This is a genomic window from Mesorhizobium sp. M0028, assembly GCF_040323855.1.
GTDB lineage: Bacteria > Pseudomonadota > Alphaproteobacteria > Rhizobiales > Rhizobiaceae > Mesorhizobium.
On record NZ_JAMYVG010000023.1, the window covers coordinates 1 to 55,587 of the forward strand.

55 protein-coding genes and 1 pseudogene (1 of these 56 only partly in view) are annotated in these 55,587 nt (G+C 62.2%); 26 read left to right on the forward strand and 30 right to left on the reverse strand.

Annotation, left to right across the window (positions count from 1 at the left end; all coding sequences use genetic code 11):
- Positions 1-209, forward strand: a 209-nt coding sequence (locus NKJ93_RS28115; RefSeq protein ID WP_352495195.1) for a transposase, incomplete at its 5' end; no start/stop codon positions are given.
- Positions 210-428: 219 nt separating this feature from the next.
- Here NKJ93_RS28115 and NKJ93_RS28120 read toward each other — a convergent pair.
- The 6 genes from NKJ93_RS28120 to NKJ93_RS28145 all read right to left on the reverse strand — a co-directional run bounded on the left by NKJ93_RS28120 (position 429) and on the right by NKJ93_RS28145 (position 7,050).
- Complete coding sequence (locus NKJ93_RS28120; RefSeq protein WP_352491498.1) at positions 429-809, reverse strand: thiol-disulfide oxidoreductase DCC family protein; 381 nt, start codon at positions 807-809, stop codon at positions 429-431.
- Between the two features lie 210 nt (positions 810-1,019).
- Positions 1,020-1,313, reverse strand: a complete 294-nt coding sequence (locus NKJ93_RS28125) for a GYD domain-containing protein (RefSeq protein ID WP_292658752.1) — start codon at positions 1,311-1,313, stop codon at positions 1,020-1,022.
- Positions 1,314-1,547: 234 nt separating this feature from the next.
- Positions 1,548-2,123: a hypothetical protein gene (locus NKJ93_RS28130; protein WP_352491499.1), complete on the reverse strand. Its 576-nt coding sequence runs from the start codon at positions 2,121-2,123 to the stop codon at positions 1,548-1,550.
- Positions 2,124-2,133: 10 nt separating this feature from the next.
- On the reverse strand, positions 2,134-4,155 hold the full coding sequence (gene rpoD, locus NKJ93_RS28135; protein ID WP_352592377.1) for an RNA polymerase sigma factor RpoD: 2,022 nt from the start codon (positions 4,153-4,155) through the stop codon (positions 2,134-2,136).
- A gap of 373 nt (positions 4,156-4,528) precedes the next feature.
- The gene (gene dnaG, locus NKJ93_RS28140) at positions 4,529-6,505 is read right to left on the reverse strand and encodes a DNA primase (RefSeq protein WP_352592380.1); all 1,977 of its coding nucleotides are present in this window, start codon (positions 6,503-6,505) and stop codon (positions 4,529-4,531) included.
- A 158-nt stretch (positions 6,506-6,663) separates the two neighbouring features.
- Positions 6,664-7,050: an RcnB family protein gene (locus NKJ93_RS28145; RefSeq protein ID WP_352592383.1), complete on the reverse strand. Its 387-nt coding sequence runs from the start codon at positions 7,048-7,050 to the stop codon at positions 6,664-6,666.
- A 378-nt stretch (positions 7,051-7,428) separates the two neighbouring features.
- Between NKJ93_RS28145 and NKJ93_RS28150 the strand changes: the two genes are divergently transcribed.
- The 3 genes from NKJ93_RS28150 to NKJ93_RS28160 all read left to right on the forward strand — a co-directional run bounded on the left by NKJ93_RS28150 (position 7,429) and on the right by NKJ93_RS28160 (position 10,736).
- A complete protein-coding gene (locus tag NKJ93_RS28150; protein WP_023719342.1) occupies positions 7,429-9,093 on the forward strand; it encodes a Na/Pi cotransporter family protein in 1,665 nt (554 codons plus the stop codon).
- Between the two features lie 123 nt (positions 9,094-9,216).
- Positions 9,217-9,426, forward strand: coding sequence for a DUF2061 domain-containing protein (locus NKJ93_RS28155; RefSeq protein WP_023678301.1), 210 nt, complete (start codon positions 9,217-9,219; stop codon positions 9,424-9,426).
- Between the two features lie 128 nt (positions 9,427-9,554).
- Positions 9,555-10,736, forward strand: a complete 1,182-nt coding sequence (locus NKJ93_RS28160) for an MFS transporter (protein ID WP_023719343.1) — start codon at positions 9,555-9,557, stop codon at positions 10,734-10,736.
- A 2-nt stretch (positions 10,737-10,738) separates the two neighbouring features.
- On the opposite strand, the gene NKJ93_RS28165 is transcribed toward NKJ93_RS28160, so the two are convergent.
- The 3 genes from NKJ93_RS28165 to NKJ93_RS28175 form a co-directional block, all read right to left on the reverse strand.
- Positions 10,739-11,296, reverse strand: a complete 558-nt coding sequence (locus NKJ93_RS28165; protein ID WP_023719344.1) for a GNAT family N-acetyltransferase — start codon at positions 11,294-11,296, stop codon at positions 10,739-10,741.
- A 209-nt stretch (positions 11,297-11,505) separates the two neighbouring features.
- Positions 11,506-12,588: an arginase family protein gene (locus tag NKJ93_RS28170; RefSeq protein ID WP_352592386.1), complete on the reverse strand. Its 1,083-nt coding sequence runs from the start codon at positions 12,586-12,588 to the stop codon at positions 11,506-11,508.
- Between the two features lie 97 nt (positions 12,589-12,685).
- On the reverse strand, positions 12,686-13,135 hold the full coding sequence (locus NKJ93_RS28175) for a GatB/YqeY domain-containing protein (protein WP_023719346.1): 450 nt from the start codon (positions 13,133-13,135) through the stop codon (positions 12,686-12,688).
- Between the two features lie 307 nt (positions 13,136-13,442).
- On the opposite strand from NKJ93_RS28175, the gene carA reads away from it, so the two are divergent.
- From carA to NKJ93_RS28190, 3 genes are all read left to right on the forward strand, one after another.
- A complete protein-coding gene (gene carA, locus NKJ93_RS28180) occupies positions 13,443-14,657 on the forward strand; it encodes a glutamine-hydrolyzing carbamoyl-phosphate synthase small subunit (RefSeq protein WP_352592389.1) in 1,215 nt (404 codons plus the stop codon).
- Positions 14,658-15,003: 346 nt separating this feature from the next.
- Entirely contained in the window at positions 15,004-15,165 is a 162-nt protein-coding gene (locus NKJ93_RS28185; protein WP_023719348.1) for a hypothetical protein, read from the forward strand.
- A gap of 20 nt (positions 15,166-15,185) precedes the next feature.
- Positions 15,186-15,434, forward strand: a complete 249-nt coding sequence (locus NKJ93_RS28190; protein WP_352592392.1) for a helix-turn-helix domain-containing protein — start codon at positions 15,186-15,188, stop codon at positions 15,432-15,434.
- On the opposite strand, the gene NKJ93_RS28195 is transcribed toward NKJ93_RS28190, so the two are convergent.
- From NKJ93_RS28195 to ypfJ, 3 genes are all read right to left on the reverse strand, one after another.
- Positions 15,362-16,309, reverse strand: a complete 948-nt coding sequence (locus tag NKJ93_RS28195; RefSeq protein WP_352592395.1) for an alpha/beta fold hydrolase — start codon at positions 16,307-16,309, stop codon at positions 15,362-15,364. The genes NKJ93_RS28190 and NKJ93_RS28195 overlap by 73 nt on opposite strands.
- 273 nt (positions 16,310-16,582) lie before the next feature.
- Entirely contained in the window at positions 16,583-17,848 is a 1,266-nt protein-coding gene (locus tag NKJ93_RS28200) for a TCR/Tet family MFS transporter (protein ID WP_023719350.1), read from the reverse strand.
- A gap of 152 nt (positions 17,849-18,000) precedes the next feature.
- Positions 18,001-18,921: a KPN_02809 family neutral zinc metallopeptidase gene (gene ypfJ, locus NKJ93_RS28205; protein ID WP_023719351.1), complete on the reverse strand. Its 921-nt coding sequence runs from the start codon at positions 18,919-18,921 to the stop codon at positions 18,001-18,003.
- Between the two features lie 206 nt (positions 18,922-19,127).
- On the opposite strand from ypfJ, the gene NKJ93_RS28210 reads away from it, so the two are divergent.
- Positions 19,128-21,176: a hypothetical protein gene (locus NKJ93_RS28210; protein WP_352592398.1), complete on the forward strand. Its 2,049-nt coding sequence runs from the start codon at positions 19,128-19,130 to the stop codon at positions 21,174-21,176.
- A gap of 34 nt (positions 21,177-21,210) precedes the next feature.
- On the opposite strand, the gene mntR is transcribed toward NKJ93_RS28210, so the two are convergent.
- A complete protein-coding gene (gene mntR / locus NKJ93_RS28215; RefSeq protein WP_023678308.1) occupies positions 21,211-21,666 on the reverse strand; it encodes a manganese-binding transcriptional regulator MntR in 456 nt (151 codons plus the stop codon).
- A gap of 236 nt (positions 21,667-21,902) precedes the next feature.
- On the opposite strand from mntR, the gene NKJ93_RS28220 reads away from it, so the two are divergent.
- Together NKJ93_RS28220 and NKJ93_RS28225 are read left to right on the forward strand one after the other, a co-directional pair.
- Positions 21,903-23,270 carry an Nramp family divalent metal transporter gene (locus NKJ93_RS28220; protein WP_352483177.1) on the forward strand — a complete coding sequence of 456 codons (1,368 nt, stop codon included), beginning with the start codon at positions 21,903-21,905 and terminating at the stop codon, positions 23,268-23,270.
- A 151-nt stretch (positions 23,271-23,421) separates the two neighbouring features.
- Positions 23,422-24,075 (forward strand): dihydrofolate reductase family protein, encoded by a 654-nt coding sequence (locus NKJ93_RS28225; RefSeq protein ID WP_352592401.1) that lies wholly within the window; start codon positions 23,422-23,424, stop codon positions 24,073-24,075.
- Positions 24,076-24,130: 55 nt separating this feature from the next.
- Here NKJ93_RS28225 and NKJ93_RS28230 read toward each other — a convergent pair whose 3' ends face one another.
- Complete coding sequence (locus NKJ93_RS28230) at positions 24,131-25,000, reverse strand: LysR family transcriptional regulator (protein ID WP_352592404.1); 870 nt, start codon at positions 24,998-25,000, stop codon at positions 24,131-24,133.
- A 92-nt stretch (positions 25,001-25,092) separates the two neighbouring features.
- Between NKJ93_RS28230 and NKJ93_RS28235 the strand changes: the two genes are divergently transcribed.
- The gene (locus NKJ93_RS28235) at positions 25,093-25,692 is read left to right on the forward strand and encodes a LysE family translocator (protein ID WP_352494934.1); all 600 of its coding nucleotides are present in this window, start codon (positions 25,093-25,095) and stop codon (positions 25,690-25,692) included.
- Between the two features lie 11 nt (positions 25,693-25,703).
- Here NKJ93_RS28235 and NKJ93_RS28240 read toward each other — a convergent pair whose 3' ends face one another.
- Positions 25,704-26,495 (reverse strand): SDR family NAD(P)-dependent oxidoreductase, encoded by a 792-nt coding sequence (locus NKJ93_RS28240; protein ID WP_352494933.1) that lies wholly within the window; start codon positions 26,493-26,495, stop codon positions 25,704-25,706.
- A gap of 196 nt (positions 26,496-26,691) precedes the next feature.
- Here NKJ93_RS28240 and NKJ93_RS28245 point away from each other — a divergent pair, with 196 nt between their 5' ends.
- Positions 26,692-27,150 (forward strand): MarR family winged helix-turn-helix transcriptional regulator, encoded by a 459-nt coding sequence (locus NKJ93_RS28245; protein ID WP_352592407.1) that lies wholly within the window; start codon positions 26,692-26,694, stop codon positions 27,148-27,150.
- 38 nt (positions 27,151-27,188) lie between these two features.
- Here NKJ93_RS28245 and NKJ93_RS28250 read toward each other — a convergent pair whose 3' ends face one another.
- Positions 27,189-28,367 (reverse strand): MFS transporter, encoded by a 1,179-nt coding sequence (locus tag NKJ93_RS28250; RefSeq protein ID WP_023719359.1) that lies wholly within the window; start codon positions 28,365-28,367, stop codon positions 27,189-27,191.
- Between the two features lie 182 nt (positions 28,368-28,549).
- Here NKJ93_RS28250 and NKJ93_RS28255 point away from each other — a divergent pair, with 182 nt between their 5' ends.
- Together NKJ93_RS28255 and NKJ93_RS28260 are read left to right on the forward strand one after the other, a co-directional pair.
- Positions 28,550-28,906 (forward strand): ArsR/SmtB family transcription factor, encoded by a 357-nt coding sequence (locus NKJ93_RS28255; protein WP_023719360.1) that lies wholly within the window; start codon positions 28,550-28,552, stop codon positions 28,904-28,906.
- Positions 28,907-28,996: 90 nt separating this feature from the next.
- Complete coding sequence (locus NKJ93_RS28260; RefSeq protein ID WP_352592410.1) at positions 28,997-29,743, forward strand: metallophosphoesterase family protein; 747 nt, start codon at positions 28,997-28,999, stop codon at positions 29,741-29,743.
- A 116-nt stretch (positions 29,744-29,859) separates the two neighbouring features.
- On the opposite strand, the gene NKJ93_RS28265 is transcribed toward NKJ93_RS28260, so the two are convergent.
- A complete protein-coding gene (locus tag NKJ93_RS28265; RefSeq protein WP_352592413.1) occupies positions 29,860-32,253 on the reverse strand; it encodes a DNA/RNA non-specific endonuclease in 2,394 nt (797 codons plus the stop codon).
- A gap of 47 nt (positions 32,254-32,300) precedes the next feature.
- On the opposite strand from NKJ93_RS28265, the gene NKJ93_RS28270 reads away from it, so the two are divergent.
- The 4 genes from NKJ93_RS28270 (at position 32,301) to NKJ93_RS28285 (ending at position 39,241) form a co-directional block, all read left to right on the forward strand.
- Entirely contained in the window at positions 32,301-33,404 is a 1,104-nt protein-coding gene (locus tag NKJ93_RS28270) for an SH3 domain-containing protein (protein ID WP_352494929.1), read from the forward strand.
- 272 nt (positions 33,405-33,676) lie between these two features.
- Complete coding sequence (gene carB, locus NKJ93_RS28275) at positions 33,677-37,180, forward strand: carbamoyl-phosphate synthase large subunit (RefSeq protein WP_352592416.1); 3,504 nt, start codon at positions 33,677-33,679, stop codon at positions 37,178-37,180.
- A gap of 202 nt (positions 37,181-37,382) precedes the next feature.
- A complete protein-coding gene (locus NKJ93_RS28280; protein WP_352592419.1) occupies positions 37,383-38,735 on the forward strand; it encodes an AAA family ATPase in 1,353 nt (450 codons plus the stop codon).
- 2 nt (positions 38,736-38,737) lie between these two features.
- Positions 38,738-39,241: a hypothetical protein gene (locus tag NKJ93_RS28285; RefSeq protein ID WP_352592421.1), complete on the forward strand. Its 504-nt coding sequence runs from the start codon at positions 38,738-38,740 to the stop codon at positions 39,239-39,241.
- A 62-nt stretch (positions 39,242-39,303) separates the two neighbouring features.
- On the opposite strand, the pseudogene NKJ93_RS28290 reads toward NKJ93_RS28285, so the two are convergent.
- The 5 genes and pseudogenes from NKJ93_RS28290 to NKJ93_RS28310 all read right to left on the reverse strand — a co-directional run.
- A pseudogene (locus NKJ93_RS28290) lies at positions 39,304-39,464 on the reverse strand (RidA family protein); the annotation flags it as partial.
- A 32-nt stretch (positions 39,465-39,496) separates the two neighbouring features.
- The gene (locus NKJ93_RS28295) at positions 39,497-39,967 is read right to left on the reverse strand and encodes a hypothetical protein (protein WP_352592424.1); all 471 of its coding nucleotides are present in this window, start codon (positions 39,965-39,967) and stop codon (positions 39,497-39,499) included.
- A complete protein-coding gene (locus NKJ93_RS28300; protein ID WP_352592426.1) occupies positions 39,968-40,351 on the reverse strand; it encodes a DUF6152 family protein in 384 nt (127 codons plus the stop codon). It lies immediately after the preceding gene.
- A 352-nt stretch (positions 40,352-40,703) separates the two neighbouring features.
- The gene (locus NKJ93_RS28305) at positions 40,704-41,192 is read right to left on the reverse strand and encodes a GNAT family N-acetyltransferase (RefSeq protein ID WP_352592429.1); all 489 of its coding nucleotides are present in this window, start codon (positions 41,190-41,192) and stop codon (positions 40,704-40,706) included.
- The gene (locus NKJ93_RS28310) at positions 41,185-42,006 is read right to left on the reverse strand and encodes a transglycosylase SLT domain-containing protein (protein WP_352592432.1); all 822 of its coding nucleotides are present in this window, start codon (positions 42,004-42,006) and stop codon (positions 41,185-41,187) included. Before NKJ93_RS28310 ends, NKJ93_RS28305 begins: the two co-directional genes overlap by 8 nt.
- Positions 42,007-42,168: 162 nt before the next feature.
- Between NKJ93_RS28310 and NKJ93_RS28315 the strand changes: the two genes are divergently transcribed.
- Positions 42,169-42,738 (forward strand): methylated-DNA--[protein]-cysteine S-methyltransferase, encoded by a 570-nt coding sequence (locus tag NKJ93_RS28315; protein ID WP_352592434.1) that lies wholly within the window; start codon positions 42,169-42,171, stop codon positions 42,736-42,738.
- A 53-nt stretch (positions 42,739-42,791) separates the two neighbouring features.
- Here the strand turns inward: NKJ93_RS28315 and NKJ93_RS28320 are convergent, their stop codons facing one another.
- Positions 42,792-43,118: a hypothetical protein gene (locus tag NKJ93_RS28320; RefSeq protein WP_023678330.1), complete on the reverse strand. Its 327-nt coding sequence runs from the start codon at positions 43,116-43,118 to the stop codon at positions 42,792-42,794.
- Positions 43,119-43,417: 299 nt separating this feature from the next.
- Here NKJ93_RS28320 and NKJ93_RS28325 point away from each other — a divergent pair, with 299 nt between their 5' ends.
- The 3 genes from NKJ93_RS28325 to NKJ93_RS28335 all read left to right on the forward strand — a co-directional run bounded on the left by NKJ93_RS28325 (position 43,418) and on the right by NKJ93_RS28335 (position 44,359).
- Complete coding sequence (locus tag NKJ93_RS28325; RefSeq protein WP_023678332.1) at positions 43,418-43,630, forward strand: cold-shock protein; 213 nt, start codon at positions 43,418-43,420, stop codon at positions 43,628-43,630.
- 277 nt (positions 43,631-43,907) lie between these two features.
- Positions 43,908-44,108, forward strand: a complete 201-nt coding sequence (locus NKJ93_RS28330; protein WP_352495012.1) for a hypothetical protein — start codon at positions 43,908-43,910, stop codon at positions 44,106-44,108.
- Entirely contained in the window at positions 44,105-44,359 is a 255-nt protein-coding gene (locus tag NKJ93_RS28335; RefSeq protein WP_352592436.1) for a ParE family toxin-like protein, read from the forward strand. The genes NKJ93_RS28330 and NKJ93_RS28335 overlap by 4 nt, the downstream gene beginning before the upstream one ends.
- Positions 44,360-44,446: 87 nt before the next feature.
- Here the strand turns inward: NKJ93_RS28335 and NKJ93_RS28340 are convergent, their stop codons facing one another.
- The 3 genes from NKJ93_RS28340 to NKJ93_RS28350 form a co-directional block, all read right to left on the reverse strand.
- Entirely contained in the window at positions 44,447-45,055 is a 609-nt protein-coding gene (locus NKJ93_RS28340) for a glutathione S-transferase family protein (protein ID WP_352592439.1), read from the reverse strand.
- 288 nt (positions 45,056-45,343) lie between these two features.
- On the reverse strand, positions 45,344-46,198 hold the full coding sequence (locus NKJ93_RS28345; protein ID WP_023719374.1) for an EAL domain-containing protein: 855 nt from the start codon (positions 46,196-46,198) through the stop codon (positions 45,344-45,346).
- Positions 46,195-47,088, reverse strand: coding sequence for an EAL domain-containing protein (locus NKJ93_RS28350; protein WP_023719375.1), 894 nt, complete (start codon positions 47,086-47,088; stop codon positions 46,195-46,197). The genes NKJ93_RS28345 and NKJ93_RS28350 overlap by 4 nt, the downstream gene beginning before the upstream one ends.
- A gap of 215 nt (positions 47,089-47,303) precedes the next feature.
- On the opposite strand from NKJ93_RS28350, the gene NKJ93_RS28355 reads away from it, so the two are divergent.
- A complete protein-coding gene (locus NKJ93_RS28355; RefSeq protein ID WP_023719377.1) occupies positions 47,304-48,506 on the forward strand; it encodes a pyridoxal phosphate-dependent aminotransferase in 1,203 nt (400 codons plus the stop codon).
- A 6-nt stretch (positions 48,507-48,512) separates the two neighbouring features.
- On the opposite strand, the gene NKJ93_RS28360 is transcribed toward NKJ93_RS28355, so the two are convergent.
- On the reverse strand, positions 48,513-48,908 hold the full coding sequence (locus NKJ93_RS28360) for a (R)-mandelonitrile lyase (protein ID WP_023719378.1): 396 nt from the start codon (positions 48,906-48,908) through the stop codon (positions 48,513-48,515).
- 42 nt (positions 48,909-48,950) lie between these two features.
- Complete coding sequence (locus NKJ93_RS28365; RefSeq protein ID WP_245278596.1) at positions 48,951-49,544, reverse strand: methyltransferase family protein; 594 nt, start codon at positions 49,542-49,544, stop codon at positions 48,951-48,953.
- Between the two features lie 144 nt (positions 49,545-49,688).
- On the opposite strand from NKJ93_RS28365, the gene NKJ93_RS28370 reads away from it, so the two are divergent.
- From NKJ93_RS28370 to NKJ93_RS28380, 3 genes are all read left to right on the forward strand, one after another.
- Positions 49,689-50,555: an alpha/beta fold hydrolase gene (locus NKJ93_RS28370; RefSeq protein ID WP_023719380.1), complete on the forward strand. Its 867-nt coding sequence runs from the start codon at positions 49,689-49,691 to the stop codon at positions 50,553-50,555.
- Positions 50,556-50,720: 165 nt separating this feature from the next.
- Positions 50,721-52,772, forward strand: a complete 2,052-nt coding sequence (locus tag NKJ93_RS28375) for an elongation factor G (RefSeq protein WP_352592442.1) — start codon at positions 50,721-50,723, stop codon at positions 52,770-52,772.
- A gap of 909 nt (positions 52,773-53,681) precedes the next feature.
- The gene (locus NKJ93_RS28380; RefSeq protein WP_352592445.1) at positions 53,682-54,179 is read left to right on the forward strand and encodes a methyltransferase family protein; all 498 of its coding nucleotides are present in this window, start codon (positions 53,682-53,684) and stop codon (positions 54,177-54,179) included.
- 138 nt (positions 54,180-54,317) lie between these two features.
- Here NKJ93_RS28380 and NKJ93_RS28385 read toward each other — a convergent pair whose 3' ends face one another.
- Both NKJ93_RS28385 and trxB read right to left on the reverse strand, forming a co-directional pair.
- Entirely contained in the window at positions 54,318-55,214 is an 897-nt protein-coding gene (locus NKJ93_RS28385) for a LysR family transcriptional regulator (protein ID WP_023719100.1), read from the reverse strand.
- Between the two features lie 97 nt (positions 55,215-55,311).
- Positions 55,312-55,587, reverse strand: the 3' end of a protein-coding gene (gene trxB, locus NKJ93_RS28390) for a thioredoxin-disulfide reductase (RefSeq protein WP_023719101.1). 699 nt of this gene lie beyond the right edge of the window; 276 of the gene's 975 nt are visible here — the last part of the coding sequence; its start codon lies off the right edge, out of view — the gene reads right to left on this strand; its stop codon occupies positions 55,312-55,314.

Consider the following 55,587-nt stretch of genomic DNA (forward strand, 5'->3'; position numbering starts at 1 on the left):
AGTCGACGAACATGCTGGAGCGGCTGAACCAGGAGATCAAGCGGCGCACCCTGGTCGTTCGCATCTTCCCCAACCCGCGGAGCTGTCTGCGGCTGGTTCGGGCATTGGCGGTGGAGATCCACGAGAACTGGCTCGAGGCGACCCGCTACCTCAACATGGATCATCTGCGCGAGCACAAGAAGGAGAGCCTGAGGGCCTTGGCCGCCTGAGCACCGTCATGTGTCCGCCGCTCCGCTAAACACGGGGGCTGCGCGGCGGACACGCCGACGTCACCGCAATGCCACGCCATTTTGCAGAACTTGACGCACACAACTCCGGCGGTGCGCCGCATCGTTGGCTGGCTTTGCGAGCCCGTGGCTCGATAGCAGGGCACGCGAAAGGCCCGGAAACAATCTCCGGACGTTTCGGTGCGGAGCGAATAATACCCGTTACCAGCGGCCTTTGCGCCGGTTCCAGGCATAGAGCAGATCGGCAAAGCGATCATAGCCATAGCGCGTCAACGGCAGTGCGCCGGGATTGCCGAACAGCGTTGCGAGCCAGCCTTCGCCGGGCGTCGTGCGCCATACAGCAATGGCAACATCGGCGCCGACCAGCAATTTGCCGTCGGCGTCGATCGCATGCAGCCGGCGCCGGATGTCCTCCAGGCCGATGCCGTACCCGGCCAGCGCCGCCGGTTCGGCATTGATGTCGCGAAATTCGATCCGCCCGGCCTTAACCGCCTCGATCAGCCGCCGCTTCTGCCGGCTGATGCCGGCATCGCAGACCGGACAGCGCGTATTGTACCAGACTGTCAGCAGAGGCTTGGCCATGTTTCGAAACGGCACCAGAGGACACGCACGGATTATCCGAGAAATGCCGTTGCGCCGCAACGTGACACGATACCGGCGGAACGGCCGGCTTCGCTGATCCAGGTCGCCCAAAGGGTACGCAGCGGTTTTACGATAACGACATGCATAAAAAGAAGAGCTTAAAGCGCGTCGCAAGGGCCGTTCAGCGCGACGCGCTTCAGGCGCCGCGGCTCAGCCGAGCGAGGTGATGATCTCGCGATAGGCATCCTCGGGGAAAGCCTTGAGTGTCCGCGTCCTGACGTTTCCGCCCGTCGCCAGCATCAGCGAGAAACGAGCCAGGACAGCATCGTCGGGCGCTTCGAGCACGGCCACCATGTCGCAATCCCCCATAGTGAGATAAAATGCCTTGAAGGACCCGCCCATGTCTCCCAGCAGCTTCTTGGCGGCATCGAGCCGCTTCGGCGATTCGCGCACATTTTTGGCGCCTTGCTCGGTCCAGTTGATCAGCACGATGTAAGTTGTCATGGCACACCTCCCTCCGGTGCCACGGAGCACGGCGTCCAACCGCCGGGGCGGGCATCCGGGTTTGTCGCCCAGAGAATGCGTCCGTCGCGGAATTATCCTCCCACACCCGGTGCACCGCAAGAACAAACGGCCGGACGATAAAATTAAAAAGGCGCCGGATGGCGCCCTCTGACTCGTTCAGTCATTCTTGAGTGTCAGCTCCTAAGACGGTTCCGAGCATGCTCGAGCACGACGTCAGCTATCGACCGTCCTGATCAAGCCCTGCTCTGACAGATCGATTTTGTCCTTCAGAATGTATCTGTGGCCAAGGCCAACAGAATTTTCCGGAAGTCCCAGATAGGCGGCGAGTTCCTCATGGAGGTCGAGCGGAGCCATGTACTCTTTCGCTCCATCCATTCCCAATATCTGAAGCAAATCGTCAGGCGCGGCCTGCTTGCCGATCATAGCCAGCAAGGCGGGAGCGTCTTCCAGCCGAGGACGCATGTCCTCATCGTCAGGGTCACTCATCTCCATGCCCGGACAGGAATTGTAGCGCGATTGGAGAACACCGTGCTTTGCCGCCCAGAGGTTTAGCTGTTCCTCATCATAGACGGTAATCGCGATGCCGACGCAGGTCAGATCGAGGGTCAGGCTCTGAAGCAAGGATTCAATCCAGCGCGGGTCGAGCTGGTCTGTGTAACGGTCGGAGAAAGTGGTCCAACCATTCTGTTCGGTTGTGACGAAGGCGTCGATGGTCTTCGTCCTCAGCCAGTTGACCAACGCTTCTTGCGTTGGCCCCTTTATGCTGACGGTTCCGTAGGTCGCGCCCACCTAAAAATCCTCAGCTGTCGAGGAAGCTTCTGAGCTTGCGCGACCGGCTCGGGTGCTTGAGCTTGCGCAGCGCCTTGGCTTCGATCTGGCGGATGCGCTCGCGGGTGACCGAGAACTGCTGGCCGACCTCTTCAAGCGTGTGGTCGGTGTTCATGCCGATGCCGAAGCGCATTCTGAGCACGCGCTCTTCGCGCGGCGTCAGCGAGGCCAGCACGCGCGTCGTCGTCTCGCGCAGATTGGCCTGGATCGCCGCGTCGATCGGCAGGATCGCCATCTTGTCCTCGATGAAGTCGCCAAGATGCGAATCCTCCTCGTCGCCGACCGGCGTTTCGAGCGAGATCGGCTCCTTGGCGATCTTCAGCACCTTGCGCACTTTTTCCAGCGGCATGGCGAGCTTTTCCGCCAGTTCTTCCGGCGTCGGCTCACGGCCGATCTCATGCAGCATCTGGCGCGAGGTGCGCACGATCTTGTTGATCGTTTCGATCATGTGCACCGGAATGCGGATGGTGCGCGCCTGGTCGGCGATCGAACGGGTGATCGCCTGCCGGATCCACCACGTCGCGTAGGTCGAGAACTTGTAGCCGCGGCGGTATTCGAATTTGTCGACCGCCTTCATCAGGCCGATATTGCCTTCCTGGATCAGGTCGAGGAACTGCAGGCCGCGATTGGTATATTTCTTGGCGATGGAGATGACGAGGCGCAGATTGGCCTCGACCATTTCCTTCTTGGCGATCGCGGCTTCGCGCTCGCCCTTCTGCACCTGGTTGACGATCTTGCGGAATTCCAGGATCGAAATCGCCGTCTCGGTGGCGAGGTTCTGGATCTCGGCGCGCAGGTCGCGGATGGCGTCCTTCTCGTTCTTGGTGAATTCCTTCCAGCCGCGCGAGGTCAGATTGCCGATCGAGCGCGTCCAGTTGGGATCGAGCTCCGAGCCCTGATATTCCTTGAGGAATTCCTCGCGGCGCACGCCATAGCTTTCGGCCAGCCTGAGCAGCTTGCCTTCGTTCTGCACCAGGCGCTTGTTGATGTCGTAGAGCTGCTCGACCAGCGCCTCGATGCGCGCCGTGTTCAAGGACAGCGACTTCACCGCCTTGATCAGCTGGTCCTTCAATTCCTTCAGCCGGCGGTCCTGGCTGGGCGACAGCGTGCCCGCGGCAGCCAGCCGGTTCTCGACCTGCTGGTCCTGCAGCTTGCGCAGTTTCTTGTAGGTGTCGGCAATGACGTCGAGCGTCTCCATCACCTGCGGGCGCAGTTCCGCTTCCATCGCCGCCAGCGACAGGCTCGCCTCGTCATCGTCTTCCTCGTCGTCGTCCACCAGGCCACGCGTGTCGCCGCCGACATTGGTAATGTCGTCCTCGTCCTCGCGCGAACGGCGCGACTTTTCCTCGGTCTTGGCTTCCTCGATACGCTCGACAACCGGCGCCTGCTTGGCCTCCGGCCCGGCATAGGTCGCTTCAAGATCGATGATCTCGCGCAGCAGGATCTTCGATTCGTTGAGCTCGTCACGCCAGATGATGATGGCCTGGAAAGTCAGCGGGCTTTCGCACAGGCCCGCGATCATCGTCTCGCGGCCGGCCTCGATGCGTTTGGCGATCGCGATTTCGCCCTCGCGCGACAGAAGCTCGACTGAGCCCATCTCGCGCAGATACATGCGGACCGGATCGTCGGTGCGGTCGGTCGGCTCTTTCTTGGTCGTGGTGGCGGCGACGGCGGTGCCGGTCTGCTCGGCCAGCTCGTTGGCGTCTTCCTCGGCGTCAGCGGCGGTGTCGGCGGCTTCGGGCTCCTCGCCCTGCTCGTCGTCCTCGACCACGTTGATGCCCATGTCGGAAAGCATGGCCATCGTGTCCTCGATCTGCTCGGAGGTCACTTCCTCCGAGGGCAGCACCGAATTCAGCTCGTCCATGGTGACATAACCGCGCTTCTTGGCGGCCTTGATCATCTTCTTGACAGCATCGTCGGAAAGGTCGAGCAGAGGGCCATCGGTCGCGGCCTCGCGTTCGGTCTCGACTTCTTCCTTTTCTTTTGTCGCCATAGTCTTTATTTTCTCCAAGCGGCTGAGTATCAAAGCCGCGTAAGCTGCCGGTCCGGTCAAATTGGATGCGCTCTTTCCAGAACGCGCTTTACCGGGCCAGTAACTGCATCTCTCGTTAAGTCCAGATTAACCCTGATATCTGTGGCAAGCTGACTGCCTGTCCAGTGATCAGTACCTTACATCGCTGCATTCCCGTCGATGCCGGGGCGGGTTAACGTTTCGAATCGACCTGATTCCGCCATTCTGCCGGAAGGTCAAGCGCCTCTCGCATGATTCGCATGAAAAAAGCGAATCAATTACCCGACTTAGAGCACCGCACGCTTGATTCAACGCGCAAGCACGTCCTTACATTCAGTCTTCTGGGGGCTTCGATCTAAACGCGCCCAGCCCTGCCCGACGATACGCCAAACCCTTCGATCAGCGCTTCCGTTGCCTGCACATCACGAAATTGCGCCTGGATTTCGACCAGGTGCCGGTAGTTTTCGTCCGTGGGGTCGCTGGCGAGCGCTGCTTCCGCCTGCTTCAGCTCCTTATGTAAGGTGCGCGCGCTGCGCTGCAAGTGGAGGGCCTGGCTGAACGCATCGCGGGCATCGTCGAGTGCCGCCGTTTCCAGCGCCGGCCATTGCCGCGCACGTTTGATCAGCGCCACCGCACGCTGCCAGATCTCGCCGCAGCCGGCCCGCTCGATCGTCGCGATCACCGCGTCGCGGTCATTGGCCATATCATGCGCCATGGCGTCGAGGATCGCCGCATGCAGCCGCTTCAGATCGGAGTTGGCGAGATCGAGGAACTCGACATGGGCGAAATTCTCGTCGATCAGCACGGGATGGTTGACGAGGGCGGCAATGATCGTCGCCTCGCGTACCGACATGCCCTCGCCGCCGCGCTTGACCAACGCCGAGCGACCGAGGCTTTCGGTGATCGCGGTGCGCCCACCGGCATTGCCGCCGCGCGCAAACTGTCCGCCGGGTGCTGAACCCTTGCCCTGGAAACGTTCGCCGGGCCGTCCGTCCTGACGCCCCTGGCGTCCGCGCTGGGCACCGAAGAAGCTCTGCACCCGCTCGCGCATTTCCTGTTGGTAGTGATAGCGAAGGCTCTCGTCGCGGATACGGCTGGTCAGTTCGCGCAGCGTCTTTTCGAGCTCGGCTCGCCGTTCCGGCGTGTCGAAGATGCCGCCGGCCGTCTCGCGCATCCACAAGAGGTCGGCCAGCGGCCGCGCCTCGGAAAGCACGGCGCGGAACGCATCCGGTCCGTCACCCTTGACCAGATCGTCGGGATCCTTGCCCTCCGGCAGCAGGGCGAAGCGAACCGAGCGGCCCGCCTGGACCGCCGGCAGCGCCATGTCGGCGGCGCGCCATGCTGCCTTCAACCCGGCGTGGTCGCCGTCGAAGCACAGCACCGGCTCGCCGGCCATGCGCCATAGAAGTTCGAGCTGGTTTTCAGTCAATGCGGTGCCGAGCGGCGCCACCACGTTTTCGAAGCCGGCCTGCGCCAGCGCGATCACATCCATGTAGCCTTCGACGGCAATGACCGTGCCGCCCTTGGCCAGCGCCCCCTTTCCCAGCGCCCCCTTTCCCAGCACTTGGCGTGCACGAGCGAAATTGTAGAGCACGTTGCCCTTGTGGAAGAGCTCCGTATCGGGCGAGTTCATATATTTGGCCAGCGCATCCGGCGCTAGCGCCCGCCCGCCGAAGGCGATGATCTTGCCCCTGGAATCCGGGATCGGGAATATAATGCGGTCGCGGAACCAATCGTAGGAAACCGGGACGTCGTCGCCATGGCGCACCAGCCCGCACGCCTCGATGTCGGCCTTGGGGACGCCCTTGGCGGCAAGATGCTCCTTCAGCGCGTTGCGGCTGTCGGGCGCATAGCCGAGGCGGAAGGACTGCTGCGTCGCCGGTGTCAGTCCCCGGTCGCGCAGATAGGCGCGGGCCTTTGCGCCTTCCGGTCCCTGCAGCCGTTCCTGGAAGAACACCGTCGCCATCTCCATGACATCGGTCAGGCTGGCGCGTTCCTTTTCGCGCCGTTCCTCATCGGCGTCGCGAACCGGCATCGGCACGCCGGCCATGTCGGCGATCTTCTCGACGGCCTCGGGAAAGCTCATCCCGTCGAGTTCGGTCAAGAACTTGAAATGGTCGCCCGAAACCGAGCAGCCGAAACAGTGATAGCGGCCCTTCTTGTCCTCGCAATGGAAGGACGGGCTCTTCTCGCCATGGAACGGACAGCACGCCCAATAATCACCGCGCGGCGCGTTTGTCTTTTTCCTGTCCCACGCGACGCGCTGGCCGATCACCGAAGAAATCGGCACGCGGTCGCGGATCTCGTCGAGGAAAGCAGGCGGAAAGCGCATGAGGGACAGCTCGTTTGGCCTCCATATAATCACACGGGCCAAGCCCGACGACTCCTAATGCGGAACCATACCCGGTTTTCACAGGCCAAAAAGAGAAGGCGGCCTGCGGGCCGCCTTCTCGATCTAATCCGGCGCAGCGCCGGTCAGCCGTTCCGCACCTACTGCGCGGCGATAGCGCCGAAGATCAGGCCCGAGAGGTTGCTGACCAGCAGATAGTCGTTGCCGACCCGGATCCACTCCTGGCCGGGACCGGGACGGCGCAAGCCGTAGTGGCGATAGTCGCGGATCGGCTGGTGACGCTTCCAGCTGGAATATCTCTGGCCGTTGCGCCAATGGCTGCGCTTCACCACGATCTTTTTCGTCACTACGACGCGCTTGTTCACCTCGACATGCTTGTTCACGTCGACATTGCCGGGCTTTTGCCTGTCGACCTGGCTATAACTCGATTGCGGTGCGTTTGGTGGGTTCAATGGTGCAGCCTGGCCCTGCAAGGCCGTTGCACCCAGCATCGAGAAGGCAATGGCGGAAAGAACGATGCGTTTCATAGCGGGTACTCCTTGGTTGTCGATGCCTCTGGAATAGAGCCGGAAGGATGAACCGAAACTGAACGCAGAGATTACGTTTTCGTAATGATTTCCCACATTTAGCACGCCTAATTCAGCACTACCTTTAAAGCGGCTGTCCGAGCACGGACGCATGACCCTCCGCAACTCCGCGGGCAATGCAACCATTTTGCCGGCCATCCATTTCCGACACGCCCCGTCGCGGGGCAACACTCGTCCGAACCGGGCAAAATTTATTATTCGGCTAAAATAAATCGGAGTAATATCAACCTCTGCAATGTCCACGATTTGCGCCCACTGTTGCCCCTTTGACTTCACCGCGCCCGCGTCGCTGGCACCTGTCGCGTTGCGGGGCCTGGCATGAGTGGCTCCGTCGTTTTGCTGCACCTTGCCGGTGCGGTGGCACTGATGCTGTTTGCTACCCGTTTGGTGAAGACCGGCGTCGAGCGCGCCTATGGCGATGTGCTGCGCCACAAACTGCGCGCCACCATGCGCAATCCCTTCATGGCGGTTCTGGCCGGCTGCGGCCTGGCGGTCGCGCTGCAAAGCTCGACCGCCGTTACCTTGCTAGTCGGCTCATTCGCCGGCTCCGGCATTGTCAGCGGCATGTCGGGCCAGCTTGCGGTGCGCGGTGCCGAGATCGGCTCGGCGCTGGTGGTCAAGCTGCTTACCTTCGATCTGTCGCTGCTGGTACCGGTCTGCCTGGTCGCCGGCACCGTCATGTTCATGGCCACCGAGCGGCGCGACTGGCGCCAGTTCGGCCGCATCCTGGTCGGCATCGGCCTGCTGCTTCTGTCGCTGGAGATGATCGGCCAGGCGTCGGAGCCGCTGCGCCAGAGCACGCTGATGCCGCTCATCGTCGATTACTTCTCCGGCGATCCGGTCACCGCCTACCTTCTGGCGGCGTTGGTCACCTGGCTGTTCCATTCCTCGATCGCCGCGGTGCTGCTTATGGTGACGCTCGCCGGCCGCGGTTTCATCCCGCCCGAACTCGGCATCGTGCTGGTGCTCGGCGTCAATCTCGGCTCTTCGATCATCGCGCCGCTTCTAACCCGCAACGCAGAACCCGGCGTTCGCATCGTGCCGATCGGCAATCTCCTGATGCGCGGCATGGGCTCTCTGATCATGCTGATCCTGTTCCTGACGTTCAAGCCGCCAGTCGCCTTCTTGGGCAGCACCGTGCCCGAGCAGATCGTCAATGCCCACATCGTCTTCAACATCCTGATCCTGATCGCCGGCCTGCCGCTGGCGCGCCTGGTCTATCGTGCCTCGGAAAAGATCGTGGCGCTGGGCACCAGGCCCCAGCCCGCCAACGCGCTCGACGTCATCGAGCTTTCGGCGCTCAACGAAAGTGCGCTCGACGTGCCGAGCCAAGCACTCGCCAATGCCACCCGCGAGGTAGTGCGGGTCTGCGAGACGGTCGAGATCATGCTGAAACGGATCATCGAACTCTATGAGAGCGCCGACGCCGACAAGATCAGTGCGCTGGCCGCGCTCGACGACCGTGTCGACAGGAAGCACGCGGCGATCAAGCTCTATCTCGCCAAGGTCACCAAGAACCCGCTGAGCGAGGACGAGGCCCTGCGTTGCCAGGAGTTGATCGGCGCCTGCGTCAAGCTGGAGCAGGTCGGCGACATCATCGTGCGCAACATGCTGGTCCATGTGAAGAAGAAATTCGAGCGCGGACTGGAGTTCACGCCGGAAGGCTGGCGCGAGCTTTGCGCCTTCCATGCCCTGGTGCTTGCCAATGCCAGGCTAGCCTTCAACGTCCTGGTGTCCCGCGATCCGGAGACCGCTCGCCAGTTGGTGCTGGAAAAGGACCGGCTGCGCGACCGCGAGAAGGAAACCAGCCAGAGCCATTTCGTGCGGCTGCGCGACGGCACCGCCAAGAGCGTCGAGACCAGCTCCATCCATCTCGACACCATTCGCGACCTCAAGCAGATCAACTCGCTGCTCGCCTCGATGGCCTATCCCGTGCTTGAGGAACGCGGCCTGCTAACCGGTTCGCGGCTGAAGGCCGGATAGATTGCGTCCACAGGCCGGTAGCTTCAGAAGCTCGCCTATGCTGTGAGCCAATGCGCAAAATTACCTTTGCGCCACCTCCTGTCTGTCGGCTAAAGATCGCCAGATCTACCGGAAGGAAAGTCGATGGACACCCATTCTCGCAGCTTCGCCAAGGCGCTTTCCTGGCGTGTCACCGGTACCATCGACACGATGATCATTTCGCTCGTCGTGACGGGAAGCATCAAGCTCGCTGCGGCCATCGGCCTGACTGAGGTCGTCACCAAGTCGCTGCTCTACTACCTTCATGAGCGGGCGTGGCTGAAAATTCCTTACGGAAGGAAGGCGGCCGCGTAGCTCTTGCCGCCGCGGCCGGCACCTGACCGGTGACAAAGAAAATCTAAAGCGGCGTCGCCAATTTCTGAATTGCCCGGTGCCCTTATCCGTGGTTTGAGGTCACCTTATCCGAGGATCGCCTTCCCGCCATGCTTCCCCTCATTGCCCTGTTCATTGCCGCCTTCGCCTTCGGCACCACCGAATTCGTCATCGCCGGCGTGCTGCCGCAGGTGGCGGATGGCCTTGGCGTCGCGATCCCGACCGCCGGCTATCTCGTTTCCGGCTATGCCGGCGGCATTGCAGTCGGCGGCCCGCTGCTGGCGCTCGCCACCAAAAGGTTCTCCCGCAAGGCCCTGCTGCTTGGACTGACTGCAGCCTTTACCATCGGCCAGGCGGCCTGCGCGCTGGCGCCCGACTTCGCCTCGATGCTGCTGTTGCGGATTGCGGTGGCCGTGGCACACGGCGCCTATTTCGGCGTTGCCATGGTGGTGGCCGTCGGCCTCGTGCGCGAAGACCAGCGCGGCATGGCGGTGGCGCTGATCCTGTCCGGCCTCACCGTATCGAATGTCATCGGCGTTCCGGCCGGCACGGCAATCGGCAACATCTGGGGATGGCGTGCGACATTCTGGGTGATGTGCGCTCTCGGCGTGGTGGCCTTCGCCGCCATCGGCGCCCTGCTGCCGCGCAAGACAGGATCGTCGAGCCCGTCCGTCAGCCTTGGCAGCGAGGTACGCGTGCTCGCACGCCAGCAGGTCTGGACCTCGCTCATCATGATGCTGATGCTGATGATCGGCCAGTTCGGCCTGTTCACCTACATCACGCCGACGCTGCTTGAGGTCACCGGCCTCGACGAGAAATGGATACCTTGGGTGCTCCTGCTCAACGGTGTCGGCGCTACAATCGGCGTCTTCGTCGGCGGGCGCCTCGCCGACTGGAAGCTGATGCCGTCGCTCATCGCAATGCTATTCCTGCAGGCGGCGATGCTCGCCTCGATCTACGCCGTCAGTCCTTACCCACTGCCGATGGTGATGGCGATCTTCGTCTGGGGCGGCCTCAACTTCGCCATCGGCACGCCGATCCAGACCCGCATCCTGACCTGGACCGCGGACGCCTCCAATCTCGCCTCGTCGCTCATTCCGTCAGGCTTCAATGTCGGCATCGCGCTCGCCGCATCGCTCGGCGCGGCGATGCTCAATGCCGGCTATGGCTATCGCAGCTTGCCGGTGGTTGGCGCGATCGCCATGCTGGTCGCGGTCGCGGTTGCGCTTGCCTCGCATGTCTGGGAATGGCGGAGCCGGGCGGCGCCGCCGCTGCCGGCTGCCGCCGAATAGGGCTACAGATCGATCCGGTAACGCAGGCTTTCCGCGCCGCCATAGGAAGCATCCTCGAAGAAACGCCCGACGAGCCCGCCGCCATTGGCCAGAACGACCTTCTGCGAGGGCACATTGTGAGGCTTGCAGGTGATTTCGACGAAGGGCAGGCCAACCGCCCTCGCCTCCTCCAGCATCAGCCGCAGCGCCTCCGTCGCATAGCCGCATCCCCGTTTCCACGGCACCACCGCATAGCCGATGTGGCCGAGCACGTGCGATGGCAGCGCCGCGGTTCCGGGCTGCCAGCGCAAGCCGATCGAGCCTGAGACTTCCCCGTCCCAGATCCAGCGCCGAAATCCAGGCAGCCGCGGCACCGTCGAACCGTCCGGCAAGACGATCGGCGGTCCCTTGCCATCAGGATCGTCGAGATCGGCAAGGAAAGTCGCTGGATCCTTTTCGATAGCCGCAAGCTGCTCGCGCGTCGCGTCGAGCAGCCGCACATTGTCCGGCGACCAGCCGCGCTCGAGGGCCGCCTTGTAGGACGGCAGGTGTTCAAACGCCGGTTTGACGAGTTCGATCATGAGCGCGAGCTTTTGGCTGTCGGCCCTCAAAGGCGGGCTTGCGGCTGTAGCGACTACGACAAAACTGCCCCGCCATCGACCGTAATTCCCAAGTTTTCCGCATTGCGCCCATGTCGCGCAATGATTGCGACCGGGCGCATAAGGCTGGCTCCGCTTGGATGAGGCAAGCCGGCCAATTGCCCGCGAACGACCGTGAGATGGATCTCGAACTATCCAAGGGCGTCTGCAAGCATCTCATTCAAGCGTGCGAATGCTGCGGACTCGTCTGGCGCATGGGCCGGATTAACTTCTGTGATGGTCAGGCCGCGCCATTGCGGCAGGGCTGTCAGTTGCTTTAGCACAAAGGCGACTTGCTCCAGTTTGAGACCGTCGCAACGGCGCACATTCTCCGCAATCGGAAAATCGATAAAGGAGAGCACATCGACATCGAAGTGGATAAGCACGCAGTCAAAGCGCGCCGCCCATTCGGCCGCGCGCGCCGACGCCGCCTCGATGTCACTCAAAGCTTCCTCACGCGATATGATCTTGATCGCGTGATTTCCGATCACGGCCGCTTCGGGCGGGGTGATGTTCTCGATGCCGAAATAGAGGAGTTGCTGAGGCACGAGCATCGGGCGGGTCGGGCCGAGCCTCGCGAGCGAAGGCTCGCATCCATGGATATTGAGCAGATGGGCGACGCCGGTCCAGTCCAAGGCGCCGTCGCTCGTGTCAGGTGTGTTGAGATCGGCGTCGAAGTCAATGTAAACGAGTCCGATCCGCGCGCCGGCCGCATTCGCCCCGGCGACCGTCCCCAGTTCCACAGTACAATCGCCACCTAAAACAAGCACGTCTTCCTGCGCTGCGATCGCCGTCGCTACGTGGCTTGCGACCAACTCACAGGCGTCGCGCACTGCTTCCAGGTTCATAGCCTGCGACCGCGAAGGGTCCGGTCGCCATCGGAACGATGCAACATCGCCACGATCCCTGATGGATCTGCCTCGGTTCGTGATCGCTTCTGCGAGCCCATTTCGCCGAAAGGCCGCGGGGGCCTGTTCCTGACCCGGCGAATAGGCGCCGGCACTCGTGGCCGCACCGACAATATTCAACAAACGCGCCGCCAAATCGAAGCTCCATTTTCGCATGATCTTCTCGCAAACGTGTCCGGAGGGAGGAAGGTTCCTCCTCGACTTGAGAGGTTGCCGCCCGGCATCGGCACGAGGCCTAACAAGCAAAAAGCTCGCCGCATCGATGCCGTCGTGAGACGCCAGACGTCGAACATACAGGTTCATTCGCGCGGCCGTGGCGATGAACATGTCGGTGCGAACTGCCGTCCGCTCCGCCCGCTCCTAGCCTGGCTCCTCGCGATGGTCTCTTCGAGTCTCATGAGCACCGCTAAGGCGGGAAAAATCCCTACTGAAGCAGGCTCTTGACGATGCCGCTCGCCTTGGAGAAATCCATCTGGCCAGCATATTTCTCCTTGAGCGCCGCCATCACCTTGCCCATCTCCTTGACGCCGCTGGCACCTGTCTCGGCGATAGCGGAACGGACGGCGCTTTCCGTCTCGGCCTGGCCCAGTTGCGTCGGCAGGAAGTCGCGGATGATCGCCATCTCGTCGCGCTCCTGCGCGGCAAGTTCCGGCCGCTTGCCGTCATCGAACGCCTTGGCCGATTCCTCGCGCTGCTTCACCATCTTGGCCAGGATCTGCAGGATCTCGTCGTCGCTGGCCGGCTCCTTGCCGGCGCCGCGATTGGCGATGTCGCGATCATGAATGGCCGCCTGGATCAGCCGCAATGTCGGCAGCCGGCGCTTGTCCTGTGCCTTCATCGCGCTCTTCAGGGATTCGGCGATTTTGCCTCGCATGGTGCTTTCTCCTTCGAATGCGGCGGACAATAGCCGTGCCGAAAGCCCAAGGCAAATTCAAGTCTGTCCGGCAAATCCCTGATATTGTTCGACGAAATAAATCCAGGCACGTACGGCGCGGCATCATTGACCGCCTTGGCGCCTTCCCCTATGTACTGTGCCTTGCATGAATTGAATTCTAGTGCACGTCGCCCAAAAGTGCGTAGCGGTTTTGGGGCAACGACATGCAGCGCGCCGAGGCTGTGAGATTGCCGCTTCGCGCTTTTTGTTGCGCCGATTGAGGAGCGCAGCCTTTAGGAGTGCCGCCATGGCAACGATGACCGCCGCATCGACCCCCCCTTGGGCCACCGAGAAGCCGACCGCCCTGCTGGTGCTGGCCGACGGCACCGTCATCGAGGGCCGTGGTCTGGGCGCTTCCGGCTCCGCCGTTGCCGAGGTCTGCTTCAACACCGCGCTGACCGGCTATCAGGAGATCCTCACCGACCCCTCCTATGCCGGCCAGATCGTCACTTTCACCTTTCCGCATATCGGCAATATCGGCACCAATAACGAAGACATCGAGGATCTCAATCCGCTGGCCCGCGCCGGCGCCGTCGGCGCCGTGTTCAAGGCCGATGTCACCAACCCGTCGAATTACCGCGCCGGAACCGGTCTCGACCAGTGGCTGAAGAAGCGCGGCATCGTTGCACTTTCGGGCATCGACACGCGCGCGCTGACCGCGCTGATCCGCGAAAAGGGCATGCCCAATGCCGTTATCGCGCACGCCCCAGACGGTATCTTCGACATCGAAGACCTCAAGCGCCGCGCCGCCGCATGGTCGGGGCTTATCGGGCTTGATCTGGCCAAGGAGGTCACCTCCGGCCAATCCTCGGTCTGGCGCGAGACACCCTGGGCCTGGAACGAGGGCTTTGGCGAACAGGCCGACCCGTCGATGCACGTCGTTGCCATCGATTATGGCGTCAAGCGCAACATATTGCGCCTGCTTGCCGGCCTCGGCGCCAGGGTCACCGTGGTGCCGGCCAAGACCGGCGCCGAGGAGATCCTGGCGATGCGGCCCGATGGCATCTTTCTATCCAACGGCCCCGGCGATCCGGAAGCCACCGGCCACTACGCCGTTCCGGTCATCCAGGATCTGTTGAAGACCGATATCCCGCTGTTCGGCATCTGCCTCGGCCACCAGATGCTGGCGCTGGCGCTGGGCGGCAAGACCGCAAAAATGCATCTGGGCCACCACGGCGCTAATCATCCGGTCAAGGACCACACCACCGGCAAAGTCGAGATCGTCTCGATGAACCACGGCTTTGCCGTCGACGCCGACTCATTGCCGAGCGGCGTCGAGGAAACCCATGTCTCGCTATTCGATGGTTCGAATTGCGGCATCGCGCTCACCGGCAAGCCGGTCTTCTCGGTCCAGCATCATCCGGAAGCCTCGCCCGGCCCGCAGGATTCGCACTATCTGTTCCGCCGCTTCGTCAACCTGATCCGCGAAAAGCGTGGCGAACCGGCACTGGCCGAGCGCTGACCAAGCCGATGCATCAGCTATAACATATCGGCGGCGCGTGATCTGGACAACTTGCCTCCGGACGTCCGCGAGCAGGTCTCAGAAAGTCTGATTTCTTACGCAGTCGGCGGTCGCGGAGATACCAAGCGCCTCGTCGGCAGGGAAGGTTACAGACTTCGGATCGGTCGCTACCGAGTCATGTTTGACGAAGACCGCGCCACGATCCTTGCGGTCTATGTCGGCAAACGCGAAACGACAACCTACCCGTCGGCCATAGTAGGACAGAACACCATGAACGCCCCGCAAATCATCAAGACCCCAACCGGTGAGGAGCTGGTCGCTATCCCAAGGGGACTACGAGATCCTTTTGCGTGCCGCCGAAGAAGCTCTGGAAGACGCTGCCGATGCGGCGATCTACGACGAGCGTAAGGCCGATCTCCGAGCGGAAAAGGCACTGCCCGCGGACGTGACCATGGACATCTTGCGGGCTCCAGCCGGCTCAAGGCGCTGCGCAACCGGCGGCGGCTGACGCAAGCCGATTTGGCGGCCATGATCGGCGTCAGCCAGGGTTTTCTGTCGGACCTGGGGTCCAATCGCCGCAAACCATCGGCGCAGACAGGTGCAATGCTGGTCAAGGCGCTCGACATTCCAAGCGAATGGATTGAGCACCAGGTGATGCTACACTGGTTTGCGGCTTCTTCTCCCTTGGTTTTAGCTGATCCCGGTCATGGCGCGCCGGCCCCGGCCCGCTTCTCGATCAGTTCGGCAACCGCATCAGGATTGTCGGCCAGCACATAGTGGCTCGCATCGGGGATCTCGGCGCGCTCGACATGGCTCATGCCCTTGGCGCGGTAGCCGGCGAGGAAGGTCGGCAGCAGCGCAACAAAGGGGGACTTCTGGCCGAAGGCGATGACGAGCGGAACGGTGCTCGGCGCCGTCTGGGCGGCGTTCCATTCGGCATCGCTGGGGAAGGCGCGGTAGATCTCGAACGCGGCATGCAGTTGAGGCGCTCGATAGATGCGAAAATAGTATTTGCGTTCCTGCCTGGTGAATTTGCCGAAGTCGAGGAACCAGCCAAGCACGGCGGCCTGCCGACCGGGAACCACCTTTTCGGCGAGGCCGCCGGGCGCCTGGATGAAACCGATATGCCACGTGCCTGATATCGCCTTGTCCCAGCCGTCGATGCCGGGCATCGGAACATCGAGGATCATCGCACCGCGCAGCGTGTCGGGAAAGCGCCTGAGATAGGCATAGGTGACGATGCCGCCAAGGTCGTGACCCACCACATAGGGTTTTTCCAGATGCAGAGCGTCGGCAAGCCCATGGATCTGCGCCGCAAGATTGGCGGCTTCATAGCCGCCCCTGGCAGGCTCCGAGCGGCCTATGCCAGGCAGGTCGACGGCAACGACGGTGAAGCGTTGCGCCAGTCTCGGCATGACGGCCTGGTATTCGTTCCAATCTTCCGGAAATCCATGCACCAGGATAAGGGCTGGTCCGTGCCCGCCACGCAGGTAGTGCATGCTGCTGCCGTTCACCGCGGCTTTGGCCGAGGTGAACCCGGGGGGCACCTGACCTGCCCGTCCAGCAGGCGCCGCATGAGCCGCCACTACAACGAGCACCGCGCAGACAGCCACAGCCATGAGCGCCGCGCGATGAAGTATCCGGTTCAACATGTTGCTCTCCTCTCGTCTTCGATCCAGGCCCCGCGTTTGTTGCTTCTGACGTAAACTAGGGCGGGAGTTCGAATGGTCAGAGTTACAAAATGCGGCGCGAATGCCTCGAGGCCGGACTGCGCGATTACCGGAGTTGCGTTGTTGCCCTCATTCCTATCGCCTTTTTTCAATGAAGCCATTAAAACCGGTCGAAGAACCAGTGTGACGGGCATTTCGTTGGCCGGATCTGTCTCCACAGCCCGTCCTTGGTCAGGGCGATGCGGCCGTCATGGCTCATATCTGTGCTCCGTCTTCAGCAACGCCGGACGTGACGTTTCTGAGCGCCGCCGGCTTGGCTACTTTCGTGACGAAGACGATGAGCGCCAGCGTCAGGAAAATCGCGCCGAGCAGGTAGGGTGCGCCGCCGAAGGTCACGGGCGCGTTCGGCCCCGTGAACCAGGAAAAGATCGCCGTATAAAGCAGCGGCGTGATGATCGAGGTGATCGAGAAGATCGACGTCATCGCGCCCTGGAGTTCGCCTTGTGCCGAAGGCGGCACCTTGGCGGCGGCAAGGCTCCTGAGCGGCGGATCGGCCAACGCCTCGAGGCAGCCGACGACGATCACTGCATAGATCATCCAGCCTTGCGACGCGAATGCGTAGCCGAAGGCGCTGAGTGCCGTAAATGCCAGACCGATTACCGCCGTCTTCCACTCACCGAGCTTGGGGATCACGCGCGGCAGGACCGTCGCCATGACGATAGCCCCGCACAGGCCGAAGGCACCGAGCGAGAAGCCGATCTGTTGTTCGCTCCAGCCATAGCGATAACTGGAGACGAACGACCAGACCGCAGGATACATCATGTGCCCCAGCGTCATCAGAAAGAAGACAAGCCCGATCCAGCCGATGCCTTCGTAGTTGCGCATCTGGACGAGCGTGCCGACCGGGTTCGCGCGTTTCCACTCGAAGCGGCGACGATGCTTGCTATCAAGCGTTTCCGGCAACAGAAACAGCGCGATCAAAAAGTTTACGAAGGCAAGCCCGGCAGCGAAATAGAATGGCACGCGCGGCCCGAACGTGCCGAGCAACCCGCCCAGAACCGGCCCGATGACGAAGCCGACGCCGAAAGCGATGCCAAGCAGGCCGAAATTCTTCGCACGGTTCTCGTCGGTCGAGATATCGGCGATGAATGCCGATGTCGTGGAATAGCTGGCGCCGGAAATGCCGGCCAGCACACGCCCGATGAACAGCATCGGATAGGACCAGGCGATGGCACAGATCAGATTGTCGATGGAAAACGTCAGCACGGAGGCGAGCAGAATCGGCCGTCGTCCGAACCGGTCGCTCAACCCGCCCATCACTGGTGCGAAAATGAACTGCATCGCCGCATAGGCGAAGAACAGCCAGCCGCCCTCGATAGCCGCCTCACTGATGCCGACGCCGGTCAATTCTCTGAGATAGGCCGGCAGCACCGGCATGATGATGCCGAAGCCGATGATGTCGAGCAGCAGGGTGGTGAAAACAAGCGCAAGGCCCCGCCTGGCGGTTTTGGGGTCTATCATGATGGTATCTCCTCGGGCCGCCCGGGGCGAAGGCGAACGCACCTTATAGGCGAACACATCGCTGCGAACAATGAGGGAACGGGCAGGGTGTTTTCATCCTGACATCCCCTGACTGCTATCCAGTCTCTCGGATTCGCGAGAAAACCGTCGGCTCAGATCGGATTGTTGAACGTGTCGCAGTCCGAAAGCTTGCCGTTCTGGAAGCCTCGCGCCAGCCAGGCCTGCCGCTGCTGCGACGTGCCGTGGTTGAAGCTTTCCGGCACGACGTAGCCCTGCATCTTCTTCTGCAGCGTGTCGTCGCCGATCTGCTTTGCGGCGTTCAATGCCTCCGCCATGTCGCCCTGTTCCAAAATGCCCTTCTGGCCGGTGAAATGTGCCCAGATGCCGGCAAAGCAGTCGGCCTGCAGCTCGACCTGCACCGACATGTGGTTGGCGTCGGCCTCGCTCATATTCTGCCGCATCTGGTTGAATTTGGGCAGGATGCCGACGAGGTTCTGCACGTGATGGCCGACCTCATGCGCAATAACATAGGCCTGTGCGAAATCGCCCGAGGCACCGAACTGCTGATCGAGTTGCTGGAAGAAGGTGGTATCGAGATAGACCTTGCGATCGTTGGGACAGTAGAATGGTCCGGCCGCTGACGAGGCCGAACCGCAGGCGGAGCGAATCTGGCCGCTGAACAGGACCAGTTTTGGATCTTGATAGGTCAGGCCCTCGGACTGGAAAATACCAGTCCAGGTATCCTCGGTCTCGGCCAGCACGGTCGACACGAACTGCTTCATCTCGTCGGAGGCCGGCGCACCGGTACCGCCGCCTTGCTCGCCGCTATTGTCGGTGATCTGGCCGCCGCCGCCGGGCTGCAAGCCGCTGTTATCGAGGATCTGACTCGGGTCGAAGCCGAAATACCACCCTGCCAGGAAAATCAATCCTACGATGATGATGCCCGACATGCCGCCGCCGCCGGCGCGACCTCCGATCGGGATGCGAAACTGCCCCGGCCCGCCGCCAAGCCCGCCGCTCTGGCCGCGCTCGTCCTCGACATTGTCACTCTGACGACGGCCCTTCCAGAGCATGGCAACCCCCGTGATGCATGTTTGCAATCAACCCGCCGATGTCCTGGCCGGTTCCAACCCAGCAAACAATTATCCCAATGGTTACGCCAAGTCACAGTATTTTTCGCGCTAATAAGCAATGCCGGCTGACGCGGGTCTGCTCTGGCTTAGACGTCGCAAGGTCTGTAGCATCCACCGTGGCTGTGGAAGCGAGGGGGCGCTTGCGGATGATCGGGCGGGTTCTGTTGCTGTTTGCGGCATTGTCTTGCCTAGGCCCCGTGCCGGCCAGCGCCGTCACTCTCGATTCCAGTGTCGCAATCACCGATCCCGAGACCTTGCAGGCGCTCGAGCGCGGCGGGCTATCGATCAGCCGTCTGCTTGGGCCAGCGCTCGGACTGACACGCGACGTCGACAATCGCGGGCTGTTTTCGGTGCGCGCGCTGAGCCCGGTCCGCAACGCCGTCAAACAGCAGATCGTAGACGAACCAAGGAACAGCCCCGACTCCTATGTAACCGCTCTGGCAAACTCGAAAGACATCACCCAGAAGTTCAATCCGAAATACATCGACGACGACGGTTCGACGCTGGACCTGACCGGCATCGTCAATCGCATGGATCGCGGCTATCTCGGCCACACCGAATGCGGCGAGATCAGGCTGATCTACCGCTTCCACTATTCGGTCGAGGAGAAGCCTGGGCAACGCATCTCGTCGCGCCTGCCGCTGACCCTGAGCCTGGTCTTCAACGCCATACCGGCTTCGGCACAGATTCGCGCCTCGAAGGACCGTCCGCGCTCGGCTAACGGTTCCTGCGCGGACGTGGCGAAGCGCTGGCTTGTCGCCGGGCAGAAGAATCTGGAGCCGGATCAACTGGCGGCCTGGCTGCGCTCGGAAGAAGGCCCGCTTTCCAGCGCGATGTTGAATTCTTCGCAGATCATGCGGCTCGAGCTCAACATGCAGGTCGTGCGCCTATCGGCTTCGAGCCGGCGCGATTTCGGCGGCCACGCTGAGTATCTGTTGAAGATATTCAAGTGGGACCCGGCCAAAGCCATTTTCCAGGAAGCGAAAATGGAGAACCAGATCGACCGCAAGCTGGTGCTGGCCGACAGGCAAACCTTCGAAAGATGGCTGCTCACCGATCGCAACATCTATGATCTCGACCGTGGCCGCCTGGTGATCGACGAAAAATTCCTCGCGACCACCGCGGTTTCGGTGGCACCCGGCGGTATGAGCCGGTCGCAAAACAATTTGGCTTTTGGGCTGCTCGACGACGATGCTATCGACAAAGCGCTCAAGGACTATGTCGCAAAGGGCAATACGCTTCGCACCGTCAAATCGGTGGCCGGCTTCAATCTGCGCCTCAACGAGATGACCTGCACCGGCTGTCACCAGACGCACGGCATCGCCGGGTTCCATTACACCGGCGCCGACCCGGCCAGCGAACCGCGCCGCAACGCGGTGTTCGTGCCGGGCTCGGCTGTGTTTTTTGCCGACCTGCCGCGCCGCCGCGCCATTGTCGAGTCGTTCGCCGCTGGCAGACACCCGGATTTCAGCCGCGGCTTTGCCGGCCGTCAGGAGGCAAAATACGCCGAAGCGCTGAAAGGCACCGATCTCTACAATGGATGGGGCTCGACCTGCTATCGCGGCACCGACCCAAGTTTCGTAGACTGGACCTGCGACAAAGGCCTGCGTTGCGCCGGGGTCCACGAGAGCGCCATCCATCCGGGCTTTGGTACCTGCGTCAGCGAGGCCGGCACCGCGGTCGGCGATCCGGTGGAGTTCGGCGAGATCAGGATGTCGAAATGGGGCAACGACCAATATTGCCGTCTGTCACCGGCAACCGCGAAGGCCTGCGCCATCGACCCGGCCAGGGACAGAAAACCGCCGATAAAGCTCGCCGGCTATGGCGCGGCGCGCCAGCGTTACGACAATCCCGAGCAGAAGACTGGCGGCTTTCCCGGCGGCATGCTGCGCAAGGCGACCTGCGAAAAGCTGCCCGACGAGGCAAGCTGCGGCCGCCTCGCCAAGACCGGCTTCAACGACTGCGTAGGCTCCGGCAAGGACCACAAATTCTGCACCAGGGAATTCACCAAGACCGCTGGCCTGCGTGCTTGCGACAAGGCCCATCCCTGCCGCGAGGACTATATCTGCACCGCCGGTTTTGACGATCTGCCGGAAGCAAAGCCCGGCAAGGGCACTTGCATCCCACCCTATTTCATCTTTCAGTTTCGCGTCGATGGTCACCCGCGCAACTGGGTGCAGGATACGAATGAGTGAGCAGGTCAGTCGCACTGCATATCGCTTCGATCAATCAGCGGGCGGCGATTATTGCCTTGCGAAAGGCTTCGAGCGTCTCGGCGCTGACATGGTGCTCGATGCCTTCGGCGTCGATCCGCGCCGTCTCGGCGCTGACGCCGAGCGAGCGCAGGAAAGCCTCGACCGTCTGGTGGCGAATGCGGCTCTCTTCCGCAACCTTCCGCCCGGCATCGGTCAGGAACACGCCGCGATAGGGTTTCCGGGAGACCAGCCCGTCGGCGCACAGCCGCGTCAGCATTTTCGCCACCGTCGGCTGGGCGACGCCGAGCCGTGCCGCGATGTCGACCTGGCGCGCCTCGTTGCCGTCCTCGATCAGGTCGGCGATGAGCTCGACATAATCCTCGACCAGCGCGCTGCGGCGCGCTTCACGCGTCTGCCGGAACCCTTCCGAGTGGATTTCTGCGTCAGGCAGCGGCTTTTCGCGAGGAACCGGTCTTTTCTTCAGCGCCAATACGCGCTCCTCCCGGCAGTTTGAATCGGCATTGCAGTCATAACACGGAACCCTATTGGTTCTGGCCGTTTATTTCCATTCGGTGGCCGGCGCAACCGGCGTTCACTGCCGTTCCGGTCGCACCGTCAAGTGGGCACACGAAAAAGCACAAACAATGAAATATAGCATATTGCATAATGTTCAGCCGTGGCATAGATAAGGAGACAACATCGATCGTTCCAGTGGAAAGCCATTTCATGTCGGAAGCCGAAGCCACCTCAGCCCCCCGATCCATGTGGCGATTTGCCCGCCCGGAAGACGACGAGCAGCCCAGCCTTCGCGAAGTCAACGCAACGATCGCGGTGCCGCACTCGGGGATCTGGCTTCGCCGGCTGTTCGCCTTCGTGGGGCCGGGCTACATGGTTTCGGTCGGCTACATGGATCCGGGCAATTGGGCGACCGACCTCGCCGGCGGTGCCCAGTTCGGTTACACGCTGCTATTCATTATCATGTTGTCGAACCTGATGGCGATCCTGCTGCAGGCGCTCGCCGCCCGGCTCGGCATCGCCACCGGCCGTGACCTTGCGCAGGCGTGCCGCGCCTATTACCCGCGGCCGGTCAATTTCATGCTGTGGGTCGCTTGCGAACTGGCCATCATAGCGTGCGACCTGGCCGAGGTCATTGGCACGGCGATCGCCTTGCAACTGCTGTTCGGGATTCCGCTGATCGGCGGCGCCATCATCACCGCGCTCGATGCCTTCCTGCTGTTGTTGCTGATGAACAAGGGCTTCCGTTTCCTCGAGGCCTTCATCATAGCGCTTTTGATTATCATCTTCGGCTGCTTCGCCATTCAGATCTTTGCCGCCGCGCCGCCGGTCGGCTCCATCCTGCACGCCATGTTCGTGCCGTCGTCCGAGATCGTCACCAATCCGGCGATGCTTTACATTGCCATCGGCATCATCGGCGCCACGGTGATGCCGCACAATCTCTATTTGCACTCCTCGATCGTGCAGACCCGCGCCTACGAGCGCACCGATCGCGGCAAGCGCGACGCCATCAAATGGGCGACGACCGACTCGACCATCGCGCTGATACTGGCGCTGTTCGTCAATGCTTCCATCCTGATCGTGTCGGCGGTGGCGTTCCACGGCACCGGTCATCATGACGTCGCCGAGATCGGCCAGGCCTTCGAGCTGCTGTCGCCGCTACTCGGCCTCGGCATTGCTTCCATTCTGTTTGCCGTGGCGCTGCTTGCCTCCGGCCTGAACTCGACGGTGACGGCGACGCTGGCCGGCCAGATCGTGATGGAAGGCTTCTTGCGGCTGCGCATCCCGCAATGGGCGCGCCGCCTGCTGACGCGCGGCATCGCCATCATCCCGGTGGTGGTCGTCACCGCCCTCTATGGCGAGAAGGGCACCGGCCAGTTGCTGGTCTTCAGCCAGGTGATCCTGTCGATGCAGCTTCCCTTCGCGGTCGTCCCGCTGGTGCAGTTCGTCTCGGACAAGCGCAAAATGGGCAATTTCGCCATTTCCCGCGCCGTCGCCGTGCTGGCCTGGGTGGTTGCCGCCCTCATCCTGGTGCTCAACTTCAAGCTGCTCTACGATACGGTCGTCGGTCTGGGCTGAGCGTCTGCTCCAAACTGACGCAACTAAGGTCGGCAGTCATCCGCCCTTCCAGCCCTGGAAATTTGCCGGCCGCTGTCGGACAAATGTCCGTTCGCCCGTCCTTGGCTCGAAGTCCGGCCATGACGGCACGGATCAGGGAAAGGGAGCTCCAATGAGGAAGATCATCGCCGCAACATTCGTCAGCCTCGACGGCGTCATGCAAGCGCCCGGCGGCCCGCACGAGGACCCGGTCGGCGGCTTCAAGTTCGGCGGCTGGACGTTCCACTACTGGGACGATGTGATGGGCGCCGCCATGGGCGAGACGTTTTCAAAACCGTTCGCGCTGCTTCTCGGCCGCAAAACCTACGACATCTTCGCCGCCCACTGGCCTTATCAGAAGAATGACCCGATCGCCGACAGCTTCAACGCCGTCACCAAATATGTGGCGACGCACAGGCCAGATACGCTGTCCTGGCAAAACAGCCAGCCGCTCGGCAGCGACGTCGTGGCGACATTGCGCCGGATGAAGCAGGAGGACGGCCCGGACCTGCTCATTCAGGGATCGAGCGAGCTGATCCAGACCTTGCTCGCCAATGACCTGATCGACGAGATCAGCCTGCTGATTTTCCCGCTGGTGCTGGGCAAGGGCAAAAAACTGTTCGGCAGCGGCACAATACCTGCCGCCTTCAAGCTGACCCGCTCGCAGGCATCGACCACCGGTGTCATCATCGCGAGCTATGAACGCTCCGGCGAGATCAAGACCGGGTCCTTTGCCACGGAGCAGCCGTCCGAAGCCGAGATCGAGCGGCGCAAGAACTGGAAATAGAGGCTGCCGAGGCGATCAAGGACGGCTGAACACTGGCCGTCCTTTTTGCTGTTTTCTAAGCCGCCTCCCGTCGCCGTGCCAACCCATCGCGGAGGTGGCCCGCGAACGCCAGTGCAGCCGGCGCAAGGCCGTGCTTCGGCAAATGCAGATTGATCGAAAAATTCGGCAGCGACGGCAGTTCCGGATCGTTGGCCAAAATATCGAGGTCGGCAGGCACGGTCGACGCCAACCAGGTGGTGACGGCCAAGTCCGAACGCACCGTCGCCGTCGTCGCGTCGATGCTGCCGTTTTCGAATACGGTGCGCCATTCCAGGCCGTGCTCGTTAAGCGCCTCCAGCACCACCGGGCGGAACGCGCAGGTCTCGGCCACCATCGAAACCGGCAGGGGGCGCTTGCTGCGAGCCCCGCCGCCTTTGGCGCCGACCCAAACTAGCCGGTCGACAACAAGGCATTCGCCGGCCGACCGACCGATCGGCTCCTCGATCACCGCGAGCTCTATCGTGCCGGCCGCCAAGGCCGCAGCCAACTCCGGCGACGAAGCACAGATCAGCGAAATCTCGACCTGCGGATACGCCTCGGCATAGGCCTTGAGCACCGGCGCAAGCAAGGTGCCGACAAGGTCATACGGCACGCCAAGCCGCACCTGACCGGCAACCGCATCGCCCGCCATCTCCGCCAGGATCTCGTCATTGAGGGAAAGCAGGCGCTTGCCCTTGCCGAGCAATCGCTCGCCGGAGCGGGTCAACCGCAATGCACGCCGGTCGCGCTCGAACAGGCTGCAGCCAAGAACCTCTTCCAAGCGCTTGATATGTTGGCTGACGGCGCCTTGGGTCAAATGCAGCGCGTTGGCCGCTGCCGTCATGCTTGCCTTATCCGCAACGGTGACGAAGGTTCGGATCAAGGCGGTATCGAGATTGCGAGCCATCTGACTATTATGCTTCTTAATAGCAACCATTGCAAACATTGCATTTACTGATGAGCCAAAAGACCTACCGTGCAGGCTTCAAAGGAAGCAGCATGCTTGAAACCGTCCTTCCCCTCGTCCTGTTCGCGCTGGTCTCAACCTCAACGCCCGGCATGGCCACGACCTTGTCGACGGCGTCCGGCGCGCAGTTCGGCTTTCGCCGCTCTATCCCGCTGATGGCCGGAAGTGCGGCCGGCCTGGCCACGGTGGCTGCGGCAGGTGCTGCCGGGCTCGCCGGTCTGCTGGCCGCCGCCCCTTCTTTGCAACTGGCAATGAAAATAGCCGGCACCCTCTATCTGGTATGGCTTGCCCTCAAGATCGGCCGCAGCGGCCCGCCCAATCTGAACGTGACCATGGCAAAGCCGAACAGCTTTTTGGGCGGCGCCGGCCTGCAATGGATGAACCCAAAGGGCTGGGCCATGGGGCTGGGAGCGGCGGCATCTTTTGCCGCGCTCGCCAGCGGGCCACTGCAGCTCGCCTTGCTGCTCGGCACGGTCTTCGGCCTTGCCGCGGCGCTATCGCTGGCGGCGTGGTGCGTGGCGGGCACGCTGCTCGCCCGGTTGCTGCGAACCGAGCGGCAGTGGCGCATCCTCAACGCCGTGCTTGGCTTGCTGCTGGCCGCCTCGATCATTCCGATGTGGCGGACAGCGTAAGACCAGTTATTTCAGGCAGCGTAGCGTGCCGCCGGCTTGCCGGCCAGCAGGCTACCGAAGAAGCCTTGTCGGACGCCAAGAAAGGCATCCACCCCGGCAACGTCGGCAAGACCCGGTGCCGTGAACGCTTCACCCTTGGCCAGGCCGGCAAGCGCGGCATCGACCAGATCGTCCGCAGTCATGACAATCTCTTGGGGCACATTGGCAATATCGCTTCCGGCGACTTCCCAGAACTCGGTCCGCGTGGCCCCCGGCAGCACGACCTGTACGGCTACACTGCTGTCGGCGACTTCCCGCTGCAGGGCCTCGGTGAAGTTGACGACATAGGCCTTGGTGCCGCTATAGATGCCGCCGAACGAGGTGTCGAAGGCCAGCACCGAGGCGATGTTGACGATGGCGCCGCGGTTGCGCGCCAATAGTCCCTGCAGCACCGCGCGCGTCAGCCGGGTCAGCGCCACCACATTGACCTTGATCATGCGCTCGGCGACATCGGCGTCGGCCGTTGCCACCACCTGCGCGCCGCCAAGGCCGGCATTGTTGACCAGCAGCGTCACGCTGTCGTCGGTTGATATCGCCTGTTCGACCCGTCGCAGATCGGCGTCGTCGGCCAGGTCGGCGCTGATGACGCTGACCTTGATGCCATACGCGTAGCGGAGCCTCTCCGCCAATTCCTCCAGCCGGTCGGCGCGCCGCGCCACCAGCACCAGATCATACCCTTGGCCGGCGAGCCGGTCGGCATAGACCGCCCCGATGCCGGAAGAGGCGCCGGTGACGACCGCCGTGCCTTTGTCCTGATTGCTCATTGTCTTGTTCCTTCTGGTTCGATCCCAAATGCCGGTGCCGCAGCGCAACACCCTTGCTTCGACTGGCAGATCGATTAATGGCATATGCCACTATCGATACGTAGGCATATGCCACCATCTTGTCAATCCGCGGAGCAAGGACTATTTCTGGTTTGCATCGAGGGTCCCTTCCGGTCCCCTCATCGGAAATCCGCCAATGTCCCAAACCACCCTGCCCGGCCTGGTGTTTTGCAACAACGCCATGCTGCGCCGCGCAACGCGGAAACTCGGCCAGTTCTATGACGATGTGCTCGCGCCCTCCGGCATTAAGGCCACGCAGCAGGGCCTGCTCTATCAAATCCACGTCGGCAATGAACCGACCATGGGTGCCATTGCCGCAGCCCTCGTCATGGACCTGTCGGCCCTCGGTCATACGCTGAAGCCGCTGATCCGGGACGGTTATGTCGAGGCCTTCGCCGACCCTGCCGACCGCCGCATCAGGCGCGTCAGGCTGACACCGCAGGGCTGGACCAAGCTCGAAGAAGCTCTGAAGCTGTGGCAAGTCGCCCAGCAGCGCTTCGAGGAGATGTTTGGAAAAGAGCAGGCGGCAAGCCTGCGAGCGGCGCTGGACGAAATCGCCGCGTTGGATTTTGACGCAGGGCCGGCCGCGAGTTGAATTATCGGCGGCCGGCAGCCAAGCTTTGCTAACAAGCCTTATTCGGCCGGCATCGCCACCGGACGTGCGGCCAGGTGTCCCGCCAGCATCACGCCCAAACCAATGATCGGGAATGCCGCCGCGACCACGCCGAGGTCGGCCGGTGCGCCATAGCGCAGCACCGCGGCGCCAACCACGGCACCCAGTGCGACGCCGAGATAGAGTGCCGAAGCGTTCAGCGACAGCACGATGGGCGCGGCATCGGGCGCCAGCTTGATGATGCGGCTGGCTTGCGCCGGCGGGAATGCCCAGCCGACGATGCCCCACGGCACCATCATGGCCATCAGTGCCGGCCCGGCGATCTCGCGCGGCAGGAATGTCGGGATCAGCGAAAACGTGACCAGCATGGCGGCACTCAGCGCCAGTGACCAGCAGACGGTGCGCGTCGCGCCGAAACGGTCGGCGGCCTGCCCACCGCCGATATTGCCGATGACCGCGCCAACGCCGAAGGCGAGCAGCATTCCGGGTAGCGCGATCGGGCTCAGGCCGCCGCCTTCGATGGCGAGCGGCGCGACAAAGGCAAAGACAGTGAAGGCGCCGATCAGTGCCAGGATCGTCGTCACCAGGATGGGCATGACGCCGGGGCGGAGTGCCGCTGCCAGCCGCATCCGGAGCGGTAGCCTGGTGCCGACGATGCCGCGCGGCAGCCGGTACCACAGGATCGCGCCGGCGAGCGCGCCAAGGCCGGCAATGGCAAAGAATGTGCCGCGCCAGCCGGCGACCGTCGCAACAAGCGCGCCAAGCGGCGCGCCGACCGCGACCGCAACCGTGGTGCCGCCGACGACCACCGCAATGGCGCGGGCGCGATGATGGTCGTCGACAAGCGCAACGGCCGTTCCCTGCGCGGTCGCCGCGAACAGGCCTGACGACAGCGCCATGACGATGCGCGCGATCAACAGCAATTCGAAGGAGGAACTCAGCGCCGCGGCGACGTTGCCCAACACGAAGAACACCAGCGTCCACAGGATGACGCGGCGCCGGTCCCATTCGCCAGTCAGCGTTGCCAGGATCGGCGTGCCGATCGCATAGGCGAGCGCAAACGCCGTGATCAGCGTGCCGGCGAGCGGAACGGAGATGGCGGCATCCTTTGCAATGTCGGGCAAAAGGCTGGAGATGACGAAACCTTCGGTCGAAATCGTGAATGATCCGAGCGCAAGCCAGATGAGGCGCTTATCCATGGCAATTTCCTTAGTTCAAAGGTTATTGAACAATTGGACATAACAGGGCATGATGTCAATGAGCTTGTGCAGACTAATCGAACCCTACTGACAGCCCTGTGTCAGGACAGGCCCGAATACCACCAGAACCGCGAAGGATCAGATGCGTTGAAATCGGCCCCGAATGTGCTTAATTCCTGGTCATGACCTTGCCCCATCCCACCGCCGACCAGATCAGCCTGCCGAACGTGCTTGCCGTGCTCGGCGACCCGACGCGACTGGCCATCGTGCGCTATCTCGCGAGCAAGGAGGGCGTGCCGCTGAATTGCAGCCGGTTCCTCGACCTCTGCTCGAAGACCAATCTGAGCTACCATTTGGCCAAGCTGCGTGAGGCCGGCGTTACCCGCACCGAGGCGGTTGGCACCAGCCGGCTGATCACGCTGCGCCGTGACGATCTCGACCGCCGCTTCCCGGGCCTGCTCGACAGCGTGATTGCCGCGGCCGGCGACGATGCATCGTTGCCGGCGGTCGGCGGCCATGAGATCGAAGTCCGCGCCTAGAGCGACCCCGAAGCTGCATTCCGCTCTCGCCCGCTTCGCGAGGTGAGGAAGATAATTGTCCTCCAGCCATTCCAACAAACGGAGCCTGCCATGCGCATTGCCGTCCTCGCCGACATCCACGGCAATGTCCTGGCGCTCGACGCCGTGCTCGATGATCTGCGGCGACGCGGCGGCGCCGACCTCATCGTCAATCTCGGCGATTGCGTTTCCGGCCCTCTCTGGCCGCGCGAGACTATGGAGCGGCTCGAAGCGCTCGAGCTGCCGACGGTGCGCGGCAACCACGACCGCCGCGTTGCCTACGACACCGCCGACGAGACCATGTGGCCTTCCGACCGCTACGCGCATGAACGGCTGGCGGCAGCCCAGCGCGAGGCGCTGTTCGCGCTGCCCGTCACGCTGGAGGTGGCGCCTGGCGTGCTCGCCTTCCATGCCCGGCCCGACCACGATGAAAAATACCTGGCTGACGCGATAGTCGACGGCCGGCTGGTGCGCGCCCCACTGGCCGCCATCGAACGGCGACTCGGCGCGATCGATCCCGCCTGCCGCATCATGCTTTGCGGTCACAGCCACCGCAGCGAGCTGGTCCGCATTCCCGGCGGTCCGGTGATTTTCAATCCAGGCAGCATCGGCTGCCCGGCCTATCACGACGACACGCCGCCGGCGCATGTCTCCCAACAAGGCTCGCCGCACGCCCGCTATGGCATCGTCGACCTGCATCCCGATCGCTTCGAGGCCATCGCCGTCGATTACGACCATGAGGCGGCAGCGCGTCAGGCCGATCAGGCGGGACGGCCCGAATGGGCTCACGCGCTGCGCACCGGCTTCATGCCGGGTTGACCGCGTTCATACCGGGCCGAACGAGGAACAGGCTGAGCTTGCCCATGCCAGGCTGAACGGATGACCGCCTTCGAGCGGCAGGCAAGCAGCCTCAATGGCCGCGACCGGTCCAATCTTCACTTGTCGGACGCGGATCGCTTCGATCGCCTGGCAGGACGTCGGGTGCTGGCCGCCGAAGTCTTGGGCGATGAAGCCTTTGGCCGTGACGTACTGGGCGTTAGATGCCTTGGGTTGAAAGTCTGTGCGGGAGCCGATTCGGATCCGGCCCGAATGTCGGCGTCGCGCACCTGCTGGCCAAAGTTCAGGCCAGTCAGTTCTTCAATCTCGGCCACCGTCGAAAGGAACTCCGATACCCTGGCAATTTCAAGCGGGTCATCGAACGCCTCGGCACGCTCGCCGAACGCTTCGGGCATCACTTTCAAAACCGGCTTCTGGTCGGCCAGCAGCGCGATGGCGCGCAGGCCAGTTTGATCGGACCACAGCGCGATCTTCCAGAACTTGAGCGGAATATGGCTGTCGAAGCGGTAAGGAGGATCGTCCTCGCGGAACACTGGGCCTGCAAACACCGTGACACGGCCTCGCGTCGTATAGGCGTTGCGCAGCACATAGGTTTCCACCGCGCGCCATCTCAGTTTCCCCTTGGAGCCGGGATGGTCAAGCGAGCTTCCCTGATTGAAAAAGCCGACTTGCGGCGCAGCATTGGGATAGAAGAACGTGTCCCGTTCTGCCGCGACCGCCTCCTGATCCACTCCCCATGCAGGGTCGCCGCGAAGCGTAATATGGCCCTTCTGGAACATTCGAGCTATTCGTTCCTTGGATTTTAGGACGGGAAATCCAGGCACATTCTGGCTCGAATAGAATTCCTGGGTCATCTGCTCGCCAGGGTCGATGCGACGGTCGGGCCGGAAAGCGTCGCTGGCTTCCGCACCGGAAATCGACTCCACTCCCAACTCGACAAGCGACGGGTTGTCGATGACGGTCTTGTCGTCACGATTGACCGCCTTGGTGCGAGATCCATCGATATTGCAGGCGGTGACGAAGGCAAGCCTGCGATCGGCGTTCATCAAGATCGAAAAATGATGATAGCGCAATTCGTGTGGATCCTCGCCCGGTTTGGCAAGAAGGTTCTTGGCCAACCGGTAGGGTGAATTGGCAACCGTCGGCATTGGCAGGACAAAGCCCGGTATGAAGCCGGGTTCATACCCTCCGCGATCGTCGAAACCCTCTGTTTTCCAAGCCGCTGCCTCGGCGATTGCTAACTTTGCGGGTTCGCTTGCCGGGCCTTCGTCGCTTCGTCTCGCATCGCCTCCGTCGCGGTCGATCAAGGGCGCCCGGACATTTATCTCGACGGGAAAAGTCCAGGTGACCGAGCCATCGGCGTTGTGTCTCGTCGCCGGTGGATTGTCATCCGGTTCCGGCCGCTGCACCGGCTTGTCCAGCACATCTTCGCGAATGTCGGCGTTCAGCCGAACTGTCTCGTCCATCATGCGCGGCGTGCCGGCCCAAATCGCCAGAGCTTGCGAAACCGCCGATGCCGAGGAGCCCGGCAGCCTGGACTTTCTAGCGCCCAGATCGTCAACGATGGCGCTGATCCTTATGCCTTCGTTGATCTCGCGCGTCAGCGCATAGCCACCTATGCCCGTCACCTCGTGGAATGGCCCTGCCCAATGGTGCAGGGCAATTGGCTCCCATTCATTGTTGAAAACCGGTGAACCGGACGAACCCTGTTCGGTATCGGCAACATAGTGCAGCACTTGAACCGTTTCGTCGCGGGCCACCAGCCGGTTTTCACGCAGCACCAGTTCCTTGAAGCGGCCATCGGGGTGCTGAACGATGTTGGCGATTTCGCCAAGCATATGCTTGTCGCGCGCGTCCGACAGCGAGATAAAACCGAACTCCCCCAGTTCCTTTGGGCCGGAACGCCGCTCGCCGACCCCGATCAGCGTATAGTCCAGACCCTCTATGCTATCGGTCACGAAACAGGATTCAGGATCGAGCAGGAACGTCGTCGGCGTGCGCACGGCATTCGCACCGTCCTGCTCATAATCGAACTGGACCTGGAAGCGCCGGGAATCTGCCGGCGACGAAATCACATGGTTGTTTGTGAGGAACAGCCTTGGCCCGACCAGGAAACCCGATCCTTGTGGATTGCCGTTGAGAAAGGCAACGCGGCCGACCGCATCGGCCACACGGCGCCCACGCTCCAGAAATGCGACACCGATGAAATCGAGCGTTGGGCCGAGAATTGCCTCCGGTCCTGGCTGTTTGGCGGCGGCCTTTCTCTCCCCGGCAGACCTCATGTCGATTGCTGCCGATATCATCTCCGCTTCGGTGCGGCTGAGCGACGCTTTTACCTGCAACCTGTCGAGTCGCCTGGAGAGGGTCTGTTCGGCGGCCAGCGGATTGCCGTTGGCGATGTGACCAAGTGAAGCCTCAATTTCCGCGCGCGTTTTCTTGATACGCTGGCGAACTATGTTTTCCACTTGCGCGAATATTTCAAGGTCGACCATCTTTCCCTCCCAAACCTTACTTGAGAGAGTGCATATTTACATGAAATGTGCAATATTTTGCCGGCTTTCAGCTCACGGAAGTGGCCTGCTCCGCGATTCAACACGCGGCACCTTACTCATTTTCGGGGCTTACACAGCGCCGCCTCGTCGCCTATAAAAACCGGCTGGCGTGCGATGGCGTTTCCGTGCCTGGCCGCGCCTTCGGCAATGCAACCTACCGCCCATGGCAGATGATTAGGCGCACAGTAACACTCCCGACGACGCTGCTTGCGGTGATTGCCGCTCCGCTGATGCTGGCGGGCCCGCCGGCCAGTGCCCAGGAGCCGGAGCCCATCATCTCGATTGTGACTGGTCTCGCTCCGGGTGATCTCCTGAACGTGCGCGCCACGGCATCGGCGATGGGCAAGATCGAGGCGCGGCTGCCGATTGGTTCGAGCTTGAAAAATCTCGGCTGCGGCGACGTCAGCGGCCATCGGTGGTGCAAGGTTGAAGACATTGACGACCCCAAGCTGAGCGGATGGGCGCCCGCGCGCTACCTCGACCCTATCAATCCCCAGCAAGTGACACCCCAGGCGGCGGCCAATACGGAGAGCCCTGCCTCTCAACCGCTGCCCGATCTGACAACGCGCCTCGGCGCGACCGCTCCCGAAACGGAGCTGAACTCCGCTGACGCAATCGGCAGGGTGGCGATCGAGGATGCTTACCGCCTGGCCCTGGCCGCTGGAAACCCCTCGACCGGACAGGTTGATGGATCGGCGCCCGCGGCAATGGGTCCCGTCCAAAATTTCGGCGCGGCCAACGCGGCGCCTCCGCCCGACGCACAGACCGTTGCGCGGCTTCAGCCGCCGGGGACACCGGTCCCTGGTGCTGGCAACGCCATCCCTTGCGCGCGCTATCTCGGCCAGCCGATGACCAACTGCAAGGCGGCGGTCGTGCGCACCGGCGACAAGACCGACGTGACCGTGACATGGCCCGATGGCGGCACGCGCATCATCAGCTTCAAGGCCGGCAAGCCGGCCGGCTCAAACGGGCCCGGCGAATTCCGCTTCACCCGCGAAGGCAGCCTGAACATGATCCGCATCGGTGCTTCCGAGCGGTTCGAGATCACGGATCAGTTGGCTGGGTTAGGGAATAAGGCAGTAGGGCAGTAGGGCAGTATGTTTAAAAGGGCGCTCGAACCTCTGCCTACTCCCCTACTCCCCTACTCCCCTACTCCCCTACTCCCCTACTGCCCTACTCCCCTACTGCCCTACTGCCCTACTGCCCTACTCCCCTGCTCCCCTACTCGCATTTTAGGGGGTTACATCCGGCAAAACTCTTCCCTATAAGGCCCTCCTAGCCTGATACCAGAATCGCGAGCACAACCGGCCGGGTCATCCCGTCCGGCTTTTTGTGCAAGCCGCCCGCCGAACGGACCCTCGACATGCCAAGACGCACCGACATCAAGTCGATCCTGATCATCGGGGCCGGCCCCATCGTCATCGGCCAGGCCTGCGAGTTCGACTATTCCGGCACCCAGGCCTGCAAGGCGCTGAAGGAAGAGGGCTTTCGCGTCATCCTGGTCAATTCCAACCCGGCCACCATCATGACCGACCCGGAACTGGCCGATGCCACCTATATCGAGCCGATCACGCCCGAAGTGGTGGCCAAGATCATCGCCAAGGAGCGGCCCGACGCGCTGCTGCCGACCATGGGCGGCCAGACCGCGCTCAACACCGCTTTGTCGCTGCGCCGCATGGGCGTGCTCGACCGCTATCAGGTCGAGATGATCGGCGCCGACGCCACGGCCATCGACAAGGCCGAGGACCGCGCTTTGTTTCGCGAGGCGATGAACAAGATCGGCCTGGAAACGCCGAAGTCGATGCTGGCCAACGCCACCGACGTCAAGAACGCCGACCGCAAGACGCACGAGGCCGAGCGCGCCGCGCTGAAGGCGGAAAAGCCCGAAAATCTCGACGCCGCGCTCGACGCGCTGGAGACGCGCTGGAACCTCGGCGAGGGCGACCGCAAGCAGCGCTACATCAGCCACGGCATGGCGATCGCAGCACAAGCGCTCGACCATGTCGGCCTGCCCGCCATCATTCGCCCGTCCTTCACCATGGGCGGCACCGGCGGCGGCATCGCCTACAACCGCGCCGAATTCTTCGAGATCGTCCAGTCCGGCCTCGACGCCTCGCCGACCACCGAAGTGCTGATCGAGGAGAGCGTGCTCGGCTGGAAGGAGTATGAGATGGAGGTTGTCCGCGACAAGGCCGACAACTGCATCATCATCTGCTCGATCGAGAACATCGACCCGATGGGCGTGCATACGGGAGACTCGATCACCGTCGCCCCTGCCCTGACGCTGACCGACAAAGAATACCAGATGATGCGCAACGCCTCGATCGCGGTGCTGCGCGAGATCGGCGTCGAGACCGGCGGCTCCAACGTGCAGTTCGCCGTGAATCCTGCCGATGGCCGCCTGGTGGTGATCGAAATGAACCCGCGCGTCTCGCGCTCCTCGGCGCTCGCCTCCAAGGCGACCGGTTTTCCGATCGCCAAGATCGCCGCCAAGCTCGCCGTCGGCTACACGCTGGACGAGCTGGAGAACGACATCACCGGCGGCGCGACGCCGGCCTCGTTCGAGCCGAGTATCGACTATGTCGTGACCAAGATCCCGCGCTTTGCCTTCGAGAAATTCCCCGGCGCCGAGCCGGTGCTGACCACCTCGATGAAATCGGTCGGCGAGGTCATGGCCATCGGCCGCACCTTCCAGGAATCGCTGCAGAAGGCGCTGCGCGGGCTGGAGACCGGCCTGACCGGCCTCGACGAGATCGAGATCCCCGGCATCGGCCACGGGAACGCGCCCGCCAGCCATGTCGACGACCGCAACGCTATCCGCGCCGCGCTCGGCACGCCGACGCCGGACCGGCTGCGCATGGTGGCGCAGGCGATCCGCATGGGCACCTCGCTGGAAGACGTGCATGCAATGTGCAAGATCGACCCGTGGTTCCTCGAGCAGATCGCCGGCATCCTCGACATGGAAGCCCGCATCCGCGAGCACGGCATTCCCGAGGATGCCACCAATCTGCGCATGCTGAAGGCGATGGGTTTCTCGGACGCCCGCCTCGCGTCGCTGGTCAGGAAAGACGTCGAAGAGATCCAGAAGATACGCGACAAGCTCGACGTTCATCCCGTCTACAAGCGCATCGACACTTGCGCCGCCGAGTTTGCCTCGCCCACCGCCTACATGTACTCGACCTACGAAGTGCCCTTTGCCGGCGCGCTCGCCAACGAGGCGCAGGTCTCGTCGCGCAAAAAGGTCGTCATTCTCGGCGGCGGCCCCAACCGCATCGGCCAGGGCATCGAGTTCGACTATTGCTGCTGCCATGCCGCCTTTGCGCTGCGCGACGCCGGCTTCGAGGCGATCATGGTCAACTGCAATCCCGAGACCGTGTCGACCGACTACGACACTTCCGACCGGCTCTATTTCGAGCCGCTGACGCCGGAGGACGTCTTGGAGATCCTGCGCGCCGAACAGGCCTCGGGCGAACTCGTCGGCGTCATCGTCCAGTTCGGCGGCCAGACGCCGCTCAAGCTCGCCGATGCGCTGGAGAAGGCTGGCATCCCGATCCTCGGCACCTCGCCCGACATGATCGATCTGGCCGAGGACCGCGACCGCTTCCAGAAGCTCTTGCACAAGCTCGGCCTCAGCCAGCCGAAGAATGGCATCGCCTATTCGGTCGAGCAGGCCCGCCTCGTCGCTGGCGAGCTTGGCTTCCCGCTGGTGGTGCGCCCGTCCTATGTGCTCGGCGGCCGCGCCATGCAGATCATCCACGACGAGAGCATGCTGCAATCCTATCTGCTCGACACCGTGCCCGGCCTGGTTCCGGAGGACATCAAGCAGAAATACCCCAACGACAAGACCGGCCAGATCAACACGCTGCTCGGCAAGAACCCGCTGCTGTTCGACACCTATCTGTCGGGCGCCATCGAGGTCGATGTCGATTGCCTCTGCGACGGCAGGTCGACCTACGTCTCCGGCATATTGGAGCACATCGAGGAGGCCGGCATCCATTCGGGCGACTCGGCCTGCTCGCTGCCGGTGCACTCGCTGCCTTCGGAGCTCGTCGACGAACTCGAGCGCCAGACGGCAGCCCTTGCCCGCGCGCTCAATGTCGGCGGCCTGATGAACGTGCAATATGCGATCAAGGACGGCACCGTCTATGTGCTGGAGGTCAACCCGCGGGCGTCGCGCACCGTGCCGTTCGTCGCCAAGACCATCGGGCGGCCGATCGCCAAAATTGCCGCCCGCATCATGGCCGGCGAAAGCCTGGAAGACGCCTTCGCCCATTACGGCGCCATGCCCGACCCGCGCAACCCCGGCCACATCGCGGTCAAGGAAGCGGTATTCCCGTTCGCCCGCTTCCCCGGCGTCGACATATTGCTCGGCCCGGAAATGCGCTCGACCGGCGAGGTCATGGGCCTCGACCGCGACTTCGCGCTGGCCTTCGCCAAGAGCCAGCTCGGGGCGGGTGTTGATCTCCCCCGCGCGGGCACGCTGTTCGTCTCGGTGCGCGATGAGGACAAGAAAGGCATATTGCCGGCGGTCAAGCGCCTCGCCGGCCAGGGCTTTAAAGTGCTGGCCACCTCGGGCACCGCCCGCTTCCTCGCCGAGAACGGCGTCGTCGCCGAGAAAATAAACAAGGTGCTGGAAGGCCGCCCCCACATCGAGGACGCCATCCGCAACCGCCAGGTGCAGATCGTCTTCAACACCACTGATGGCCAGAAGGCGGTGTCGGACTCAAAATCGCTACGCCGGGCGACGCTGATGCAGAAAGTGCCGTATTACACAACGCTGTCGGGCGCGGCTGCGGTGGCCGAGGCTATTGCGGCGCTGAAGGCGGGGAGTTTGGAAGTCAGGCCGCTGCAGGAGTATTTTGCCTGAGGCGATAGCCAAACCGCAGAAAACAGCGTCCTCCTTCGCCTGAGCACCAGACGGAAAGAAGATGCTGGAAGGTGCCTAAAGCACATTATGGCAACATGCCGTATTTCCTATTGCGATCCTGTCCAGTCTAGCAGAAACTAAAATTACATCAGTTTGGGAGCAATGCCATGGCAGACGCGACACTCGTGGACCCAGCAATCCGATGATTAAATACCTCAGGCTGCGCAACTTCCGGGCATACCGCGATCAAAGCTTCAACTTCAGTCGACTGAATATATTTATCGGCGCAAATAACAGTGGGAAATCGTCGATAATAAGTGCGATAAATCTATTAGCTCAGACACACGCAGAAAGCCGAGGAAGCACGAGTCCGCTGATATTGAATGGCCCCTACGAAGAACTCGGTACGTTTCAAGATATTGTCCATGGCAACAATGTCAGAACCCCCATTGGATTTGACTTCGGAATTGGGGATTTTCATGTATCTTTTGATGTAAAGTATAGACTTCAAAGAAGAGAATTAGAGATTGCCAAATTTACACTCCTGGAAGGCGACAATGAAATTGTTTCATATCAGACAAAAAAAGACAAGGTTGACGTAAAAATAAAAAGAAAGAGCATCGAAAGCGTGATGGGGAATAAGAATGTAAGAAGGCCGCGATTTACAGGGTTCTGGCCATTCATACCGGAAGTATCGTTTCTAGCTATACGCAACAGCGATCTCCCGAAAAGCTCTCAAAAAATTATTGAGCAAGCCTCTCGCAGCTTGCGAATGGCCGAAATGCGAATCCGTGATAGCTTTAGATTTTTTGACACACTCAGCCCATTTCGCGCTCAACCGCAAAGAACGTATGTTTACAGTGGGGAAACGCCGAATGAAATCGGTAGGACTGGCGCTAACGGAGTAAGTTTACTTGTCAACGACACCTCAAAAAGGGGAGCAATAAAAATTGGGCTGGAGGAAGAAATATCCGAGTGGCTGAAAGCCAACAAGATCGCATCCGCCATAAAAGTCAAAAATCTTACCAGCCGGCATTTCGAAATATGCCTAGTTGATTTCAAGGGAAAAGAGCATAATATTTGTGATGTCGGATTTGGATGCAGTCAAGTTCTACCCGTACTTGTTGGAGGCCTAAACCTATTTCATAAAAATCGAGCTGCGCGATCATCGCCGACTTTTGTAGTTCAAGAACCCGAGATACATCTCCATCCCAATGCTCAGGCCTCTCTGGGTTCTTTTTTTGTTGGGTTGGCCCGCTATGGCGGGCAGCAGTTTATTGAAACCCATAGCGACAACCTAGTTCTAAGGGTTGCTAGACATGTAGCCTTAGGAGATATTGACTCCAAGGACATAAAGCTTTTCTTTGTGGAGGATTCGAGCGGCGAGAAGATAGTTACTGAATTAGCAATTAATCCAGATGGAGTCTTTGATCCAAATTGGCCAGGTGGATTTTTTCCTCAACGTCAGTTTGAATCGCTGCAACTCGCTAAGGCTCGAACACACACCGCCAGATCTCGTTCGGACCACCAACTGAGATTCACTTACCCGGAATAGTCATGCCAGTTTTCGTAGATGCCAATTGTTTCAAAGGATATATTGATGGCGTCATTTCGGCGGCAGCTAACAATTGTCGCACTGCCGTAGAAACGATATTAAGTAAAACAGAAATTGCTCTCGATGATAAAAAACTTTTTGAGCAGGAATGGCGTGATTGCACAGGAGGGCATGGCAATATATTTGTTGGAGATCACATTGCCGATCTTATGGAGCAGGGGAAGATTGTTATTTATGAATTCTCTAGGGATCACCAGTTGCGTAAGAAATTATCTCAGATGGGCGTTCCAGGGAAGGATGTAAGAATAGTTGAATTTTGCGCTGGCGCAAAAGTAGATATAATAACCAGCAATGATATAGATCTCTATGAGCCGTCGCAGAAAGGCTGCAAATCAAATTTGCACTTGAAGTTTGTACACCAGAGACGCGGGTCCATTTGTAGATATGTAGAGAAGAACCTAAAGATAGTCATTTGCTGTTGCTGTCTAGTGCCTCAGTTTGTTTGAATGTCTGAATATCTTTTCAAATAAGATCATGCCAACCTACAATACCTGTTGTCGTAAAGCTCTCACGCCACGGCGACACATTCTATCTCGATATCGAACTCCATCGGCCAGGAGGCCACCGGCACGAGGTCGCGCCTGGCGGGTTAACCGCAAAGTATCTGGCATAGACGCGGCTGATGGCGTTGTGGAAACCGGAATTGACGCTGTAGATGCGCACCATCTCGCGCTTCGGGAAGGCCAGCCCCGGCGCCCTCCTCAGTTGAGAAACCCAATAGACCGTCCGGCGAACAGCACGGATGTCCATAGCACCAGCGAAAGCCCCGCCAGGATAATAGCGCCCCCACCAACCGACTCGTCACCACCCTTTGCGCGCCAGACGCGCATGAAGACAAGGAAGTTGGCGCCCGCGAGCAGGATGAGCGTCATCTTGGCGAGGAAGATGGGCATCGCCGCATACGCGCTCGCCCTGACTGAAAACAGCAGCGACCCCGTGACAAGTGCTCCGCCGAATGCGCCCAATGCGGTGCGGCGCAGCAGCGCGACGAACGGTGCCTGCGGCAGCGAGCGGAAGGCGCCGAGGATCCTGAGGTCCATGAGCCAGACGCTGGTCAGCAGCGCGCCGATCGACATGATGTGGAGCGCATTGATTACGGGATAGGCGACGAACGAGGCCTTCAGTCCCCGCGCGAAGGCGAGTTGCTCGATGCCGGCGAAAAACCCGTCCATTCAGGCCGGCGGCACGCGGTCAGGATAGACATCATAGGTCTTGCCGCCGACGATGACGCGGACTGCCTTCATGCGCTTTTCGCTCTCGTCGCGCGAGCGGTTGCCGATCGCGGTCACCTCGTCGCCGATCTTGGCGACCTCCTCGGTGAAGCCGGCGGCGATCGTGCGGGACGGCGGCGCCATCTCCACCCGCCAGACCTCGCCCTCAGCATCGACGTCCAGCGTGGCGTGCGGGTTGCCGATATAGATGGCCGTGATCTTGCCCCGGAGTTCGAAAAACCCGTCCTGCGTCCACGACCAGCCGTGATGGGCATAGGCCGCGGTGACGGCGGCAAGGATCACCGCCGCTGCCAGCGTGATGCTCCGGTTGAAAGGTGACCGCATCGCTCGTCTCCCCGGTTCCGGCATTAGAGGGTAGGTCAGCGCGCTGCAGCGTCAAATCACATGAGGTCCCTTGGGTCGCTGCGCTCTACAGCCATGCTCACGGCATGGATCCTAGGGTCTGCGCTCCCGCTTCGCGTTCGCTCCGCCCTAGGATGACGAAGCGCGGGTAGGCTTCCAGCCAGTCTCCAACGCCCGCGATTGGCCTTTATGCCACTGTGCCCTTCGTCATCCTAGGGCGGAGCAGGAGCGAAGCGACGTCGCGGAGACCCTAGGATCCATGCCGTTACCTTCGAGCGTCGCAGCCTGCTCGAATATCAACGCACTTACCCGAAGCCGCTCAGCCCCCGACCTCTCACCCCGCCCAATCCACCTCGACCATCCCCAGCCGCTGATAGAGCCTGACGGCGGCGGCGTTCTCCACTGTATTGGTCTTGAGATCGACATGCGCAGCGCCCCTTGCCTGAAACACCGCAAACGCGTGCCGCATCAGTGCCTCGGCAATGCCGTTGCCGCGCGCCTCGGGATGGACGGCAAGATCCTTGACGAAAGCCCGCGTCCAGCAGAGCGCCGCGCCCGCCAGCCGGCCCTTGCCGTCGATGACCAGGAAACACAAAGCTGGGTCGAATTCCGCGTCAGCCGAAATGCGCGGCCACCATTCGTCGAACGGCCCGTCTGCGCCGTCGTCGAACACCGCGGTCAACAGCGTATGCAAAGCGAGTGCATCGGCGGCTTCGAAGGCGCGCATGAAAAAACCTTCCGGCCAGCGCGCAGCGAGAAGCGTGTCGTCCAAAATCTTGCGCAGGCGGATGTCGTTTGGCGCCGGCGGGCGCGGCTCAGGCATCGGGCTGCATGCGGCGGCGCAGGCTATCGCTGCCGAGGCCGGTTTCGCCCAGCATCCCCTTGCGCTTGGCGTCGTAATAATAGCCGCTCTGGTAGAGCCGGTCGGCGCGCTTGAGGTTGCCGCCGGAGACCAGCCAGGCGCCGCGCAGATATTTCACCGCATATTTCAAATTGGTCTCGGCGTCGAACAGGCCGCTCGCCGGCCCGTCATAGCCCATGCCGCGCGCCGTCGCGTGCTTGATCTGCATCAGCCCCCAATGGCCGTGATTGTAGGCTTTCGGGTTGAAGGTGCTCTCGCGGTTGACGACGCTGCGCACCAGATCGACCGGCACCTGGTAAAGCGCGGAATATTTCTCGATCAGCCGCTCGATCTCGCTGCGGCCGCCGGCGTTCGACTGGCCTTCAGTGGGGTCGGTCGCGGCCAGAGCGGCCGGGTTCTGCGGCACCGTGTAGGAAACCGGCTGAACGCCGGGCATGGCCGCGGTCTGTTCGGTGACCGGCATGGCGACAGCGGCCGTCACGGCGGCTGGCTGGGCATTGGCGGTCATGACGGCGGGGGCAGTTGCCGCCAGCGGCGTCGGCCCGGCAAAGGCGGCGGCCGGCTCGATCGGCAGCGCCGCTGTCTGGGCGACGCCGGACGGCTCCGGCAGCACCGAAACCGTGTCGGGCAGCGCCAACGTAAAGCCGGCATCGGTATTGGCCGTATTTTCGGTGAAGGCCGGCGTCGGGGTCACCTGCGAAGTAGAGGTGCAACCGCTGAGAGCGGCCACGGCCAACACCGCCGCAAGGACGGGAAAGAGGAATTTTGCTGGCAAGCGGCGCTCGGGTCCGGTTCGTCGGGTATTAAGAAGTCCTTACACCAGCATCTTTCCCCGGGCAATCCGCGGTACCCGGCGGTTTTCGGGTGGCGAGCCGGGCCGCGAAATGCGATATTGTTCTGGATTTGTACTTCGAAGGATTCCGGAAAGGAGCACGCCATGGACGCCTCTCATGCCACCGCCGGCCACGCGGTCTTCGAAACCGTGCTCGGCTTCATGGGCATCGCCTGGAGCGATGCCGGACTGACCCGGCTCTGCCTGCCGCAGCGCAATCGCGACGCAGTCGAACGTCGGCTGCTGCGCCATACCGCCGCCGAGCAGCCTGCGAAGCCCGAGCCGCAATGGGTTGCCGAGCTGATCGCGTCGATCAAGGCCTATGCCGCCGGCGAGGATATCGATTTCTCCAACGTGCCGGTCGATCTCAGCGGCGTCGACGAGTTCCGCCTGGCGATCTATGACGCGGCGCGAAAGCTCGCCTTTGGCGAAACCACCACCTATGGCGAACTGGCCAAGCGCGCCGGCCATGCCGGGCTGGCGCGTGAGACGGGCGCGGCTCTCGGCGCCAACCCGGTGCCGCTGGTCATCCCCTGTCACCGTATCCTTGCCGCCGGCGGCAAGATCGGCGGATTTTCCGCGCCCGGCGGCTCGGCCACCAAGGAAAAGATGCTGGCCATGGAAGGCGTGCGCGTCGGTCCGCCGCCGCCGGCGCAGGTGTCGTTCGGGTTTTAGGTGTGCTGATATTCAGGTGATGCCGGTATCCCGGCGCACCCATCTCGACCAGCCTAGTCCGGAAGCAGGCGCCGGCGGAAGCGCCGATCGAATTCCACCCGCTTGCATTTATAGACGGTGCACGAATTCGTATCGGCACTCGGCACGGAGGCCCGCGCCCTGACCTCGCCGATGTCGCAGAATTGCTGGCTGCGCACGTAGCGGTCGTAGAGCGCCAGCCCCGGCACGCGCGCCGATCTGTAACGCAGGATGACCGCGCCCTCGCGCGCGATCGTCGCCTGCACCTTGCCGCAGCTCATGCGGGTCGGGTCGTAGCGCGAGCCCGCCTGCGCCTCGGCGGCCACCAGCGTCAGGCAAGCGGCAAGCAGAACGATTTTCATGTCCCTCTCCCCAAAACCCGGTCGCGCCCGAAGCCGACGCGATCCTCCCGGGTCAGGCGCGCAGCGACGACGCTCTCACGCGATTGGGGCGGCCGTTGGGCAGCGTTGCCGCGGCGCCATTTTCCGCCCCGTCTTGTTTTTTGCGCGAAAGCATATTATATGCCGTCCATTGATATTTCGGCCGATCGATCCGGGCCTCGCGATATTCGCGTTTGCTGACGTTCTATCTCCAAAATCTCGATACAAACCGGCTGGGTTTCGGTCCAGTCAAACTAAAGCAAACGTAAAGGACTATCGAAATGGCAACAGGTACGGTCAAGTGGTTTAATTCCACCAAGGGTTTCGGCTTCATCCAGCCTGACAGCGGCGGCGCGGACGTTTTCGTTCACATCTCCGCAGTCGAGCGCGCTGGACTGTCGACCCTGGTCGAAGGCCAGAAGATCAACTTCGAGATCGAGCAGGACCGCCGCACTGGCAAGTCGTCCGCTGGATCTCTGAGCAAGGCAGCCTGATTTTGCGAATGGTGCGCGCCGGGCGATAGCCCGGGGCGCGCGGCAAGTCACGGATGTACTGGCGGTCGCGCGAGAAGCGCGCCGGAGCGAAAGACCCCGACAAGTCGAAGCAGCAGATTGCTGCCGGCCCGGCCAAAACGCTCCCGATCAGGCTACCAAGCATGGGAAGGCGGGATTTTGTCCCGCCTTTTTGCTGTCTGGATTCCGATGAACCACCGCCTTGGTCCTATGGGACCACTTTGTGGTGTTTTTACCCCGGTCATGGTACCATCAACCCATGAGCAAGCTTGAACAGATTGAGAAATCCGTCGCCGAACTAAGCCCCGAAGAGCTCAAGGCGTTTGCCGCATGGTTCGAGGCGCTGCAGGCCGACATGTGGGACCAGCAGTTTGAAGGCGATGCCAAGGCCGGCAGGCTGGACAGGCTTGCCGAGCAGGCCTTGGCTGATCATCGGGCCGGCCGGACTCGGCCTCTGTGAAGCATTTTGCCACTCCCTCGTTTTGGGAGGCTTACGCAAAACTGCCCTCGTTGATCAAAGCAAAGGCGAACAGACGTTTCGCCAAACTGAATTCTGAGCCGTTCCACCCGTCGTTGCATTTCAAACAGGTCGGGCGCTGTTGGTCGGCGCGGGTTGATGTCAATTACCGCGCCGTAGCTGTTCGCGACCACGATGACGTGGTCTGGTTCTGGATACGCACCCATTCCGAATATGATCGCCTGCTGAAATAGCCGCGCGTCCATTCACGCCACGGGCCGAAAGCCGCTAGCGCGACGTCCGGAGCGAGCCGCGAAGCGGCGATAAGCGTGAGAACAGAATTAAGGCAGCCACTCCAGCGGCACATGCCCCGGGTCGGCCTCGACCCGTTGCAGCCAGGCAGCGACCGCCGGATAGGCGTCGAGCTGAAAGCCGCCCGTCTCGGCCGTATGCGTATAGGCATAGAGCGCAATGTCGGCGACGCTGAGCGCACTGCCGGCGAAGAAGCTGCTCCCGGCCAGGTGCTTGTCCATGACGCCGAGCGCCTTGTTGCCGCGCTCCAGCGTCAGCGCCAGCCACTCGGGCGTCGCGTCCTTGGCTCTTTCAGGGAAGGTCAGCAGCGCTCTGCGCACGGCGATATAAGGCTCGTGGCTGTATTGCTCGAAGAACAGCCACTGATAGGCCAGCGCGCGTTCGTATCTGTCCGCCGGCAGGAACCGCGTGCCTTCGGCGAGGTAGAGCAGGATGGCATTGGATTCGGCCAGCCGGCGGCCGTCGTCGAGTTCGAGCAGCGGCACCATGGCGTTCGGGTTTTTCGCGACATAGTCGGGCTTGCGCGTGTCGCCGGCATGCGAGCTGACCTCGACATTGGTGAAAGCGATGCCGAGCTTGGCCATCAACAGGCGCGGCTTGTAGCAATTGCCGCTGTCGATCATTCCATAGAGTATCATCGGTGCTCCCCCTTGCTCGCAACCACCCGTCTCCGGGCTTGATCCAGCCTCTATCGCGGCAGCGGCGGCTTCATCCAGTGATTTGTTTTGGCGTAACCATCAGCGCCGCTGATGCATTTCAGGATATATCGAGATTCAAGTCAGGCCGAGCCGGAGTCGAAGACGGGCGCGAAGCGACCAGACTGGTGGGTTCCGAGAACCGGAGCGGAGCGGACTTTGGGTACGTGAGCACCGGAAGCGCAGGAAACCGCCGTTCGCAGGCCGGCATCACTTGAATCTCGACATATCCTAGCCGAACAAGGGAATGACGTTGCTATCCCTGCCAAGCAGCCCGTCGATCGACAGCGGCTCCTCGTCGAACAGCGTGCCGGCCAGCGCCGGTCGGGCGAGGTAAAAACCCTGCAGCAGGTCGACGCCGCCATCCAGCGCGACGCGCAGATGCGTGGCGTTCTCGATGCCTTCGACCAGCACCTTGGCGCCACGGTCGTGCAGCGTCGAAACCAACGGCCGGAAAAACCGCTCGGCGGCGGCATGGCGGCAGAATTCGGCGAACCAGGTGCCGTCGATCTTGACGATGTCGGGCTGCACCAGCGCGACCCTTTCTTCCGTCGAATGCCCGGTGCCGAAATCGTCGATGGCGATACGGACGCCGTCGCGCCGCATCTCGCGCGCCAGGCTGACAAGCACCTTGTCGCCGGCAGCCTGCTCGGTGATCTCGCAGACCAGCATGCCGGGATGCAGGCCGAAATCCGCCAGATGCCTGGTCATCAGCCTGATTTCGGCCAGCGCCCGTGCGGGGTCATCGTTGATCAGCGGATTGTAGTTGAAGAACAGGTCGAGCCCGTCGACGCCGATGTTGCGGAAGTTGCGCAAATGCAGCACCCGACATATGGTTTCGACAAATAGCCGATCCGCTGCCGGCACGCCTTCGAAGAACATTTGCGGCGCCACCGGCCTGCCGGCACGATGCGGCTCGATCAGTCCCTCGACCGCGACGGCGGCGAGAAATCTGCCGCGCGACGCGAAGACCGGCTGGTAGGCGCTCCTCAGCCGGAATGCGCCGTAGACGCCATATTCGATGCCGACCTCGTCGGCAAAGATCGCCTCTCCGACCTTGCGCCGCATGTCGGCTTGCCCGGTCACGATGCCACCCTGCGGCCAAAGGGCCGCATCGGCCGTCGCGATGGCGGAACCGCCGCAGGCACCTTCTCCGCATCGGCCGACACCGCGGCCGCCTGCCCGCTCGTGTCGAAGACGCGGAAGCTGGTCGGCGCGAGCTCAGGGCGCGCCAGCACGTAGCCCTGCACCATCGAGGCGCCCGACTTTTCGGCAAGCTCGAGCTGCCAGCCCGTCTCGATGCCCTCGAATACCGTACGGATGCCTTGCTCTTCGAAGCTGGTCACCATGGCGGTCAGCAAGGCGAAGCCGGCACCGGATTCCATCAGCGTCATGATCCAGTCGGCATCGAACTTGACGATGTCGGGTCTGAGTTCCTTGATACGATTGATGTCGGATTCGTCGGCGCCGTAATCGTCGACTGCAATGCGCAAACCGTTGCCCCTGAGCGCCTCGACGAAATTGTAGAGCGTTTCCTGCGACGCCGATTTCTGCTCGGTGACCTCGCAGACGACGCGGCGCGGATCGATGTCGGCCTCGTGCAGCACCAGCCGCATGTCGCGCAGCGCCTTGTCGGCGATGCCGCGGTCGGTGAACACCGACGGATCGAAATTGATGAAGATCGAGGCGTCTCGCGGCAGGCAGGCGCCGGCGTTCAGAAGGTGCAGCGTCCGTGTCAGCGCCTCGATATGCAGGCGGTCGACCGCCGGACAGCTGTTGAAGAAACTCATCGGCTGCTGCGGCTCGCCGTCGCGGAACGGCCGGATCAGCCCTTCGAAGGCGACGACGGAAAGCTTGCCCTTGTTGAAGGCGAAGATCGGCTGGAAAGCGCTTTGCAGCGTATAGAGCCCCCAGACACCGCTGGCGGTGCCGTCATCATGGCGGATGATATGGGCAAGCTCGATGCTGCGCGTCACGGTTCCTCGCTGTACGAGACTGGCAGACCGGCCACGGTCCTGCCGTTCAAGCTTTTACCGATCGTTGATGAATTTATTGTTGCCAGCATTGCGCGTTGGCTCATTCGACAATGCCTGCGCTGGGCTTGCGCCGGGGCTTGCGCTTGACCAGATGATGCGACATGAGAGGCGCCGCGGCGCCTTCGCCGCGCCGGTGCTTTCTGGAGATATCTCTCATGGCCTTTCTTGCCGACGCCCTTTCCCGCGTAAAGCCTTCCGCGACCATCGCGGTGACGCAGAAAGCGCGCGAGCTGAAAAACGCCGGCCGGGACGTGATCGGGCTGGGCGCCGGCGAACCGGACTTCGACACCCCCGACAACATCAAGAACGCCGCAATCGAGGCGATCCGCCGCGGCGAGACGAAGTACCCGCCGGTCTCCGGCATCGTGCCGCTGCGCGAAGCAATCGCGAAAAAGTTCAAGCGTGAGAACAATCTCGACTACCGGACGGAGCAGACCATCGTCGGCACCGGCGGCAAGCAGATCCTGTTCAACGCCTTCATGGCGACACTGAACCCCGGCGACGAGGTGATCATCCCGCGGCCCTATTGGGTGAGCTATCCCGAAATGGTAGCGATCTGCGGCGGCACCTCGGCCTTTGTCGAGACCTCGATCGACAACGGCTTCAAGCTGACGGCGGCCGTGCTGGAGAAGGCGATCACGCCGCGCACCAAATGGCTGTTGATGAACTCGCCGTCCAACCCCTCGGGCGCCGCCTATACCGAAGCGGAGCTCAAGAGCCTGGCCGACGTGCTGTTGAAGCACCCGCATGTCTGGGTGCTGACCGACGACATGTACGAGCATCTGACCTATGGCGACTTCGTCTTCAAGACGATCGCCGAGGTCGAGCCTAAGCTTTATGAGCGCACGCTGACCATGAACGGCGTGTCGAAGGCCTATGCCATGACCGGCTGGCGCATCGGCTATGCGGCAGGCCCGGTGCCGCTGATCAAGGCGATGGACATGATCCAGGGCCAGCAGACCTCCGGCGCCTGCACCATCGCCCAATGGGCGGCGGTCGAAGCGCTGAACGGCCCGCAGGATTTCATCCCGAAGAACAAGGCGATCTTCCAGGGCCGGCGCGATCTCGTCGTCTCGATGCTCAACCAGGCGCGCGGCATCACCTGCCCGTCGCCGGAGGGTGCTTTCTACGTCTATCCCTCCTGTGCCCAGCTGATCGGCAAGAAGACCAAGAGCGGCAAGGTGATCGACAGCGACGAAACCTTCTGCTCGGAACTGCTCGAGGCCGAGGGCGTGGCGGTTGTTTTCGGCTCGGCCTTTGGCCTCGGCCCGAACTTCCGCATCTCCTACGCCACATCGGAGACACTGCTCGAAGAGGCCTGCACGCGCATCCAGCGCTTTACTGCCTCGCTGGCCTGAGACGTTTCAGCCGCCATACTGCTCGTCGCTGACCTTCTCCAGCCAGTCGACATGCAAGCCGTCGAGCGCCTCCTGCATGGCGATGTGGGTCATCGCCGATTTGGCCGCGGCGCCGTGCCAGTGCTTTTCGCCGGCCGCAAAGGAGACGACGTCGCCGGCCCTGATCTCCTGGATCGGCCCGCCCCAGCTTTGCGCGAGGCCGGCACCGGACGTGACATAGAGCGTCTGGCCGAGCGGATGCGTGTGCCAGTGGGTGCGGGCGCCGGGCTCGAAGCTGACCAGCGTGGCCCTGAGCCGCGCCGGCGCCTCTTTCTCGATGATCGGCGTCTGCAAAACCCGGCCGGTGAAATATGTCTCCGGCGCAACGATCGTCGGCACGCTGCCGCAGGCAATGATCTTCATCGTCGCAATCCTCGATTTGATTCCTCGGTGCGGACTTAGACCCTACCACTTTCGTCCGATGCCGGCTGCATGTCCTGCCCGGCTACGGGCAAGGCGAGGCCAGAACAGGCCGGTGCGCGTGCGGTAGGCGTTGTAGGCATCGGCCAGCCTTGTCCGCGAAAATTTTCGCTCTTCGTCCAAGGCCGCGATCACATAGATCGTAACGATGCCGGCGACCGGCACCACCGCCCACACCGACCAGGTCGCGATGCCCCATCCGATCCAGAAGATGATGTAGGACGTGTAGAACGGATGGCGGACATGGAGATAAGGGCCTTCGGTCACCAGGCTGTCGGGATTGTCCGGATCGAACGCGAAACGCAGCCGCGCCTTGCGTGAGACCGAGATCGCCCACCAGAAAAGCGCCGAGCTTGCCAGTTCGATGGCGAGCCCGACGATCTTCGCTGCAACCGGCTGCCGCTCGATCCACAGCAGTGCAAGAAAGAACAGCGCCGTGCCGACCACGACGGCCGAAATGATCATGGCGCCTTGAGACATGCTCGATGACTGGAAATGCGCGCGCATCGACCAGGCATATTGGCCGAGCGTGGCGATGCTGCTGATCGAGAGGAGAAGGTCGAGTGTGGATTCCATCATCAGGGTCCCGGGGTTAGCTGTGGTGGATTCGCTGCATCATACTCGGCAGAAACCGAGAAATCATTTCTTAACCACCGTTCTAAACAACATGGTGACCTCGGCATGCGATGTTGACCTCGAGACAATCCGAAGGTCCAACCAGCTATGGCCGTTTCCCACCGCACGATCCGCACGCCGCAAGCGGATTTGCGCCTCAGCCAGTCGTCGGGACCAGGCATCCCGCTTGTCCTGATCCACGGCTCGGGCAGTTCGCGCGCCGTATTCGCCCGCCAGTTCGACAGCCCGTTGGCCGCTGCCCATCGATTGATTGCTTTCGACCTGCCCGGCCATGGCGAATCGTCTGACGCCCGCGATCCGGCGACGGACTACACCATCGCCGGCCTTGCCCAGTCGGCGGCTCAGCTCCTCGATGCCTTGGGGATCGGCCGCGCCGTCGTCTTCGGCTGGTCGCTTGGCGGGCACGTGGCAATCGAGCTCGCGAGTTTCCACCGCGCCGTCGGCGGGCTGATGCTAACCGGCGCGCCGCCGGTATCCAAGGGCCCTTTCGGCATGCTGCGCGGCTTCCATGCGCATTGGGACATGCTGCTGGCGTCCAAAAAGACGTATTCCGAACGCGATGCCGAGCGCTTCGAAACGCTCTGCTTCGGCGACACCGCCGACCCGTCCTTCCGCAAAACCATCCTGCGCACCGACGGCCGGCTGCGCGCCGCGGTGACGCGCGGCATGCTCACAGGCAAGGGCGCCGACCAGCGACAGGTGGTCGAGCAAGCCGCATTTCCGGTCGCCATAGTCAATGGCGAGAACGATCCGTTCGTCCGGCTCGGCTATTTTGAGACGCTCGCCTACGGCTCGCTGTGGGAGCATTGCCAAATCGTCCCCGGCGCCGGGCATGCGCCTTTCTGGGAACGTGCGGACCTGTTCAATCCGCTGCTCGCGCGCTTTGCCGAGACGGTGGCAGTGCAGCGCGTGGACGCAACCCCGCTGGCGTCGCGCCTAGCCGGCACCGGCTGAACCCGAACGTCAACTTCAAATCCCTTCAACTTCAAATCCCTTGCCCTCCCGGCCTGCCCGTGGGACGATGCCCTTTGGGTAGGTGGCAAATTGAAAAAAGCCTCGCCCGCGACGGCCGACAGGCCGGCCGCCGCTCACAGGGAAACGCCTGAGTGGAGGTCAGCCATGGGTACTCGCGCCGGAGGACGACGCACGGGACCGAAATGCATTGCCATAGTCGGTCCCTTCGCAAGCGGTAAGACGACACTTCTCGAAGCCATACTCGCCCGTACAGGCGCCATTCCCCGCCAGAATCCCGCTTCGTCGGGAAATACCGTTTCCGATCATTCGCCCGAGGCGCGTGCCCATGCGATGAGCGTCGAGGCGACCTTCGCTACCACCGAATTCATGGGCGAGCCGTTCACCTTCGTCGATTGTCCCGGTTCCATCGAATTCTCCTTCGAAGCCGAGCCGGTGCTGGCCGCCTGCGACGTCGCCGTGGTCGTCGCCGAAGCCGACGAGAAGAAGATTCCTGCCCTGCAGCTGATCATGCGCAAGCTCGATGATCTCGGCGTGCCGCGCATCCTGTTCCTGAACAAGGTCGACAAGGCGATAGCAGGCGTGCGCGACACGCTGAAGATGCTCCAGCCTGCAAGCTCGGTGCCTCTGCTGCTGCGCCAGATCCCGCTGCGCAAGGACGGCGTCGTCATCGGCTCGATCGATCTTGCTCTGGAGCGAGCCTACATCTACCGCGAATATGCCGAGAGCGAGGTCGCGCAGATCCCGAGCGACGACAAGGCGCGCGAGCTCGAGGCGCGCTTTTCCATGCTGGAGACGCTCGCCGACCATGACGACCGGCTGATGGAGCAATTGCTGGACGAGATCGAACCGCCAAAGGATGCCATCTTCGACGATCTTGCCGCCGACCTGCGCGACGGCATAGTGACGCCGGTGCTGATCGGCACCGCCGAGAAGGGCAATGGCGTGCTGCGCCTGTTGAAGACAATCCGTCACGACGCACCCGACATCGAGGCGACGCGCCGGCGTCTCGGCGCGCCCGATGGCAACGCCACCGTGGTCCAGGTGATGAAGACCGTCCACACCGCGCATGGCGGCAAGCTATCGGTGTCGCGCATCCTGTCCGGCCAGGTCGCCGACGCCGCCGAGCTGTTCCTTTCCAATGGCGAAACGGCAAAGGTCTCCGGCATCTACAAGATGCTCGGCAAGGACCAGATCAAGCTGACTTCGGCCAAGGCCGGCGACACGGTCGCGCTCGGCAAGCTCGACGCCGTCAGGACCGGCCAGACGCTGAGCTCGACCAAGGGCGGCATCAAGCCGCTGGTCACGCTGGCGCCGCCGCAACCGGTCTTCGCCTTCGCGCTGCGGCCGAAAGAGCGCAAGGACGAGGTCAAGATGTCGGCGGCCATCCAGCGCCTGGCCGAGGAAGATCCCTCGCTCAACCTGCATCACAACCAGGATTCGGCCGAAACCGTGCTGTCCGGCCATGGCGAGATGCATCTGCGCGTCGTGCGCGAGCGGCTGGAAGGCAAGAACCAGATCCCGGTCGAAGGCCATGTGCCGGCCGTGCCCTACCGCGAGACGATCCGCAAAGCGACGCAGCAGCGGGGCCGCCACAAGAAACAATCGGGTGGCCACGGCCAGTTCGGCGACGTGGTGATCGAGATCAAACCGCTGCCGCGCGGGTCAGGCTTCCAGTTCACCGATACGATCACCGGCGGCGTCGTGCCGAAGACCTACATCCAGTCGGTCGAGACCGGCGTGCGCGATTACCTGAAATCCGGGCCGCTCGGCTTCCCGGTCGTCGATGTTGCCGTCAACCTTTCCGACGGCTCCTACCATGCGGTCGATTCCTCCGATATGGCCTTCCAGATGGCGGCGAAGCTGGCGATGAAGGAAGGCATGGCCGCGTGCTCGCCGGTGCTGCTCGAACCGGTGATGAAGGTCGAGATCGTCACGCCGTCCGACGCGACGTCGAAGATCATCGCACTGATCCCGCAGCGGCGCGGCCAGATCCTCGGCTATGACGCGCGGCCTGATTGGCCCGGATGGGACGTTGTTGAGGCGACCATGCCGCAGGCCGAGATCGGCGACCTCATCATCGAGCTGCGCTCGGCCACTGCGGGTGTCGCCAGCTACCGGGCCGTCTTCGACCACATGGCCGAACTCACCGGCCGGCTGGCCGACGAAGCGCTGAACGCCAACGGCAAGGCCGCCTGAAACGGCAGCTTGCGGCCAGAACACAAGGAAGCACACAAGGAAACGGCGCCCGGATCATCCGGGCGCCGTTTCGTTGCGGACCGTCTTCGTGGGAGGCGAAACGGCAGGTCCGCCGCATGCTTGCCGCCGATGCGTGGCGGCGGAAGAAGGTTCGGACGCGGTAGCTGCCTGAGCCCGGTCGTCCGAGTGATGCCCCCATCCCCCGGACGAGCCACACCGCGTCCTATGTTCTGCTTAATCGATTTGGCGCGCCCGCGGCATGTTACCCGAGGTTACATGTCACTGTTACGCGACCGTTCCGGCCAATTTTCTGGCGATGTGTTGGTTTCGGGCAACAAAAAAGCCGGATCAATGAAGACCCGGCTGAGTTTGATTGGAAGTGCCTGTTAAGGCTAACCTCCAGAGGGGAACACTCGAGAGCGCTAATGGGAGGAGAACGCGCTCAGGAGATGATCTATATATGTGCTCTTCATGCCCAAGAAACAAGCATCTATTTTGCAACACACACATGCAAAAAGGCGCCGGCTGTGGTCTAATCCGTCCCGAAGCGCAATAGGACCAGTTGAATCGCTGAAATGCGGCGTGCGGCAAGGCAAAAATCGATCTGCAGCCGCGAATCGGCAGCGATTCTTGCTCCGAAAGTCGAAAAACGCAGGATGACGTGGAATCGTGCAGCACGCGTTTGTTTTTTCGGCAGCCAGACCTTGCTGGTGCATGTTGCCTAAAATCCCGCCTCGGACTTGACCCGAGGGTGCAGCGGTTTGTGATGCATGAATAAGGACAAGACCTGAGGAGCGTTGCAGGAAACCGTTCAAGGGCGCGCCTTAGAGCATGATCCCGGTCGAACAGGAAGATAGAGCCCATCCCGATTTCATCGGGATGGAACAGGCTCTAGGTAAGGAGACCTCCATGCGGCCCGCTTCGGCGATCGCCGGCAGCGTCATCTTCCTTGCTGTAGCGCCCGGCGTGGTCGCCGGACTGCTGCCTTGGCTGCTGACCGACCGCTATCGCCTGCCCTGGTCGAGACTGCCCGGTTTCGTTCTTGTGGGCTGGCTGCTGGTTATCGCCGGCACAGCCATACTGCTGCACGCCTTTGCCCGTTTTGCCCTGGAGGGCCTGGGTACGCCAGCCCCGGTCGCGCCGACCGAAAGGCTGGTGGTCGGCGGCATCTACCGCCATGTGCGCAACCCGATGTATGTCGCTGTGCTGTCGATCATCCTCGGCCAGGCACTGCTGTTTTCGAGCTGGGCGGTCGCCGCCTATCTAGTCATCGCCGCGGCCGCCCTGATCTCCTTCGTGAAACTATATGAGGAACCGACGCTTGCCCGCCGCTACGGCGCCGAATACGAAGCCTACCGCTGCGCCGTGCCCGGTTGGCTGCCCCGCCTGACGCCTTGGCGCGGGTAATTTCTGGACGCCGACAATTAGCGAAACCGGCGATACGGCCCCCTTCTCCCCGTCACTATACGGGGAGAATGACGCTTTCACCGAAGCTTTCGCCAATCGCCGGCGCTGCTCGGAAAAGTCGACGAGCTGCACTAGAAACTAAAACGACCAGCTGCGCGCCTTGGCGATGATGAAATCGCGGAAGACATGCAGCTTCGCCTGGTTCTTCATCGCGTCGGGATAGGCGAAATAGGTGTCGAAGGACGGCACCTCGGTCTCGGGCAGCAACTGCACCAGCCCGGAATCCTTGCTGACCACGTAATCCGGCAGCATGGCGATGCCGGCGCCGCCCTGCACCGCCCGTTTGATCGACAGGATGTCGTTGATCTGCAGCGTCGGCACCCTTTGCCCGCCTTCGAAATCGCCGACCGTTTCCAGCCAGTTCAGTTCCGACAGATGCGCCGGCACCGGCACGCCGAAGGTGACGATGCGATGGGCCTTCAGCTCGGCGATCGAATTCGGCTTGCCGTATTTGTTCACATAGGAGGGCGCCGCGTAGAGATGGAAATGCACGGTGAACAGGCGGCGCTGGATGAGGTCGGGCTGCTGCGGCTGGCGCAGCCGGATGGCGCAATCGGCCTGGCGCATTGTGAGGTCGAGCTCCTCATTGGCGAGGATAAGCTGCAGGCTGACCTCAGGATAGAGCTCGATGAATTCCTGCACGCGCTCGGTCAGCCAGCCGGCGCCGAGGCCGACCGTGGTCGTCACCCTGAGCACGCCGGAGGGCCGGTCCTTAGTCTCGGTCAGCCGCGACTTGATGGTTTCGAGCTTCATCAGCACGTCGTGCGCCGTGCGGAACAGCATCTCGCCCTGTTCGGTCAGCACCAGGCCGCGGGCGTGGCGATTGAACAGCGGCACGCCGACGTCATGCTCGAGCGCGCTGACCTGCCGCGAGATCGCCGATTGCGACAAATGCAGTGTTTCCGCGGCATGGGTGAACGACCCCGCTTCTGCTGCGGCGTGAAACACGCGTAGCTTGTCCCAATCCAACGCCATGATTTCCCCTCGTCCTGTTTTCTGGCGTCCGCCTGTTTTGGCGTCTGAATGAAAAATCAGGCTTTTGCGCGGCTTTTCTCAGCCGCTTGTTCAACAATCACTCCGCCGCTTCGCGGTGAACCTCGATCCCCGCCAAATATTTTTCCGCCTCGAGCGCGGCCATGCAGCCAAGCCCGGCCGCCGTCACCGCCTGGCGGTAGATATCGTCGGTCACGTCGCCGGCGGCGAACACGCCCGGCATGTCGGTGCGGGTCGAATCCGGTGCCGTCCACAGATAACCGTTCGGCTTCTGCTTCAGCTTGCCGGCAAACAGCTCGACCGCCGGTGCGTGGCCGATCGCCACAAACACGCCGTCGACCACGAGATGCATCTC

Bases quoted from the DNA above. Each gene is read 5' to 3' on its own strand.
- rpoD (WP_352592377.1), bottom strand. From the start codon at position 4,155: ATGGCGACAAAAGAAAAGGAAGAAGTCGAGACCGAACGCGAGGCCGCG.
- dnaG (WP_352592380.1), bottom strand. From the start codon at position 6,505: ATGCGCTTTCCGCCTGCTTTCCTCGACGAGATCCGCGACCGCGTGCCG.
- NKJ93_RS28315 (WP_352592434.1), top strand. From the start codon at position 42,169: ATGGACGCCTCTCATGCCACCGCCGGCCACGCGGTCTTCGAAACCGTG.
- NKJ93_RS28195 (WP_352592395.1), bottom strand. From the start codon at position 16,309: ATGTTGAACCGGATACTTCATCGCGCGGCGCTCATGGCTGTGGCTGTC.
- NKJ93_RS28190 (WP_352592392.1), top strand. From the start codon at position 15,186: ATGATCGGCGTCAGCCAGGGTTTTCTGTCGGACCTGGGGTCCAATCGC.
- NKJ93_RS28295 (WP_352592424.1), bottom strand. From the start codon at position 39,967: ATGGACGGGTTTTTCGCCGGCATCGAGCAACTCGCCTTCGCGCGGGGA.
- NKJ93_RS28355 (WP_023719377.1), top strand. From the start codon at position 47,304: ATGGCCTTTCTTGCCGACGCCCTTTCCCGCGTAAAGCCTTCCGCGACC.
- NKJ93_RS28300 (WP_352592426.1), bottom strand. From the start codon at position 40,351: ATGCGGTCACCTTTCAACCGGAGCATCACGCTGGCAGCGGCGGTGATC.
- NKJ93_RS28200 (WP_023719350.1), bottom strand. From the start codon at position 17,848: ATGATAGACCCCAAAACCGCCAGGCGGGGCCTTGCGCTTGTTTTCACC.
- NKJ93_RS28150 (WP_023719342.1), top strand. From the start codon at position 7,429: ATGAGTGGCTCCGTCGTTTTGCTGCACCTTGCCGGTGCGGTGGCACTG.
- carA (WP_352592389.1), top strand. From the start codon at position 13,443: ATGGCAACGATGACCGCCGCATCGACCCCCCCTTGGGCCACCGAGAAG.
- NKJ93_RS28240 (WP_352494933.1), bottom strand. From the start codon at position 26,495: ATGAGCAATCAGGACAAAGGCACGGCGGTCGTCACCGGCGCCTCTTCC.
- NKJ93_RS28170 (WP_352592386.1), bottom strand. From the start codon at position 12,588: ATGTTCATCGCCACGGCCGCGCGAATGAACCTGTATGTTCGACGTCTG.
- NKJ93_RS28225 (WP_352592401.1), top strand. From the start codon at position 23,422: ATGAGGAAGATCATCGCCGCAACATTCGTCAGCCTCGACGGCGTCATG.
- NKJ93_RS28255 (WP_023719360.1), top strand. From the start codon at position 28,550: ATGACCTTGCCCCATCCCACCGCCGACCAGATCAGCCTGCCGAACGTG.
- NKJ93_RS28260 (WP_352592410.1), top strand. From the start codon at position 28,997: ATGCGCATTGCCGTCCTCGCCGACATCCACGGCAATGTCCTGGCGCTC.
- NKJ93_RS28145 (WP_352592383.1), bottom strand. From the start codon at position 7,050: ATGAAACGCATCGTTCTTTCCGCCATTGCCTTCTCGATGCTGGGTGCA.
- NKJ93_RS28235 (WP_352494934.1), top strand. From the start codon at position 25,093: ATGCTTGAAACCGTCCTTCCCCTCGTCCTGTTCGCGCTGGTCTCAACC.
- NKJ93_RS28280 (WP_352592419.1), top strand. From the start codon at position 37,383: ATGATTAAATACCTCAGGCTGCGCAACTTCCGGGCATACCGCGATCAA.
- NKJ93_RS28125 (WP_292658752.1), bottom strand. From the start codon at position 1,313: ATGACAACTTACATCGTGCTGATCAACTGGACCGAGCAAGGCGCCAAA.
- NKJ93_RS28210 (WP_352592398.1), top strand. From the start codon at position 19,128: ATGATCGGGCGGGTTCTGTTGCTGTTTGCGGCATTGTCTTGCCTAGGC.
- NKJ93_RS28265 (WP_352592413.1), bottom strand. From the start codon at position 32,253: ATGGTCGACCTTGAAATATTCGCGCAAGTGGAAAACATAGTTCGCCAG.
- NKJ93_RS28340 (WP_352592439.1), bottom strand. From the start codon at position 45,055: ATGATACTCTATGGAATGATCGACAGCGGCAATTGCTACAAGCCGCGC.
- NKJ93_RS28250 (WP_023719359.1), bottom strand. From the start codon at position 28,367: ATGGATAAGCGCCTCATCTGGCTTGCGCTCGGATCATTCACGATTTCG.
- NKJ93_RS28165 (WP_023719344.1), bottom strand. From the start codon at position 11,296: ATGATCGAACTCGTCAAACCGGCGTTTGAACACCTGCCGTCCTACAAG.
- NKJ93_RS28230 (WP_352592404.1), bottom strand. From the start codon at position 25,000: ATGGCTCGCAATCTCGATACCGCCTTGATCCGAACCTTCGTCACCGTT.
- NKJ93_RS28360 (WP_023719378.1), bottom strand. From the start codon at position 48,908: ATGAAGATCATTGCCTGCGGCAGCGTGCCGACGATCGTTGCGCCGGAG.
- NKJ93_RS28245 (WP_352592407.1), top strand. From the start codon at position 26,692: ATGTCCCAAACCACCCTGCCCGGCCTGGTGTTTTGCAACAACGCCATG.
- ypfJ (WP_023719351.1), bottom strand. From the start codon at position 18,921: ATGCTCTGGAAGGGCCGTCGTCAGAGTGACAATGTCGAGGACGAGCGC.
- NKJ93_RS28320 (WP_023678330.1), bottom strand. From the start codon at position 43,118: ATGAAAATCGTTCTGCTTGCCGCTTGCCTGACGCTGGTGGCCGCCGAG.
- NKJ93_RS28285 (WP_352592421.1), top strand. From the start codon at position 38,738: ATGCCAGTTTTCGTAGATGCCAATTGTTTCAAAGGATATATTGATGGC.
- NKJ93_RS28305 (WP_352592429.1), bottom strand. From the start codon at position 41,192: ATGCCTGAGCCGCGCCCGCCGGCGCCAAACGACATCCGCCTGCGCAAG.
- NKJ93_RS28380 (WP_352592445.1), top strand. From the start codon at position 53,682: ATGCGGCCCGCTTCGGCGATCGCCGGCAGCGTCATCTTCCTTGCTGTA.
- NKJ93_RS28175 (WP_023719346.1), bottom strand. From the start codon at position 13,135: ATGCGAGGCAAAATCGCCGAATCCCTGAAGAGCGCGATGAAGGCACAG.
- NKJ93_RS28385 (WP_023719100.1), bottom strand. From the start codon at position 55,214: ATGGCGTTGGATTGGGACAAGCTACGCGTGTTTCACGCCGCAGCAGAA.
- carB (WP_352592416.1), top strand. From the start codon at position 33,677: ATGCCAAGACGCACCGACATCAAGTCGATCCTGATCATCGGGGCCGGC.
- NKJ93_RS28365 (WP_245278596.1), bottom strand. From the start codon at position 49,544: ATGATGGAATCCACACTCGACCTTCTCCTCTCGATCAGCAGCATCGCC.
- NKJ93_RS28330 (WP_352495012.1), top strand. From the start codon at position 43,908: ATGAGCAAGCTTGAACAGATTGAGAAATCCGTCGCCGAACTAAGCCCC.
- NKJ93_RS28370 (WP_023719380.1), top strand. From the start codon at position 49,689: ATGGCCGTTTCCCACCGCACGATCCGCACGCCGCAAGCGGATTTGCGC.
- NKJ93_RS28120 (WP_352491498.1), bottom strand. From the start codon at position 809: ATGGCCAAGCCTCTGCTGACAGTCTGGTACAATACGCGCTGTCCGGTC.
- NKJ93_RS28375 (WP_352592442.1), top strand. From the start codon at position 50,721: ATGGGTACTCGCGCCGGAGGACGACGCACGGGACCGAAATGCATTGCC.
- NKJ93_RS28155 (WP_023678301.1), top strand. From the start codon at position 9,217: ATGGACACCCATTCTCGCAGCTTCGCCAAGGCGCTTTCCTGGCGTGTC.
- NKJ93_RS28325 (WP_023678332.1), top strand. From the start codon at position 43,418: ATGGCAACAGGTACGGTCAAGTGGTTTAATTCCACCAAGGGTTTCGGC.
- NKJ93_RS28160 (WP_023719343.1), top strand. From the start codon at position 9,555: ATGCTTCCCCTCATTGCCCTGTTCATTGCCGCCTTCGCCTTCGGCACC.
- NKJ93_RS28220 (WP_352483177.1), top strand. From the start codon at position 21,903: ATGTCGGAAGCCGAAGCCACCTCAGCCCCCCGATCCATGTGGCGATTT.